Origin of the sequence: Amycolatopsis sp. ATCC 39116 (genome assembly GCF_000231075.2) — a bacterium.
Lineage (GTDB): Bacteria > Actinomycetota > Actinomycetes > Mycobacteriales > Pseudonocardiaceae > Amycolatopsis_E > Amycolatopsis_E tucumanensis.
In genome coordinates, this window is sequence record NZ_AFWY03000045.1 from 1 (window position 1) to 54,960 (window position 54,960).

Genomic DNA, 54,960 nt, shown 5'->3' on the forward strand with positions numbered 1-54,960 from the left:
AGCACGCGCTCAGACCATCGGGCCGGGCTGGTAGTCCACTTCGGCCAGTGGGTGCCGGGCCGCGCGCGCGGCGGGCACGATCACCACCGGGCAGTGCGCCCGGCGCAGGCACTGCGCGCCGACGGACCCGACCAGCGCGCGCATGATCCGCCCGTAGCCGTGGCTGCCGAGCACGAGCATGGCCGCGTCCGCCGCGGCGGACAGCAGCACCTCCGCCGGCTCGCCCTCGGTGACCTCCGGCCGGATCTTCGCCTCCGGCTGTTCGCGGTGCGCGCGATCCACCATCTCGCCGAGGGCGCGCCGGTGCGCGGTGAACACGGCCTCGGCCGTCGCCCCGCCACCCGGGTAGCTCCAGGCGTGGACCGCCACCACTTCCCGGCCGGTCCGCGCGGCTTCGCCCGCCGCCCACCGCAACGCGGCGGCACTGCCCGCGGAGCCGTCCACTCCCACCACGATCGCGGCCATGACGCCGTCCTCTCGCCGGTCGTTTTCCTTGTGTCCCAGCCTGGTCCGGCGGCGCGAGGTGGTGAAGGGCCGATGGTCCCCGTCGTGAGGGCCCTGCGGCGGTATCCGGCCGTTGCCGCTGGCCGTCAGGGCGTCAGCGGATCGGGCGGTACCACCGGCACGCGCACGCCGTCCGGCGGCCGCCCGTGGCGGGCGGTGTACCAGCCGACGTAGGCGGCGACCGCCGCGGGCAGCGTCGGGAAGATCCGGTCCTCCCCCAGCTCCGCGGTGAACCCGGCGGCGCTCAGCTCGTCGTGCAGTTCCTGCTTCACCCGGGCCATCGCGAACACGATCCCCCGGCTCGCGAGCTCGCGCCGCAGGCCGGTCAGGGTCTCCAGCGCGGTGCTGTCGATGTCCACATTGGCCTCGGCGTTGAGCAGGAACCACTCCGGCGCGGCGCCGTCCAGCGAGTCCAGCGCCCGGCGCCGGAAATCCTCGGCGTTGGCGAAGAACAGCGGCGCGTCGTAGCGGTACACGAGCAGCCCGGGCACCACCCGCGAGCCCGGGTAGTCGCCGATGTCGTGCATGCCGGGCACCCCCGGCGCGTACCCGAGCACCGCCACGTGCGGCCGCGCGACCTTGCGCAGCAGGTCCAGCAGCGACAGCCCGATCGCGACCAGGATGCCGTAGAGCACGCCGAGCACGAGGACCCCGGCCAGCGTCGCGACCGCCAGCACCGCCTCGCTGCGCCGGAAAGCCGCGATGCGGCGGAACTCGGCCACGTCGATCAGCCGCAGCGCGGCGTACACCACGACGGCGCCCAGCGCGGCGGCGGGGAACGCGGCCAGCACCGGCCCGGCCACGAACATGGCCAGCACCACGGTCACCAGCGTCACCACGGAGTAGAGCTGGCTGCGGGCGCCCAGCGCGTCGGCGATCGCCGTCCGGCTGCCGCTGCAGCTGACCGGCAGCCCGCGCAGGAACCCGGCCGCCAGGTTCACCAGCCCCAGCGCGCGCAGTTCCCGGTCGGCGTCGACGCGTTCGCCGTGCCTGCTGCCGAACGCGCGTGCGGTGAGCACCATGTCGGAGAACCCGACCAGCGCGATCCCGGCCGCGGGCAGCAGCAGCGACGGCAGATCGGCCGCGGCCACGTTCGGCAGCCCGGGCACGGGCAGCCCGGACGGCACGTCGCCGACCACCCGGACACCCGCGTCCTGCCCGCCGGTGAGGGCGACCACGCCGGTGGCGAGCAGCATCGCCAGCAGCGGGCCGGGCGCCCGCGGCAGCAGGCGCGCCACCACCAGCAGGAACGCCAGCACCGCCGCCGACACCGCCACCGTGGGCCAGTGCACGCGGTCCAGCGCGCCGAACCAGGACGTCACCTCCGCGACCAGACCGTCGCCGGACACCGGGACGCCGGTGAGCGTGCTCAGCTGGCTCACGACCATGATCACCGCGATGCCGGCCAGGTAGCCGACGAGCACGGGTTTGGACAGCAGGTCGGCGAACATCCCCAGCCGCACCAGACCGCCGAGCAGACAGATCCCGCCGACGATCAGCGCGAGGACGGCCGCCAGAGCCGCGTACCGGCCCGGATCCCCGGCGGCCAGCGGAGCCAGCGCCACCGCGGTCATCAGCGCCGTGGTCGACTCCGGACCCACGGACAGGCGGCGCGAACCGCCCACGACGACGTACACCGCCAGCGGGCCGATCGCGGCCCACAACCCAGCCACCGGCGGCAGCCCGGCGATCCGCGCGTAGGCCATGACCTGCGGGATCAGGTAGGCGGCCACGGTCACCCCGGCCAGCACGTCGCCGCGGAGCCAGGCCCGGCGGTACCCGGCGAGGCCGGGCAGCGCGCCGCGCACCTCAGATCCGCAGGCGCCGCAGGAACGGCTCGGCCGGGGTGTGCGGGGCGAGCCGGACCCGCGCGTCCAGCACCAGGCATCCGCCGTCGTGCGCGACCACCGGGTTCAGGTCGAGCTCGGCGACCTCCGGCAGCACCTCGGCGAGACGGCTCAGCCGCACCAGCACGTCCCGCAGCGCGGCCCGGTCGAAGCCGCCTGGGCCGAACAGGTGTGGCGAGGACCGCAGGCCGGACAGCAGCAAATCGGCGTCGCGCGACGTCAGCGGCGCCAGCCGTGCGGCGCGGTCGGCCACCAGGTCGGTGTCCACCCCGCCGAGCCCGAACACCACGAGCGGCCCGAACACGTCGTCCCCGGCGATCCCAGCCAGGACCTCGCGGGCGTGGGCGACCATCGGCTGCACCACGACACCGCGCCACTGATCGCCGAACCGGTCGCGCCAGCGGTGCACGATTTCGCGCAGCTGGTTCTCCCCGCGGACGTCCAGCGCGACCCCGCCGCCGCTGCTCTTGTGCACCAGGCCCGTTGCGCAGGCCTTCACGGCGACCGGTCCGCCCAGCTCGCGCAGGGCGTCCACCGCCTCGTCGGCATCGGTGGCGAACCGGGTGGCGACGACCGGGATCCCGAAGCAGCGCAGCAGCCGCGTGGCGTCCAGCGGGTCGAGCCAGCCGGTCGCGCCTGCCACGATGCGGCGGGCCGCGGCGGTGTCCACATCGGACAGTCGCGGTGGCGCTTCGTCCGGCTCGGCGCGCCAGGCGGCGTAGCGGGCGAGGCTGCCCAGAGCGCCGGCCGCGCCGAGGGCGTCCGCGTAGGACGGCACGAGCCCGTCCGCGGTGAGCAGGGGTTCCACGAACGGCAGCTGCCCGGGGCGCACGACGAGCACGGGCTTGTCCCCCGCGTGCCTCGTAGCCACTCCGGTGAGCGGGTCGCCGACCGCGGTCGCGACGCCGGCCACGACGACGGCGTCGATCCCGTCGTCGGCCAGCACCGCGTCCAGGCAGGCGCCGAACACCTCCGCCGTCACGGCCGCGGTGGTGTCCACCGGATTGCGCACGGACGCCTGGGCGGGCAGCAGTTCCCGCAGCCGCGACACCGTGCCCGGGCTCAGGTCCGGCAGTTTCAGACCGTGCCGGGCGCACGCGTCGGCCGCGAGGACACCCGCACCGCCGGCGTTGCTCAGCACCGCGACCCGCCGCCCCGCGGGCAGCGGCTGCCACGACAACGCCGCGACCGCCTCCAGCAGTTCGGTCACGCTGTCCACCGCGATCACGCCGGCCTGCTCGTGCAGCGCGTCCCGGGTGACGGCAGGCGTCGCGGTCGCCGCGGTGTGCGAGGCGGCCGCGCGCCGCGCGGTCTCGGTCTGCCCGGTCCGCACGGCCAGCACGGGTTTGACCCGGGCCAGGTCGCGGGCGATGCGAGCGAACTTGCGCGGGTTGCCGAACGACTCCAGGTACAGCACGGCGAGGTCGGTGCGCGGGTCCTCGCGCCACCAGCGCAGCAGGTCGTTGCCGCTGACGTCGTACTTGTCGCCGGTGGACACCATCGTCGACACGCCGAGTCCCAGCCGCCGCAACGCCTCCACGACCGCGATGCCGAAGCCGCCGGACTGCGTCACGACACCCACCCGGCCGGACGGCATGCGCCCCGGCGCGAAGGTGGCGTTCAGGCGGATCCCGTCCTCGGTGTTGGCCACGCCGACGCAGTTGGGCCCGACCAGCCGGACCCCGTGCGTGCGGGCGGCGCGGACGGTGCGGGCGCCGAGGCCGGTGCCGGTCAGCCCGGCCGAAATGATGACGGCCGCACGGGTGCCGCGGCGCCCGCACTCCTCGACGACCCCGGGCACCGCGGACGCGGGCACGCACACGACCGCCAGCTCGGGGGTTTCGGGCAGGTCGGCGACTGAACTCGCGCACGGTACGCCGGCGATGTCGCGGGCGTGCGGGTTGACCGCCGACAAGCGACCGGAGTAGCCGCCCTCGGCTAGGTTGACCAGCACGGCGTGCCCGACCGAGGCCGGGTCCCGGCCCGCGCCGATCACCGCGACCGACCGCGGCTGCAGCACGTGCCGCAAACTCGCGACGTCCGCGATGCGCTCCCGCTCGGCCAGCCGGCTGCGGAAGGCCTCGTCCTCGTCCAGGCCGATGCTGAAGTCGCACTCCGATCCGGCCGCGCTGACGCGGTAGGGCAGGCCGAGGTCGGCGAAGACCCGAAGCATGCGGGAGTTCTCCGCCAGCACCTGGCCGGTGAACCGCCGGATTCCCTGCCCGCGGGCCAGCGCCACGAGGTGTTCCAGCAGCAGGGTGCCGACGCCGTGCGCCTTCGCCGCGGAACCGACCGCGAGCGCGAGCTCGGCCTCGGTGGGTTCGGCGGAGACCTCGTAGTGCGCGACGCCGAGCAGCTCGCCGTGCCGGAACGCGCCCACCGCGGCCCGCCGCGGCCCGGGTTCGGCGCACATCCGCGCGACCAGTTCGTCCAGGCGGCCGGGCAGCCCGAAGAACCGGAAGTAGCTGTCGCGTTCGTCGAGGCCCTCGTGCAGCGCGAGCGCCGCGGGGGCGTCGGCGGGCCGCAGCGGGCGGATCTCGACCACCTCACCGTCGGCCAGCACCGCCGCCACGTCCTGTCCTGCCGTCATCGCGGTTCCCCGTCGGGGCGGACCACCATCACCGGGCACTCTGCGCGGTGGATCAGCGCCTGGCTGGTCGATCCCAGCAGCAGCCCGGAAAAGCCGCCGCGCCCGCGGCTGCCGACGACGACCAGCTGCGCCTGCCTGCTCCAGTCGATCAGCTGGTGCCGCGGCCGGTCGCGCACCACGACGCGGTCCACCTTGACGTCGGGGTAGCGCTCCTGCCAGCCCGCCAGCCGCTCGGCGAGGACGAGCTCCTCGTCCTGCCGCACCGCGTCCCAGTCGACGACCATCGGGAAGGCCCCGAGACCGCCCAGGAGGTCGTCGTCGCTCCACGCGTGCACCGCCACCAGCGGCGCCCCGCGCCAGCAGGCCTCCTCGAAGGCCGCCCCCAGCGCCCGCTCGCTGAACGGACTGCCGTCGACACCGACCACGACCGGTCCCGCCGCCGGGGCGGCCTGCCCGCGCACCACCACGACCGGGCAGTGCGCGTGCGAAACGACCTGCACGGCCTTGGTCCCGGCGAGCACGCCGTCGCCGGACGCGCCCAGCACGAGCGCCCTGGCGCCGCGGGACGCCGTGATCAGCGCCTCGGCCGGGTGCTCCTCCGGCATCGCCGTGGTGACCACCAGCTCCTCCCCGCCGGCGCCGCGGGCGACGCGGACGGCGGCGGCCAGGAAGTCCTTCGCGTTGTCCACCAGATCGTCGTGCAACGCCCGCAGGGCGGGCATCGCGATTCCGTAGCGGCCGGTGAACGGCGAGAACCCGTGCACGAGGTGCAGCCGGTCGTGGTGCCGCGCCGCATCGGCCGCGGCCCAGCGCACCGCCGCGGTGGAGGCCTCCGACCAGTCCACCCCGACAACGGTCACCCCTGCCGTGTTCGTCATGTCGTTCCTCTCCTAACCCGGAATCCGGTCATCCACAGTGGAATTGAGTTCGTTGACCACGGCGACCACTCCGGGGATCGCCTCGGTCAGCCGCGCCGCCCGGTCGGCTTCACTGCGCCGGTCGACGGTGCCGGTGAGCGTCACCACGCCGTCCACGACTTCGGCGCGCGCCTGTTCCGGGGCCGCCCACAGGCAGCGCCGCAGCACCTCCTGCTCGACGTTGCGGGCGATTTCGGCGTCCGGCCGCAAGAACAGCCGGAGCACGTCCCGCCGGGCGAGCACGCCGACGAGCTTGCCGTCGCCGTCGACGACGTAGAGCCGCCTCAGGTGTTCGCGCGCCAGCCGGCGCGCCGCGACGGCGACCGGCTCGTCCTGCCCGATCACCCGGACCCGCCGCGTCATCGCGGTTTCCGCGGTCATCGCGCGCGACTTGCCCCACCAGCGCCACCGTCGTCCCGGCGCGAACGCCGACGGCGGCCGGTCCGCGCCGCGCAGGTCCTCCTTGGCCAGCAGGTCCGACTCCGAGACCACGCCGACCCGGCGGTCGTGGCCGTCGACCACCGGCACCGCCCCGATCTGGTACTGGTCCAGCAGCCGGACCAGGTTCTTGAACGGCATCGCGGGCACCACGGACACCACCGGATGCGTCATCAGGTCGCCCACGACCGGTCCGCGCACCCGCCTCACGCCTGGCGGACGATCAGCAACGGGCACAGCGCGAAGGTGATCAGCGACTGGCTCGTGGACCCGAGCACCATGCCGGCGAACCCGCCGCGGCCGCGGCTGCCCACGACGATCAGCTGGGCGCCCTCGGCGTGGTCGAGCAGCCGGTCGGCCGCGCTGCCGCGTACCACGATCCGCTCGACGGCGACGTCGGGGTACTTCTCCTGCCAGCCCGCCAGCCGCTGGGCCAGCAGCTCGCGCTCGCGCTCCTCGATCGCCGGCCGATCCAGCGTCCAGCGCGTCTCCTCGAAGAGGGCGCCCAGGTAGGAGTCGTCCCACGCGTGGACCGCGACGAGCGCGGCACCGCGACGGGAAGCCGCGTCGAACGCGGCCGCGATCGCCTCGTCGCTGGTGGGCGAGGCGTCGATCCCGACCACGACCGGCCCCTCGGCGGGCGGCTCGTCGTCCGCCACGTGCGGCCGGACCACGGCGACCGGGCAGCGGGCGTTGGCGGCCAGCGCGATCGTGACCGACCCGGCCAGGAAGCGGCCGAGGAACCGCACGGGCGGGGTGCCCAGCACGAGCACCGCGGCCGAGCGGGACTCGTCCAGCAGCGCCGCGCCGACCTGCTCCTTGCGCAGGCTCCGCTGGATGTCCACATCGGACTCGGCGCTGCGGGCGGCGTCGCTCGCGGCGTGCAGGATCCGGTGGCCCCGCTGACGCGCGAGGCCGGCCAGGTCCACGTGCACCGGCATCGGCTGGGGGTAGCCGAGCGAGGCTTCGTCCAGGGCGTGCACCAGTTTCAGGGGCACGTTGCGGCACCGTGCCTCGGTGGCGGCCCACCGGACCGCGCCGAGCGACGCTTCGGAGCCGTCGACCCCGACGACGACCGGGTTCGGGGAGTGGGACATGGTTGTTCCTTTCGGATCCGGGTTACGCCGAAGCGGTGGCGTGCTGGAAGAGCTCGGTGAGTTCCGGGATGGTCAGGGTCCGGTTCGCCGGCTGCCGGCGCGGTCGCGGGACCGGCGCGCGGCCTTCGGCCGGCGACAGCCCGAGCATCGCGAGCAGCTCGCGGAGCTCGTCGGCGTCCTTCGCCTGGCCCGCCACGGCGCGCGCGGCGCGGTGGCGTTCTTCGGGGGTCGGTTCGTGCGAGCTGATCGCGTTGTCCATGCCGGGAACGCTATTGGCGGACGGCGGCCCGCCACGACGGGCGGAGGGCCCGTCGTGGCGGGGCTGAGGTCGCCGCCGGTGAGGACTTTGTGCCCTGTCCTCAGCCGTCGGACGCCAGGAGACGGGCCAGCGCGAACCCGGTGACGGCGGAGGTGGTGGCGGCCATGAGCAGCCCGCCGCCGACGCCGATCAGCACTGTGACGGCCAGGGCTTGCCCCTCGTGCCACAGCGGCATTGTGACGGCGAGGAACACACCCAGCCCGGCCAGCCAGGCCGCAGCGGTGACCGGGATCCACCGCCACGCCCGGGACAGGTGCGGGCGCAGGAGCGGCCACTGGGCCGTCCCGAGTGACGCGAGTACGACCAGCCCGAGCACCACCCCGGCCGTCGCCGCCTGCACCGGCGGCCAGCGGTGGACCTCCGCCGCGGCCGGGACCGTGCCGGCCAGGTAGGCGAGGACCGCGCCGGCCGAGGTCGCCGCGATCCAGCGCCGCGTCCGCAGGGCCGGCAGCGCGTGCCGCAGCACGAGCGCCTGCCCGCACCCGAGCGCGGCCCCTTCGACCGCCCGGCGGCCAGCAGGGCGGGCACGGCGGCCGCGGGCGCCGACCCGGCGGTGAGCGCGCCGACGCCGGCGGGCACCGCGAACCCGGCGAACTCGGCCAGGGTGACGATCCAGAACCAGCTCCACGCCAGCGCCCTGCCGCGCAAGGGTTTCACTGGGGGCAGGTCGATGGCGACCAGCGGCGCGTCCGCGGGCACCCGCGGCCCGCGGAGCTGGTACACCGCCACCGCCGCCTCGCGCTCGGCGCCGTGCAGCACCCGGCCCGCACCGGCCGACCACCCGCCCGGCAGCCGCACCTCGACCGGGGAGATGGTGCGGAAGTGCCGCCACCACGTCTTGCCGGCGGCCCGCCCGGCGACGACCAGCAGCCGGTCGCCGTCCCGGACGTGGGCCACCGGGAACTCGACCAGGTCGCCGCGCCGCGAGCGGTACCGCAACACGCACAACCGGCCGAGCAGCGGGGCGAGCACGGAATCCAGCAGCCGAAGGACCAGCCGCTGGCCCACGCCGCGGCGCGCCGCGCGCCGGTGGCGCCCGGGCGCGGTGGTGCTCATCCGCGTTCCCCCGTCCGGCCGCCGTACCGGACATGGCCCACCGGGAGCGCGAACAGCCCGAGGTCCAACCGGTCACCCAACCCGCGGCGAGCCGCGCTCCGGCGCCGCCCGGGCGCGGCGGTGCTCATCCCCGTTTCCCCACCCCGGTCGGCGCCAGCACCCGGCCCGGGGTGGCCGTGACCGGGTAGCCGACCCGGAGGATCGCCTGCGGGTACCCGGGGAGGTCGAGCTTCTCGATGAGCCCGGCGCGCACCTCGGGCAGGTGCAGCGGCTGGGTCAGGACGGAGCCCACCAGCCCCTCGGTGATGGCGGCGAGCCAGGCCCGCTCCAGCGCGGCGCCCGCGTGCAACTGGTCGCGCCGCGTGTCGTCCGCGGTGAGCACGATCAGCAGAGACTCCGCCGCGACCCGCTCGGTCAGCGTCACCGTGTCGGGTAGGTGCGTGTCGGCGCGCACCAGACCCGACCAGGGCAGCGTGGTCTCCGGCGACGGCGGTTCCCGCAGCTGGGCGGTCCAGGCGGTCAGTTCCCGCTGGTAGGCCCGGTCGGCGCGGAGCAGCTGCCCGGCGTGGGCCAGCAGCTCGGCCAGCGGCGCCGCCTCGGTCCGGGACTGGACGAGACGCGCCTCGGTGCCTGGCCCCGCCGCCGTGTCGCCGAGCAGCCGCAGGACCCGCGGCGGGACGTGGTGCAGCGCGAACGGCGAGCGGTAACTGCTGCGCTGGAAGATCGCCGAATAGCGGTTCAGCTCGTCGGGCTTGGCCTCTCCGCGCTCGGCGGCGCGGATCTCGGCGACCAGGTCCGGCCGCACCGGCGACGGCAGCAGCTCCACCTCCGGGCGCCAGCCAAGGACCCGCACCGCGAGATCCAGGTTGGCCAGCGCCGCGCCGCAGGAGAGCACCCGGTCGCGGCCGGTGGGGTCGTGCCGCGGCAACGACACGTCGAACCGTTCGTACAGCCGCAACACCCCGTTCGGGACCTCCAACACCCACGGCTGCGAGTTGTGGACCGAGGGGGCGCAGCTCGCGGCTCGCGCGAGCGCCCCGACCTCGACCTGGGACCAGTGCATTGTCATTCCTCCGGAAGTTCTCAGCTGACCACGGCGACCGGGCACGGGCAGTGGTGGAGCAGGGCCTGGCTGGTGGAGCCGAGCCCCATGCCGTCGAAGGCGTGCCGCCCGCGCGAGCCGACCACGACCAGTTGGGCACCCCGGGCCGCGGCGAGCAGTCCCCGCACCGGGCGGTCCCGGACGGTGCGCAGCGCCAGCGGCACGTCCGGGTACTTCTCCCGCCACCCGGCGAGCCGCTCGGCCAGCAGGCGGCGCTCGTCCTCGGCGACCTCGTCGTACTCCACGTCGATCGGCAGCACCGACCAGGTTTCGCCGAGGCTCATGTCGGTCCAGGTGTGCAGGGCGACCAGCGGCGCCTGCCGCCTGCCCGCGGTGTCGAAGGCGAAGGCGATCGCCGCGTCGCTCGACGTGGAGGCGTCCACGCCCACCACAATCGGGCCGCGCTCCGGCGGCAGCGCGTCCCGCACCACGACGACGGGACAGGGCCCGTGGGCGGCGAGCGCGGACGAGACCGAACCGAGCAGCAACCCGGGGAAGCCACCGAGACCGCGGGAACCCAGCACCGCGAGGCGGGCGGTCGCCGCCTCCTCGATCAGGGCGGCCGCGGCCGCGCCGGTGCGCAGCCGCGTGTGGATCTCGATGCCGGGTTCGGCCGCCCGCGCCTGGCCGTGGGCCTCGCCGAGCCAGCGGTGCCCCTGTTCGAGCCGGGACTCCACCAGCCCGCCGCCCCCGGGCGCCGTCGAGGGCGCCGGAGGCAGGGTGCACACGTGCACGAGCCGGAGCGGCAGATGCCGCAGTGACGCCTCGCGCGCTGCCCATCGCACGGCGTTGAGCGCCGCCGGTGAGCCGTCCACGGCGGCGAGAACCGCGGGTTCGATCGATTCGACCATGCTTCGATCCTCACCGGCCGGTGCCGCGGCGGGCAGGGCAGACGGGCCCCGGCCACGGGGCACTTCGGCTCTTTCCCGCCCGCGCGCGCCTGGGAAAGCCGGCCCCATGCTGACGTGGCGAGTGATCGAGCCCGGTCCGCCCGGGTCGCGGAAGTTCGAAGCACGCGAGGAACCGGCGCCCACCGCCGGCACCGGCGAACTACTCGTGCGGGTGCGAGCGTGCGGGGTCTGCCGCACCGACTCACACGTGCTCGAAGGCGACCTGCCAGTGCACCGGCCCGGGGTCGTGCCCGGGCACGAGGTCGTCGGCGAGGTCGCGGCGCTCGGTCCGGACGTGCGCGGATTCGCACCCGGGGACCGAGTGGGCGTCGCGTGGCCCCGGGGCACGTGCGGTGCGTGCCGGTACTGCCTGCGCGGCGACGAGAACCTGTGTCCCCGCTCGACCTACACGGGCTGGGACGCCGACGGCGGTTACGCCGGATACACGACGGTCCCGGCCGCCTACGCGCACCGGCTGCCCGCGGGCTACTCCGACCAGGAGCTCGCCCCTTTGCTGTGCGCGGGGATCATCGGGTTCCGGGCGCTGCGCCGCGCGAACCTGCCCGCCGGCGGCCGCCTCGGCATCTACGGCTTCGGCGCCAGCGCGCACCTGGCCGCCCAGGTCGCGCTCGCGCAGAGAGCCACAGTGCACGTCATGACCCGCAGCGCCCGGGCCCGGCAGCTCGCGCTGGAACTCGGCGCGGCGTCGGCCACCGGCGCCGCGGACGCCCCGCCCGAACCCCTCGACGCCGCGATCCTGTTCGCCCCGGCCGGGGAACTCGTGCCGCCCGCGCTCACGGCGCTGGACCGTGGCGGCACCCTCGCGCTGGCCGGGATCCACCTGACCGACATCCCCCCGCTGCACTACCAGGCGCACCTGTTCCAGGAACGTCAGCTGCGCAGCGTCACCGCGAACACGCGCCAGGACGCGCACGACTTCCTCGCCTTCGCCGCCGACCACCACCTGCGGGTCACGACGAGCGCCTACCCACTCGGCGACGCCGAGCGGGCGCTGAACGACCTCGCCGCCGACCGGGTCACCGGAGCCGCCGTCCTGTTGCCGTGACGGACACCGGTTCCCGGCCGCACGACGGGCCCGGGGCGAGCGGCCCCGCTCGCCCCGGGCCTGGTTCACGGCCGGGTGCTCCGCGTGTCGAAGCGGCGCCAGTCCTCGTCCCAGTCCGCCGCGCGGCGCCGGTCCAGGCGGATCCGCACGAGCCAGAAACCGACGCCGCACAACAGGATCACGCCGGACCAGCCCGCGAAACCGACAGTGATCGCGTTCGTGATCACCACGCTAGGGGTGATCGGCTCGGTGACGACTGCACCGTCGCGGTCGAGCCACACGGTCACCGCGTCGCCCGCCTCCGCGCCCCGGTCGGCCGTGACCTGACCGGTGACGGCCCGGCCGTCGGCTCCCTGCCAGGTCGCCTCGACCCGCGCCGGCCGGCCGGCCGAGCCGTTCGGGCCCGCGGTCCGCGGCGGGGCGTCCGCCAGCAGCGTCGCGGTAGCCGGGTGGCGCGTGGCCTGCTCGATCCGCATCTGCTCGCGTTCCTGGGTGTAGGTCCGCGCGCCCAGCAGGCCCGCCGGCAGCGCGGCCAGCAGCACGACACCGAGCAGCACCAGCAGCAGGCGGCGTTCGGTCCGGTCCGTTGCGCGGGCCAGCGGATTGCGGCCGGGGCGGACGATCCACCGCACCTTCGTCGCGAAACTCATCGGGGCTCCTTCGTCGGCAAGTCCTCCAGTACCGGCGAGGGTGGCCCGGCTGCGGCGGTGATCGAAGGGCCGACCGTCCCGACCGTGGTCACCGCGCGGCGGGACCTTGTGCTCTCGCCCACCGGTTCCCGGCGACCGGCGGACGGCACCGGTGACCTTGGTCCCCGGCCAGTGCCCATTGGTCCCTCGCCGAACGCGATCAACTTCCGCTGAACTCGACGGCGACCGGAACCCACGACGTAAGGGCCGCCATGTCCAGACCACCGAGCACGTCACAACCCGCGCGTCCGGCGCGGCTCGAGCTGAAAGCCCGCTCGCTGGGGCTGACGTCGGCGACCGGACTCGTCGTCGGCAGCATCATCGGCACCGGCGTGTTCACCATGCCCGCGGTGCTCGCCGGCGCCGGGACCAGCTCCCTGCTCGTGCTCGCCGTGGTCGCGGCGGGCGCCACCGTGCTCGCGGTCCTCTTCGGACAGCTGACGCGGCGGGTGCCCAACGCCGACGGCGGGTTGTACGCCTATGCCCGCCACGAGTTCGGCGACTTCGCCGGCTACCTCACCGGCTGGTGCTACTGGATCTCGGCCTGGGCCGGCAACGCCGCGATCGTGTCGTCCTGGGTCCTGTACGTGGAATCCCTGTTCGGCATCACCGATCCCTCGTGGTGGGTCAGCTGGGGCATCGCGATGCTGGGTCTGTGGATCCCGGCCGCGGTCAACCTGGCCGGCGTCCGGCAGATGGCCTGGTTCGAAAACCTCACGGTGGTGCTGAAGTTCGTGCCGCTGCTGTTCGTCGCCGTGGCCGGCTGGTTCTTCGTGTCGAAGGCCAACTTCGGCCCGTTCAACGCCTCCGGCGGCAGCCTCTACAGCGCGATCGGACTGGCCGCGGGTGTCGCGTTGTTCGCGTTCATCGGTGTCGAGGTCGCGGCCGTGACGGCGAAGCGGGTGCGGGAACCGGGCCGCAACGTGGGCCGGGCGTCGGTGCTGGGCACGGCCGCCAGCGCGCTGCTCTACATCGTGGTGTCGGCCGCCGTCATGGGCCTGGTCCCGCACGACGCGCTCGTGGCCACCGGCACCCCGTTCGTCCCGGCCGTGGAAACGATCTTCCCCGGGATGGGCTGGGCGGGCAAGCTCATCGCCGCGCTCGCCGTCGTGTCCGGCATCGGCGCGCTCAACGGGTGGACCCTGGTCACCACGGAGGTGTCGCGCGCGGCCGCGACCGACGGGCTGTTCCCCCGGGCGTTCGCGTGGACCGACCGCAAGGACACCGCGTGGTTCGGCATCGTCGTCGCCGCGCTGCTGCCCTCGCTGCTGATGCTGTGGCGCTACACCGCCGGTTCCGGCCTGACGGTGTTCACGTTCCTGGTCAACCTCTCGGTGGTCACGGTCGCGATCCCGTACTTCTTCTCGGCCTGCGCCCAGCTGGCCCACCTCGTGGGACGGCGCCGCGTCCGGCCGCTGCTGCTGGTGCGCGACCTGCTCATCGCCGGTGTCGCCGTCCTGTTTTCGCTGTGGGTGACCTTCGCCGCCGGCTACGCCGCGGTCTACCAGGCCCTCGCGATGGTGCTCATCGGCGTCGTCGGCTACGCGGTCCTCGCCGGGCGGCGGCAGCGCCAGGCGGTCCGCCGCACCGAGACCACCCCGTCGATCCGGCACGACGCCGCCTGACCCGGAAAGGACGACGAGATGACGTTCGGAGTCGCCTCCGAAGTGGGCAAGCTGCGCCAAGTGGTCGTGCACCGCCCCGGCGGCGAGCTGGCCCGGCTCACCCCGCGCAACATCGGCGAGCTGCTGTTCGACGACGTGATGTGGGCGAAGAAGGCCAAGGAGGAGCACGACGTGTTCGCCGAGGCCCTGCGCGAGAAGGGGGTCCAGGTCCACTACTTCGAGCGCCTGCTCGCCGAGACCCTCGACCTGCCCGGCGGGCGCGCGTTCGTGCTGGACCGGGTGTGCACGCCGGACATGCTCGGCGCGGCACTGGTGGACGAGCTGCGCGGGCTCTTCGAGGGCATGAGCGGCGGCGAGCTGGCGGCCCTGCTCATCGGCGGGGTGCTCAAGGCCGACCTGCCGCACGTCCGCTCGGGCAGCCTGCACTGGAACACGCTGCAGCCCGACGACTTCGTGCTCCGCCCGCTGCCCAACCACCTGTTCCCCCGGGACAACTCGTGCTGGATCTACGGTGGAGTGTCCGTCAACTCGATGGCGAAACCGGCCCGGCGGCGGGAAACGCTGCACGCGCAGGCGATCTACCGCTACCACCCGCTGTTCGCCGAGGCCGGTTTCCCGGTCTACTCCGGCCAGGACGACGTCGCGCACTTCCCGGCCACGGTGGAGGGTGGTGACGTGCACGTCGTCGGCAACGGCGCGGTGCTCGTCGGCATGGGCGAGCGCACCTCGGCCACGGGTGTCGAGGCGCTGGCCCGCGCCCTGTTCGGCAGCGGCCAGGCGCACACCGTGGTCGCCGTCGAGCTGCCCCGGTCGCACGCCATGATGCACCTGGACACGCTGATGACGATGGTCGACGAGTCCACCTTCGTGCTCTACCCCTACTTCGACCCGCACCTGCGGTCGTGGACCGTGCGGCCCGGCGGCCGGCCGGGCGAGCTCGACGTCCGGGGCAACGACAGCCTGTGGACCACGCTCGCGGGTGTGCTCGGCGTCCCCGAGATCACCGTGCTCCGCACCGACGAGGACGTGCGCGCCGCCGAGCGGGAGCAGTGGGACGACGGGAACAACTACCTCGCCGTCGCCCCGGGCGTGGTGGTCGGCTACGACCGCAACATCGCCACCAACACCATGCTGCGCAAGCACGGCATCGAGGTCGTCACCGTGCCGGGCGGCGAGCTCGGCCGCGGCCGCGGCGGCCCGCGCTGCATGACCTGCCCCCTCGAACGCGATCCCGCCTGACCCGAGGAGACCACCATGGACCTGCAGGGACGCAACCTGCTCACGGCCACCGACCTGACCCGCGAGGAGTTCACGCACCTCGTCGACCTCGCCGCCCGGCTGCGGCACGAGAAGCGCGCGGGCGTGCGGGAACAGCGGCTCGCCGGCCGCAACATCGCGCTGATCTTCGAGAAGAGCTCCACCCGAACCCGGTGCGCCTTCGAGGTCGCCGCCCACGACGAAGGCGCCGCCGTCACCTACCTCGGCCCCGGCGAGACCCACCTCGGCCACAAGGAGTCGGTCGAGGACACCGCGCACGTGCTCGGCCGGATGTACGACGGCATCGAGTACCGCGGGTCGGCACAGGAAACCGTCGACGTCCTGGCTGCTCACGCCGGCGTGCCCGTCTGGAACGGGCTCACCGACCTCTGGCACCCCACGCAGATGCTCGCCGACGTGCTCACCATGCGGGACCACGCGGCCGGGCCGCCGGAGCGGCTGACCCTCGCCTACGTGGGCGACGGCCGCAACAACACGGCGAACTCGCTGCTGGTCACCGGCGCCCTGCTGGGCATGTCGGTCCGCATCTGCGCGCCGCGCGAGCTGTGGCCGTCCCCCGCGGTCCGCGAGCTGGCCACCGGTTTGGCCGCCGGGTCGGGCGCGGACCTCGCCGTCACCGACGACCCCCGCGCCGGGGTGCGGGGCGCGGACTTCGTCTACACCGACGTCTGGCTGTCCATGGGCGAGCCGGAGGAGACCTGGGACGACCGGATCCAGCAGCTGCTGCCCTACCAGGTGGACGCCAAGCTGCTCGGCGCGACCGGGAACCCGCGGGTGAAGTTCCTGCACTGCCTGCCGTCCCTGCACAGCCGCGACACCGGCCTCGGCCGCCAGCTGGCCGCCGCGCACGGGGTCGCCGCGCTCGAGGTGACCGACGAGGTGTTCCGCTCCCCCGCCTCGGTCGTCTACGACCAGGCCGAGAACCGGATGCACACCGTCAAGGCGCTGATGGTCGCGACGGTGCGGCGATGAGGATCGTCGTCGCCCTCGGCGGGAACGCCCTGCTGCGCCGGGGCGAGACCCCGGACGCCGGCATCCAGGAGAAGCACGTCCAGGCGGCCGCCGACGCGCTGGCGCCGCTGGCCCGGCGGCACCGGCTGATCGTCACCCACGGCAACGGCCCCCAGGTCGGCCTGCTCGCCCTGGAGACCGCCGGCGACCCGGCGCTCACCGCGCCCTACCCGTTCGACGTGCTCGGCGCGCAGACCCAGGGCATGATCGGCTACTGGCTGGCGCAAGCGCTGCACAACCGCGCCGGCCTGCCCGCCGCCGCGGTGCTCACCCGGACCCTGGTGCGGGCGGACGACCCGGCGCTGCGGCAGCCTGCCAAGTTCATCGGACCGGTCTACGACGAGGAGACCGCGCGGCGGCTCGCCGGCCGCAATGGCTGGCAGGTGCGCCGGGACGGCTCCGCGTGGCGGCGGGTCGTGCCGTCCCCCGAGCCCGCCGACGTGGTCGAACTGCCCCTGATCCGGCTCATCGCGGACAGCGGCACGACCGTCGTCTGTGGCGGAGGCGGCGGGGTGCCGGTCGTGGCCGACGAAGACGGACAGCTGCACGGCGTGGAAGCGGTGGTCGACAAGGACCTCACCGCGGCGCTGCTGGCCAGCGCGCTGCAGGCGGACGCCCTGCTGCTGCTCACCGACGTCGCCGCGGTCGAGGACGGCCACGGCACCGCCGCCGCACGCCCCATCCGCCACGCCCATCCGGCCGGCCTGCGGACCCGCACCTTCCCGGCCGGGTCGATGGGGCCCAAGGTGGACGCCGCCTGCCGGTTCGTGGAGTCAGGCGGCGCGCTGGCGGCGATCGGCCGCCTCGAAGAAGCGGCAGCGGTCCTGGCCGGGCGCGCCGGCACAACGGTCTCGCCGGTCGCGCCGGCCAGGCGCGGTTAGGAGACGGGCGCCGCCCAGGTCAACCGCGTGCCGCCGTCCTCGGCCGCCGTGACGGAGAGGCTGCCGCCCGCCTGGTCAGCACGTTCGCGCAGGTTGTGCAGGCCGCTGCGGGCCACGGTGTCCGGGATGCCGATCCCGTCGTCGGCCACCTCGATGACCAGCTCGTCACTGGCGGAGACGGTGACCATCAGCGACGTGGCCTTGGCGTGGCGCACGGCGTTGGACAGCGCCTCGCGCAGCACCGCTTCGGCGTGCTCGGCCAGCTCCGGACCGGCCACGCCGACCGGACCGGACATGCGCACGGTGGTGCGCAGCCCGGTGTCGCCGGTGATCTCCGCGATGACGTCGTTGAGCCGCTTGCGCAGCTGCCCGGTGCCGTGCAGGCCGCCGTGCAGATCGAAGATCGCCGTGCGGATTTCCGCGACGATGCTCTGCACGTCGTCGATCATGTCGGCCAGCCGCCGCTGGATCTCCGGGTTGCGGGAACGCATGTGCGTGCTCTGCAACGCCAGCCCGTGGGCGAACAGCCGCTGGATCACGTGATCGTGCAGGTCACGGGCGATCCGGTCGCGGTCGGAGACCACCTTGAGTTCGCTGATCGAACGCTGGTCCTCCGCCAGCTGCAGCGCCAGCGCGGCCTGGTCGGCGAAGGCCGCCGCCAACGGCAGGTGGGCGCTGTCGAAGGCCGCGTCGCCCTTGCGCCGGGCCACCACCAGCACGCCGGAGACCGAGGTGCGGGATGCTCGCAGCGGCAGCACCAGCGCGGGACCGAACTCCGCGGACACCTCGAACTCCAGGCTGTCCACCCGCCGCGGCTGCGCGTCGCGGAACGCCGCCCCGCAGGTGGACCCCTCGACCGGGATCTTCCGCTCGGTCAGCCGGCCGGGATCCAGGCCAGCGTGCACGGTGACGACCAGCTCCGTGACGTCCTCCAGGGGCATGTCCGGATCCTCGGGTTGCGCGATCAGCGCGTAGTCCGCGCGCGCCAGCGTCAGCGCGCGGGTGGCGATGAGCGTGAGAACGTCGGCCGGATCTGCGGCGGCCAGCAGTTCGGCGCGGACCTCGCTGGTGGCCTCCTGCCACTGCTGCCGCAGCCGGGCCTGCTCGAACAGGCGCGCGTTCTCCACCGCGATGCCCGCCGCGGCCGCCAGCGCCTGCACCACCACCTCGTCGTCCTCGGTGAAGGGTTGCCCGTTCGCCTTTTCGGTGAGGTAGAGGTTGCCGAACACCTCGTCCCGCACCCGCACGGGCACACCGAGGAAGGTCTTCATCGGCGGGTGGTGCGCCGGGAACCCGGACGAGGCAACGTGCTGGGACAGGTCGTCCAGCCGGATCGGCTTGGGCTGCTCGATCAGCAGGCCCAGCAGGCCGTGCCCGGTCGGCAGGTCCCCGATCTCCCGGCGGGTGGCCTCGTCGATGCCCTCGTAGACGAACTCCGCCAGCGACTCGCGGTCCTGGGTCAGCACCCCCAGCGCGCCGTAGCGGCAGTCCACCAGCTCGATCGCCGAGTGCACGATGCGCCGCAGCGTGGCGTCCAGCTCCAGCCCGCTCGCGACGGCGAGCATCGCCTCCAGCAGCCCGTCCATCTGGTCCCGCGACTGGACCAGCTCCTCGATGCGGTCCTGCACCTCGCGCAACAGCTCCCGCAGCCGCAACTGCGACAACGTCTCGCGCAACGGCCGATCCTGCCCCATCAGGTCACGCTGCTCCTCACCCGCCATGCCGACCATCGTGCCCCACCAGGCACCCTCCCGTCACGTGTCGTGACGTCAGGTGTCACCGCGTGGCAAGGCCAAAGGTCCCCGCCGCCAGGTGACCAGGGCCCGTAGTGCGGGCTCCCGGAACGGCTGACGCTGATGGGCACAAGGAGGTGGTCACCGTGACCGACACGGAAGCCGACCGGCGCGAGCACGCCGTGGCACGGCTCAAGCAGAAACGCGACTACTACCAGCACGTGGCCGTCTTCGTCCTCATCAACGGTTTCCTGATCGGGGTGTGGGCGCTGACGGGCGCGGACTTCTTCTGGCCGGTCTTCCCGCTCGGCGCCTGGGGCGTCGGGCTGATCATGCACACCTGGGACACGTTCTCGCCGAACTCGCCCAGCGAGCGGCGCATCCGGCGGGAAATGGACCGGATGGCCTGAGCCGGCGTTCCGCGACGACCGCCCCGGTTCCGGCCGAGGCGGTCGTCTTTTTCGTCGTGCGCACCCCTGCCGAAGGGCCTCGTGGCCAGGGGCCCCAGGTCCCGTGATCCGGGGCCCCGGGGCTCTCGTCCCCGCGAGGCGGTCCGGACAGGCTGAACACACCTGAGGGCAAGGGCGGTGACGATGATGAACACCCTGATCGAGCTGCAGCACCTGGCTGCGCACCGGCCATCGGCCACCGCGCCGCCGGACGAGGTCGCCGCGTGGTACCGGGACAAAGCGCTGCTGCACCAGCACCTCGCGCTGGAGTCTCGCGAACCGGCGATCGCCGCGCGGGAACGCCTCCTCGCCGGCGCCGCACTGCGCCGCGCGGCGATCGCCGGGTGAAGCGCCGGACGCGGCGCGACCACCGCACCGGGAGCGGAGATTTCGGCACGGTGGTCGCCGTCAAAGGGTTTGGTCAGGTTCGCGGGACCGACTTCAGCGTCACCCCGGTCACGCCGCGCACCGACCGCGCCAGCGCGCCGACCACGCGCCGCTCCGCCTCGTCGGCGAACTCGCCGCTGATGACGGCCTCGCCGTCGCTGATCTCCACCCGCCATTCGCCGCGGTGCCCGGAGTAGTCGGTCAGCACCGCGCGCAGGACGGTGGCGACGGTGTCGTCCGAGGACACCAGCGGGCGGAGCAGGTCGCGACGGCTCACGACGCCGACGAGGACGCCCTCCTCGGTGATGGGCACGCACCGGAGCCGGTCGGCCAGCATCCGACGGGCGATGCCCTCGATCTCGGTCGCCATGGTCGCGACCTCCACCGGCGTGGTCATGTACTCCGCCACCGTGGCGCGCCCGTTCGCGCCGGCCATCGTCGCGCGCAGCGCGTCGGCCTCGGTGAACATGCCGATCACCCGCTCACCGTCGTCGACCACCGGCATCCCGGCGAACCCGTGCTCCACCAGCGACGCGGCCGCCTCCCGGACGGTGGCCGAGGGCAGCACCCGGACCACCGGCTTGCTCATGATCTCCCACGCGTGCATGACGTGCTCCTCGTTCGTCGCTTGACCTGTTGCCGTCAGGCTCGTCCCGGGCGGGCCGGAAAAGCAGGGCCTAACGGCACCGCGCCCAGGGACCTTCGGCGCTCCCCGCGCCGGCCCGGCGGCGGCGCACGAGTCCGGATGGGACCGCGGTCCCCGGCGAAGATGACCAACGGCCCTGCCCGCGCGCGCTCCGCGCCGACGACGCTGGACCCGATCTTGCTCCGCCCGGGAGCTGGTGATGGGAGAGGCGATGAACGCGCTGGACCTGGCGCGGTGGCAGTTCGGGATCACCACCGTGTACCACTTCATCTTCGTGCCCCTGACGATCGGGCTGTCGTTCCTGGTCGCCGGGATGCAGACCGCGTGGGTCCGCACGGGCAAGGAGCACTACCTCCGCATGACGAAGTTCTGGGGGAAGCTCTTCCTCATCAACTTCGCCATGGGCGTGGTGACCGGCATCGTGCAGGAGTTCCAGTTCGGCATGAACTGGAGCGACTACAGCGCCTTCGTCGGCGACATCTTCGGCGCGCCGCTGGCCATCGAGGGCCTGCTCGCGTTCTTCCTGGAGTCGACGTTCCTCGGGCTGTGGATCTTCGGCTGGAACCGGCTGCCCAAGCGGCTGCACCTGGCCACGATCTGGCTCGCCGCGACCGGGACGCTGCTGTCCTCCTACTTCATCCTGGCGGCGAACTCCTGGATGCAGCACCCGGTCGGCTACCGCGTGAACCCGCAGACCGGCCGCGCCGAGCTCAACGACTTCGCCGCCGTGCTCACCAACTCCACCGCGGTGGGCGCCTTCGCCCACACCATCACGGCGTGCTTCGTCACCGGCGGCGTGTTCGTGGTGGCGATCAGCGCGTGGCAGCTGAAGAAGAAGCGCGCCCCCGAGGTGTTCCGCCCGTCGATGCGCGCCGCGCTGGTGACGGTGCTCATCGCCAGCGCCGGCGTCGTCGTCACCGGCGACATCCAGGCCCGCATCATGACCGAGCAGCAGCCGATGAAGATGGCCGCCGCCGAAGCGCTCTACGACACCGTCGCGCCGGCGTCGTTCTCGCTGTTCACGATCGGCTCGCTGGACGGATCGGAGGAGGTGTTCAGCATCCGGGTGCCGCGGGTGCTGTCGTTCATGGCGACCGGGTCCTTCGACGGCGAGGTCGAGGGCATCAACGACCTGCAGGCGCAGGCCGAGCAGACCTACGGCGCCGGCGACTACACGCCCAACGTCCCGGTCACCTACTGGACGTTCCGGCTGATGATCGGGTTCGGGTTCCTCATGGGACTGCTGTCGCTGATCGGGCTGTGGGTGTTCCGCCGGGGCCGGACCCCGCGCTCGCCGTGGTTCTACCGGTCGGCCATCGCCTGCCTGGCCCTGCCGTTCGCGGCCAGCGCGCTGGGCTGGATCTTCACCGAGATGGGCCGCCAGCCGTGGGTGGTGTTCGGGGTGCTCAAGACCGCCGACGGCGTCTCCCCCACGGTGGCGGCCGGGAGCGTGCTCACCTCGATGATCGTCTTCACGATCCTCTACGGCGCGCTCGCCGCGATCGACGGCACGCTGATGTACCGCTACGCCCAGCACGTTCCCGATCCGGAGCCCGAGCAGGACGCCGGGAAGTCCGATGAGGACACCGAGGCCCGTCCGCCGGTGTTCACCTACTAGGAGAATCCCATGCCGCTCACCGACATCTGGTTCCTGCTCATCGCCGTCCTGTGGACCGGCTACTTCGTCCTGGAGGGCTTCGACTTCGGCGTCGGGATCCTGCTGCCCTTCCTCGGCCGGGACAACACCGACCGCCGGGTCATGATCAACTCGATCGGCCCGGTGTGGGACGGCAACGAGGTGTGGCTGCTGGTCGCGGGCGGCGCCACCTTCGCCGCCTTCCCGCTCTGGTACGCCAACCTGTTCTCCGGGTTCTACCTGCCACTGCTGATCATCCTGGTGGCGCTGATCGTGCGCGGCGTCGCGTTCGAGTTCCGCGGCAAACTCGACAGCACGGGATGGCGGCGCGGCTGGGACGTCGCGATCTTCGCCGGATCGGCGGTGCCCGCGCTGCTGTGGGGCGTGGCGTTCGGCAACATCGTCCGCGGCGTCCCGCTCGACGCCGAGCACCACTTCACCGGCTCGTTCTTCGACCTGCTCAACCCCTACGCCCTGCTCGGCGGCGTCACCACGCTGTCGGTGTTCGCGCTGCACGGCGCGGTGTTCCTCGCCCTCAAGACCGACGGGGACGTCGCCGAGCGGGCCCGCCGCCTCGTCCGCGGCCTCGGCGTCGTCGCGATCGTGCCGGCCGGGGCGTTCCTGCTGTGGACGCAGCTGGCGCACGGCCACGGCTGGACCTGGGCCAGCACCGCGGTGGCCGCGCTCGGCCTGGCGGGCGCGATCGCGATGACCGACCTGCGACGCGACGGCTGGGCGTTCACCCTGACGGCGCTGGCGATCGTGGCGACGACGGCCACGCTGTTCGGCTCGCTCTACCCGGACGTGCTGCCGTCCACCACAGATGCCGCGAACAGCCTGACCACCACCAACGCCGCGTCCACGCCGTACACGCTCAAGATCATGACGTGGGTCGCCGTGGTGTTCACCCCGATCGTCCTGCTCTACCAGGGCTGGACCTACTGGGTGTTCCGCAAGCGAGTCACCCGCGCGTCCATTCCGGACTCGCAGGGCCTGCCGGTATGAGGCCGCTCGACCCGCGCCTGCTGCGGCACGCCCGCGCCGCGCGCCCGTTCGTCCTCGGGTGCGCGGCGCTGGGGGTGGCGACCGCGCTGCTCGTCCTGGTCCAGGCGGACCTGCTCGCCACGGCGATCACCGGCGCCTTCCTCGACGGGACCACGCTGGCCGCGCTGACCGTGCCGGTGCTCCTGCTCGTCGTGGTGGTGCTGGGCCGCTCCGGCATCGCCTGGCTGTCCGAAACGCTGGCGCACCGCGCGTCCGCCGCGGTGCTCGACCAGCTGCGCGCCGCCCTCGTCACGCACGTGCTGCGCGCCGGGCCGCGACGCTTCGGCGGCCGGTCCCCCGCCGACCTGGCGACCCTCGCGACCCGCGGCGTGGACCGGCTGGACGGCTACTTCGCGCGGTACCTGCCGCAACTGCTGCTCGCCGCGATCGTGCCCGCCGTCGTCGGGCTGCGGATCCTGCTGTCCGACTGGGTCGCCGCGGTGATCCTCGGCGTGACGGTGCCGCTGATCCCGGTCTTCATGATCCTCATCGGGCTCTACACCCAGCGCGCGGTGAACCGCCAGTGGCGCACGCTCGCCGTGCTGGGCAACCACTTCCTCGACCTGGTCGCGGGCCTGGCGGTGCTGACCGCGTTCGGCCGCGCCAAGGCCCAGCTGCGAGGGCTGCGTGAGATCACCCGGCGGCACCGGCTGGAGACCATGCGGACGCTGCGCGTGGCGTTCCTGTCCGCGCTGGCGCTGGAGCTGCTGGCCACGCTGTCGGTCGCGCTGATCGCGGTGTCGATCGGGCTGCGGCTGCTCGCCGGTGAACTCGACCTGCACACCGCCCTGGTCGTGCTGATCCTGGCGCCCGAGGTGTACCTGCCGCTGCGCGCGGTCGGGGCCCGGTTCCACGACAGCACCGAGGGCATCGCGGCCGCCGAGGACCTGTTCGCGGTGCTCGAAGACGAACCGGACACGACCGGTGGCCGCCGTCCCGCGCCCAACCCGGCACGGGTGCCGCTGCGGCTGGAGCGGGTGCGCGTCAACGGGCGCTCCGGCCCGGTGCTCGACGAGCTGAGCCTGCGCGTCGAGCCGGGCGAAATCGTCGGCATCAGCGGGCCGAGCGGCGCGGGCAAGAGCACCCTGCTCGACCTGCTGCTCGGCTGGTTCACCCCGGACGCCGGGCGCGTGTTCGCCGACGGCGTCGACCTCGCCGAGGTCGACCGCGCCGCCTGGCAGGAACGCGTGGCGTGGGTGCCGCAGAAGCCGTGCCTGCTGGCCGGGACCGTGGCGGGCAACATCCGGCTCGGACGGCCGGACGCCGGCGACGACGAGGTGGCCCGCGCCGCGGAGGCGGCTGGGCTCGACCTGCCGCCGGACACCCCGGTCGGCGAGCTCGGATCGGGCCTGTCCACCGGGCAGCAGCGCCGTGTCGCGCTGGCCCGCGCCCTGCTGACCGGCCGTCCGCTGCTGCTGCTCGACGAACCGACCGAGGGCGTCGACGCGGACACCGAGAACGCCATCCTGGACCGGCTGCCCGCGATGCTGGCCGGGCGCACGGCCGTGATCGTCAGCCACCGCGAAGCCGTGCTGCGCGCGTGCGACCGGGTGATCGAGCTGCGGTCCCCCGCGGCTACCGCCGCTCCGGCCGCGCCCAGCCGCCCCGCCGCGCGTCCCGCGTCCGCGCCCGCCCCGGTCACCACCGCGACCGGGGAGGAGCCGGCGACCGGCGCGGGCACCTGGCAGTGGCTCCGGACCGCGATCCGGCCCTACCGGTGGCGGCTGGCGCTGGCCTGCGCCGCCGGCGCGGCCGCGCTCGGCAGCGGCGTGGCGCTGACCGCGGCGTCGGGGTGGCTGATCTCCAGCGCCGCGCTGCACCCGCCGGTGCTGTCCCTGATGGTGGCGATCGTCGCGGTGCGCGCGTTCGGCCTCGCCAAGGGCGTCCTGCGGTACGCCGAGCGGCTGCTGTCGCACGACGTGGCGTTGCGGGCGGTGGCCGACCTGCGGGTGCGGGTGTGGACCACCCTGGTCCGGCTCGGCCCCGCGGTGACCGCCCGCCGGCGCCGCGGCGACCTGCTGAACCGGCTGATGTCCGATGTGGACAGCCAGCAGGACCTGCTGGTGCGCGTGGTCGTGCCCGGGGTGTCGGCCGCCGTGGTCGGTCTCGGCGCGGCGGCCGGGTTCGGCCTGCTGCTGCCGGAGGCGGGCGTGATCATGGCCGCCGGGCTGCTGTGCGCCGGAGTGGCCGCGCCCGCGCTGTCGGCGCTGGCCTCGGCGAAGTCCGAACGCGACACGAGCACGACGCGCGCGTCGGTGACCGCCGGGACGGTCGAGCTGCTGCAGGCCGCGCCCGACCTGATCGCGTTCGGCGCCGCGCCTCGCCGTCAGGACGCGCTGCGGCACAGGGCTTCCCAGCTCACCGCGGCACTGCGCCGCTCCGCCGCCGCGCGCGGGCTCGGCGCGGGGTTGAGCACGTTGTCCATCGGGATGACCATGATCGGCTGCCTGGTGGCCGGCGTCGCCGCGCTGCGCGCCGGACGGCTGGACGGCCCGGCGCTCGCGGTTCTCGCGCTGACGCCGCTGGCCGTGACCGAACTGGTGGCCGCGTTGCCGGAAGCCGCGCAGCGGCTGCTGGCGGCGCGCCTGGGCGCCCGGCGGCTGGCCGAGCTCGACACCCTGCCCTCGCCGGTCGCGGAACCGGCCGCGCCGGTGGCCGCCGGACGCGGGCCGCTGGAGCTGGACGGGTTGTCGGTGCGCTGGCCGGGCGCCGCGGTGGACGCGGTGCGCGGCCTCGACCTGAGCACCGGCTACGGCCCGGTCGTCCTCACCGGACCGTCCGGGTCGGGCAAGAGCACCGCGCTGGCCGCGGTGATGCGCAACCTGGACCCATCCGGCGGCGCCGTCCGGATCGCCGGCACCGACACGCGGACGAACACCTCCGACGACGTCCGCGCCGGGTTCGCGTGGTGCGGACCGGACACGCACCTGTTCGACAGCACGCTGCGGGAGAACCTGCTGCTGGCCAGGCCAGGCGCCTCCGACGACGAACTGCGGGAGTGCCTGCGGCGGGCCCGGCTCGGCGCCGTGCTCGCGGCGCTGCCGGAAGGCCTGGACACACCGCTCGGCGCGCACGGCACCACGCTCTCCGGCGGGGAACGGCAGCGGATCGGCGTGGCCCGCGCCCTGCTGGCCGACCGGCCCGTGGTGCTCCTCGACGAGCCGACGGCCCACCTGGACGGCGCGACGGCCGCCGGGCTCGCCGCCGACCTGCGGGCACTGGTGGCGTCCCGTCCGGCGGTGATCGTCACCCACCGGCCCGCGGAGTTCCCCGGGCTGCCGGTGGTGGAGGTGGGCGCGGGATCGGTGGCGCCCAGCCGGGTCTGACCCCCGGGTCAGCGCCCGCTGTAGCGCAGGGGCGTCCGCGCGCGGTCGTCGAGCACGCGGGCCGCCAGCCAGGCCAGTCCGTCGGCCGTGCGGGCCGGGGTGTCCGAGGGCTGCATGACGTGGCTGAGGACGGCGCGGACGAGCGCATCGACCACCACACCGATCTGGTCGGCGGTCAGCCCGGGCCGGTAGGACTCCACGCGCCGGAGGAGGATCACCTTCGCCTCGGTGATCAGGGTGTCCGCCCGGGTGGTCAACAGCGGCAGCAGTTCGGTGTCCGCGCCGTGCGTGGCCGTCGCGACGGCGCGCAGCAGGACGTTGTCACTGGCGAGTTCGAGGACGTTGCGCACCGCGTCGTAGATCGCCTCCACGAGGTCGCCGGGATGCCGGTCGAACGCGTCACGGACCACGGCGAGGAACCGGTCGAGCTCGTGGACGACCATGGCTTCGGCCAGCGCGGTCTTCGAGCCGACCTCGTTGTAGACGGTCTGGCGGCTGACCCCGGTGGCCTCGGCCAGCCGGGCCATGGTGACCGCCGACCAGCCCTCCCGGGCGGTCAGCTCGATCGCCGCGGCGATGATCGGCTGCCGGTGCTGGCCGCCGGCAACCGACCGGCCCGGGAGAGTGTCGCCCATGATCGCCATTCTAGGCGGCGGCCCTGGTGGCAGCGGCGAAGACGACCGCGTCCGGCCACGGCGCCGCCGCGGCGATCAACCGCCGGTACTTCATGATCTCCCGCGGGCGGTCGACGGTGAGCGCGCCGGTGATCCGGTCGCCGCGGCGGTAGAGCGCGGTGAACCCCTCCTCGGCGGGCACCGCGACCAGCACCTCGTCCCCGTGCGGCGTGCCGACGAACTGGATGCGGTGGCCGTACCAGTCCGACCAGAAGTAGGGCACCGGGGTCAGCGGGCGCGCCGCAGCCGGATCGAGCGCGTGACGAGCGGCCGCCGCGCCCTGTTCGGCGGCGCCGGTCCAGTGCTCCAGGCGCATGAGCTCCCCGCCGAACAACGGGTTCGCCACGTGGGCGACGTCGCCCGCCGCGTACACACCGGGCACCCCGGTGGCCAGTGTGGCGTCGCAGACCACGCCCCGGTCACGTTCGTGCAGCGGCACGCCGCTGCCTTCCAGCCAGCCCGTGGCCGGGGCGACCCCGATCCCGGCGACCACCAGGTCGGCCGGCAGGACCTCGCCCGTGGCGAGCCGGACGCCGGTCACGGCTCCGGCTGCGGACTCCAGCCCCTCGACCGCCGTGGACAACCGCAGTCCGGTGCCGGCCGCGCGGTGCAGATCCGCGCAGACGGCGCCGGCCTGCGGGCCGATTGAGCGGGTGAGCGGCACGTCCAGCGCTTCCACGATGGTCACCGGCAGCCCGCGGGCGCGGGCCGCCGAGGCGACCTCCGATCCGATGAAGCCCGCCCCGACGACGACCGTGCGCGCGCCGCGGTCCAGCGCGGCGCGGATGGCCAAAGCGTCCTCGGCGGTGCGCAGGGTGTGCACCCCGGTGAGCCCGGCGGCCCCGCGGAGCCGCCGCGGCGTGGCGCCGGTGGCGATCACGAGCGCGTCGTAGCCGATCTCCCGCTCACCCACCCGAACAGTGCGGGCGCCGGTGTCCAGGCCCGTCGCCGGGGCGCCCAGCAGCAGGTCGACCCCCAGGTCCTCCCGCAGCTCCGCCGCGGACCGGAACGGCGCCACCCGCGCCGGGGCGTGCGGGGCGAGGAAGGACTTGGACAGCGGGGGCCGGTCGTAGGGCGGGTGCTCCTCGGCGCCGATCAGCACGATCCGGCCCCGGTAGCCGCCGCGCCGCGCCGATTCCACCGCGCGCAGGCCGGCCAGCGAGGCGCCGGCGACCACCAGTGTCACGGTCAGCCCCGCAGCTTCAAGGCCAGGACCGGGCAGGCGTCGACCGCGGCTGCGACGTCCTGGCGGTGTTCCTCACCGGGGTGCTCGTCGAGCACCGCCACGGTCCCGTCCGCGCCGACCTCGAAGAAGTCCGGCGCCATCGCCTCGCACATCCCCAGGCCGTCGCACTTGGCCCGGTCCGCCTCGATCCGCATCACGCGCTCACCCGCCCCGGGGCCACGAAGTCGACCTTCTCCCGGACCCCGCAGTCGGGGCAGCACCAGGAGTCCGGGATCGCCGACCACGGGGTGCCCGCCGGGAAGCCCTCCCTGGGGTCGCCGGTCCTCTCGTCGTAGACGTAGCCGCAGCCGGGACACATCCCGCCGTCCGTCGCGTCGCCGCGGGTGTCGGCCGCGACCGGTTCCGGGGACTCCGCGCGCCCGTACCGGGCGAGCACCTTCGCCCGCTTGGCCGGATGGATGTTGGCGCGGCTCATGTCGCCACCGAAGTGGGCGAGCACGCGCCGGTCCATCACGCGGCGCCACAGCGGCGGGATCAGGGCGAGCACGATCATCCCGGCGTACCCGGTGGGCAGGACCGGCGATTCCGCGAAGTCGCGCAGTGTCTGGTAGCGGCGGGTCGGGTTGGCGTGGTGATCGCTGTGCCGCTGCAGGTGGTAGAGCAGGACGTTGGTGGCGATGTTGTTGGAGTTCCAGCTGTGGCTGGGATCGACCCGCTCGTACCGGCGCCGCTCGGGCGTGCCCACCTGCCGCCGCCGCATGCCGTAGTGCTCCATGTAGTTGACGATCTCCAGCAGCGAGAACCCGACCACGGCCTGGATCAGCAGGTAGGGCAGGACGCCGGCGCCAAGCCAGGCGATCATCACCGCCCACAGCAGCGCCGACATCAGCCACGCGTTGAGCACGTCGTTGCCGATCCGGAACGGGTGCTGGTTCCGCCGGGCGTACCGGTTGCGTTCCAGGCGCCAGGCCGAGCGCAGGGAGCCGAACACGGTCCGCGGCCAGAACCGGTAGAAGCTCTCCCCGACCCGGCTGCTGGCCGGGTCCTCCGGAGTCGCGACCCGCACGTGGTGCCCGCGGTTGTGCTCGATGTAGAAGTGGCCGTAGAAACTCTGGGCGAGCGCGATCTTCGACAGCCACCGCTCGTGGCTCTCCTTCTTGTGCCCCAGCTCGTGCGCGGTGTTGATGCCGATCCCGCCGACGCACCCGACCGTGATCGCCAGGCCCACCTCGTCCACGACGGACAGCCCGCCGCGGGCGATCAACCACAGCGCGGCCACGAACCCGGCGTACTGGATGGGCAGGAACGCGTAGGTGATCCACCGGTAGTACCGGTCGTTCTCGAGCCGTTCGATCACGTCGTCCGGCGGATTGCTGCGGTCCAGGCCGGCGACCAGGTCGATCAGGGGGACCACGACCAGGATCACGATCGGCCCGATCCAGAACCACACGCCCCAGCCGGTCGCCGCGTGCAACCCGATCGCCAGGAACACCAACGACGGCACGACCAAGCCGATCAGCCACAGGTAGCGCTTGCGATCGGCCCACTGCTCGGTCGAGCCGACGGGCACCGTTGCCTTGTCGTCGCTCATCGCATCCTCCTCAGCTAGGTTTACAAAACAATAGAGGATGTAGAGCGAGATGTACAAGTGTCGCTTCTTTGTAAATCAGAGTCCAGTCCGGTCCCGGTAGGGCTGCACGATCTCGGTGCGCCAGGTCTCCGGATCGGGCTGGCTCACCGGGTCGCTGAAGTAGTTCTCCCACGCGTCCCCGGCGGATTCGCCGCCGTGTTCGCCGATCCACTCGGCCAGCGCGCGGTAGACAGGCTCCATCTTGTCGTACGATCCAATGTGGATGGTCGTGGCGACTGGCCCGCCCGGCAGCGCCGAGGGGCGCACGTCTCCGCTGGCGGTGATCGGGGTGGTGACCGGGAAACCGGCCTCCACCGCGAGCAGCCGGTCGTCCAGCTGGTGGTAGCGGCCGTACGGCGGCCCGGCCAGTGAGCTGCCCTGCTCGGCGACCGTCCGCATCACCGCCTGGTAGGTGGACGAAATCCACGGGCCGATCTCGTCCACGGTCAGGTGCGCGGTGGCGCACGCGGTCGGTTGCTCGCGGCGCGTCGTGTTCTCGATGTCCATCCCCCGCACGATCCGCCGCTCCGCATGGCCGCGACAGGGACCGAAGTCCCGGCGAACCGGGCCGGTCGTCCCTCGCGGCGGCCGGGGCCGCGCCCCGAGACTCGGCTCATCGCTTCGACGGAGGAGACCGACCCCCATGCACTCTGCACAGGCCACCACCGAGGTCCACGTGACCACCGGACGGCACATCCCGGCCCGCGCGGCCGACTACGCCCGCGACAAGATCGGCCGCCTCGCGCACCTCGCGCACCGGCCGGTGCTGTCCGCCCGGGTGCGGCTGAGCCGGCACGGCGACCGGGCCCGGCCCGTCGTCGCGCAGGGCAACCTGGACGTCAACGGTCGGCTGGTGCGGGCCCAGGTCGAGGCCGCCTCGGCCCACGAGGCGATCGATCTGCTCGCCGACGTCCTGCGCCACCGGCTGGACAAGCTGGCGCCGCACCGGCTCGTCCACCGCGACACGGTGCCGCCGCAGGAGTGGCGCCACGCGGCCGAGCCGATCCTCGCCCGCGGGCGCGACCGGCGGCCCGAGGACGAGCGCGAAATCGTCCGGCACAAGACCATCGGCCTCACCCGCACCACCATCGACGACGCCGCGGCCGAGATGAACCAGCTCGGCTACGACTTCCACCTGTTCACTGAGGCCGCCACGGGCCGCGACAGCGTGCTCTACCGCGCCGGGGACACCGGCTACCGCCTGGCGCAGACCGTGCCGCCGGCCGACGCGCCCGCGGGGTCGCTCCCGGTGACGGTCAGCCCCCACCCGGCGCCAGTGCTGACGCCGGCCCAGGCCCGCGACCGGCTCGGGCTGCTCGGCCTGCCGTTCCTGTTCTTCGTCGACGCCGGCCGGGATCGCGGATGCGTGCTCTACCACCGATACGACGGGCACTACGGCCTGCTCAGCCCCGCCGAATGACACCACAACGAGGGAGGAACACCGCATGACGACAGCACTGCGGCCCAGCCAGGAGCTGATCCGGCTGGGCGGGAAGACCGCGATCGTGACCGGCGGCGCCGTCGGCATCGGCTACGGCATCGCCGCCCGCCTCGCTGACGCCGGCGCGAACGTCGTGATCGCCGACGTCGACGAGGTGCAGGCGAAGGCGGCCGCCGAGCAGCTCGGAGCGGCCGGGTTCCCGGTGACGGCCGTGCGCGCCGACGTCGCCGACGAGTCCGACGTCGCGCGGCTCGCGGACACGGCGATCGGCGCGTACGGCGCCATCGACATTCTGGTCAACAACGCCGGGATCTACCCGAACCAGCTCGTGATGGACATGACGGCCGCAGACTTCGAGCGCGTGCTCCGGGTCAACCTGCACGGGCTGTTCCTGTGCACGCAGCACGTGGCACGGCACATGATCGAGCGCGGCCGAGGCGGGCGGATCATCAACATCACCTCGATCGACGCGCTGCACCCCTCGACGGCCGGACTGGCGCACTACGACGCGTCCAAGCACGGCGCGTGGGGGTTCACCAAGAACGTCGCCCTGGAACTGGCGCCGCACGGCATCTGGGTGAACGCCATCGCGCCCGGCGGCATCAACACGCCGGGTGTGGCCGCGGCGCAGTCGGCGCCTCCGGCGGGGGTCGACATGGCGGCCATGCTCGAAGGGTTCCTGGCCAGGATCCCGATGAAGCGCCTCGGCGACCCGGACGAGATCGGCAGGGCCGCGTTGTTCCTCGCCTCGGAGCTGTCCTCGTACACGACGGGCACCCAGATCGTCGTGGACGGCGGAGCGCTGTTGTCGTGACCCAGCCGAGCGGCGAGCCGCAGCACCACCCCGCGGTGATCGCCCACCGCGCCCACCGCACCGGCGACGCGCAGCTGCGGCTCGCCGACTCGATCACCCGGTTCGCGGGCTCGATGTGGTTCGTCTACCTGCACGCGATCGGGTTCGCGGCCTGGATGCTCGTGTTCGAACGCAGTCCGTGGCCCACCCTCACCCTGGTCGTGTCGCTCGAGGCGATCTTCCTGTCCACGTTCGTGATGATCGGGCAGAACCGGCAGGCGGCATTCCAGCAGATGAAGGCCGACCACGATTTCGTCCAGCAGGAACTGGAACTCAAGACCAACACCGAACTGACCCGGTCCATCCACGCCATGACGGCCGAGCTGCACCGGCGATTGGTGGCCGGTGACCGGACTCCGTCATGACGGAGCTGACGATCACCACGCCGCACGGGCGGATGCCCGCCCACCTTGCCGTCCCGCCGACGGCCCCGCCGTGGCCGGGTGTGGTGGTGGTCCACGACTTCACCGGGATGAGCCACGACCTGCGGGCCCAGGCCGACTGGCTCGCGGGCGAAGGGTTCCTCACCGTCGCCCCGGACCTCTACTACTGGGGCAGCAGGCTGGGCTGCCTGCGGACGATCATGCGGGACATCGGCGCCCGGCGGGGGCGGACGTTCGACGACATCGAGGCCGCCCGCAGCCTGCTCGCCGCGGACGACCGGTGCACCGGGGCGGTCGGGGTGATCGGGTTCTGCATGGGCGGCGGGTACGCCCTCGCGCTGGCGCCGGACCGCGGTTACGCGGCCGCGGCCGTCAACTACGGCGGCTGCCCCGCCGACGCCGAGTCGTGGCTGTCCGGAGCCTGCCCGGTCGTCGGCAGCTTCGGCGGGGCGGACCGGTCCCCGCTGGGCGCCAAGGCCGGACGCCGCCTCGACGAGGTCCTCACCCGCCTCGGGGTGCCCCACGACGTCAAGATCTACCCCGGCGCAGGCCACGGGTTCATGAACGACCACGACCCGGCCGACCTGACTCCCCTGCTGCGCGTGCTGGGGCGGGTGTCCGGCACCCGGTACGACCCGGCCGCGACCGCCGACGCGCGACGGCGGATCGCCGCCTTCTTCCGCGAGCACCTGCGCTGACGAGGGACTTTCGCCCCTCCCCCGCCCACGACGGGAAGGTTTCGAAATGGCGCTACCCGTGTGGACTGTCGGCGTCCGCCCGGGGACCTTCGGCCACTGCACACGCCCGGCGGTGGCGGGAAAGGTGGATGGTGCAAGACATCCCCCACTCCCAGGAGAACGTCCAATGCCCACCCAGAAATTCAGCGCCCTCACCGTGGCCGAATGCCTCCGCCTGCTGCGGTCGGCGCCGATCGGGCGGGTCGTCTACACCCGCCACGCCCTGCCCGCGGTCCGTCCGGCGGTGTTCACCGTGCCGGACGGTCATGTTCTCGTCCGGTGCACCCGCGACAGCTGGGCCGACCGCCTGGACGGGGTCATGGTCGGGTTCGAGACCGATTCGATCGACCCGGAGAACCGGACGGGGTGGACGATCCTGGTGCTCGGGCGGGCCCGCGTGCTCGGGCGGTCGCAGCTCGCCGAACTGCCCGGCTTCACCGACGTGCCCTGGCCACCCGAGCCCGGCGAGGCCTTCCTCGCCATCGACATCGAGGACATCACTGGTCACCGCCTCGGGCCCACCCGGTTGCCCGCGGCCGGCTGCGCCGATGAACTCGTCGCCACGTGAACCGCGCCGCTAGAGTGATCACAGCGAGCCGGCGTCGCTGGTGTGAACGGGCGGCTGACGGGCAAGCCTGAGATCGGAGCGACGCGGACGAGGAGGGTGAAATCTGTGGTCACGGCGTTCCTGGTCGACGATCACGAGGTGGTGCGCCGCGGGGTGGCAGCCCTGCTCGACTCGGCACCGGACGTCACCGTCGTGGGCGAAGCCGGCACCGCCGCCCAGGCGCTGACGCGGATCCCGGCCGTGAAGCCGGACGTGGCGGTGCTCGACGTGCGCCTGCCCGACGGCAACGGCATCGAACTGTGCCGTGACCTGCGGTCCCGGTTGCCCGAGCTCAACGTCCTGATGCTCACCTCGTTCACCGACGAGGAGGCCATGCTCAACGCCATCCTCGCCGGCGCAGGCGGCTACGTGATCAAGGACGTGCAGAGCCTGCAGCTGGTCTCCGCCGTCCGCGAGGTCGGCGCCGGGCGGTCGCTGCTGGACAACCGGGCGGCCGCCGCCCTGATGGCGAAGATCCGCGCGAACGCGGCCCCGAAGGGCCCGCTGGCCGACCTCACCGACACCGAGCGCACCCTGCTCGACCTGATCGGCGAGGGGCTGACCAACCGGCAGATCGCGCAGCGCATGTTCCTGGCCGAGAAGACCGTGAAGAACTACGTCTCCCGCCTGCTGTCCAAACTCGGCATGGAACGGCGCACGCAAGCGGCCGTGCTGGCGACGAAGCTCCGCGACGGCCGGCGCGCGACGGAGTGATGGCCGCTTCGCCCCGGCGAGGCACTCGGCCGACCTGTCCCTGCACGCCCTGCGGGTCACGGGTGGATTGTGCCCTCCGGCGCCGCCGCGTGCGCGTTTCCCGCGCGCTCCACCTGCGGGAGGACCAGCGCGGCCGCGGCGGCACGGGTGCGGACGCCGGTGCGGTCGTAGATGTGCTCGAGGTGCTTGCGCACGGTCGCCACCGAGATGAACAGCTCGCGGGCGATGTCGGCGTTGCTGAGGGCCTGCGCGGCGAGCTGGAGCACCTGGAGTTCCCGGCGGCTCAGCCGCGGCACCCCGTTCCGGCGCCGCTGCGCGTCGAGGTAGACCTCGTACAGGTGCGGCCGCAACAGTTGCAGCATCAGCACTTCGCGGTCGGTGAAGTCGTGACCGGAGTCCCGGTACATCAGGACACGCCGCGTGTGGCCGGGCGCCGCGGGCAGTGTCGTGATCAGGCAGTGCTTCCCGCCGCCCAGGGGCCGGTAGTACTCCGCGTACAACGGCGTGTTGCGCAGTTCGGTTTGCGTGTAAAAATCCGACCAGCGGACGACCCGGGTGTGGTTCCCGCCGCGCAGCGTGTAGGCGCAGGGCAGAAAACCCGGCGAATGTTCCCAGTACATCACGGAACCCGGTGATTCCGCGACGTCGAATTCCAGTTCCCGGCCCCCGCCGTCGTCGGCCTGGGAAATGATGATGCGCCGGTGCGCACGGTCGAGTTCGGCGAAGTCCAGCTCATCACAGGGAACAAGGTGGGCGAGCGCGTCGAGCGTCGCCCACGGAAGCGCGTTGTTCGGCTCATCCCGGCGGCCGTCCTCGACCACGGCCAACAACGCACGCAGATCGTTTTCCGAGACGGTTTCGGCCATCCCCCGACGTTACGCCCGCACGCCGCCCCGAGAAATACGCCGGAAAGCGAATAGCGGAACCGGACCGGGTTGCGGATTCTCGATGACGACCCGAAGGGAGCGTGCAATCATGACCGCAGCACCGATTTCCAGCGTCATCCGGCGGTACCACATCGTCGTGCTGTTCCTGGCCGCCGTGCTGGTCGCGGCGACGGCGACCGCCGTGTCCTTCGCCGCCGACCCGGCCGGCACCACGCCCGGCAGCGGTTCCGCGGAGCTCACCGTCCCCGCCCAGCACTGCCGCCCGCACGTGCCGTGCTGACCGGGAGACCGCCGGGACCACTCACCGCCGTCATTGGTGCGGGATCGGCACGCCCCGGGCACGCAGTTTGGCCTCGACGAGCGCGTTCAGCCGGGCCCAGGTCCGCTGGTCTTCGCGGTGGTGGTTGATCAGCCCGTACCGGGTGGCGGCGTCGGGCGAGGGCTGGAAGCCCGCCGGCACCGACGTCAGCCGCTCGGGGTCGGCCAGCAGGTTGTCGGCCAGCGCGCACGCCAGCTCGTCGATCCGCGGGTCGTCCGGGTCCCAGGACCGCGCGTCCCAGCCGCGTTTGGTCAGGTCGACGAACGCGGGGTCGTCGAGCCGGTGTTCGAGCTGGGTCAGGAAGACGTCGAAGAACTCCGGCGCCAGTGCCCTCGCCAGCACCATGGCTTCCCGCTGGCCGGCCACGTAGTCGGGATCGAAGCCGAGACCGGCGAGCCGGTCCAGGACCGCGACGGCGCGGCCGGGCAGCAGGAGCCGGTCGCCGTCGGCGAACTGCCGCAGCCTGTCGCGCCGGGCGATCAGGTCGGCGATCCGCTCGGTGAGGCGCCGCTCGACGTCGACGAGCGCGGCGGCGAACTGCTCGGCGTCGGCGTCGAGCAGCGGCCCGACCTCGGCCAGGGGCACCCCGGCGGCGGCCAGGGTCCGGACCTGGACCAGCCGCAGCAGGTCGGCCGATCCGTACCGCCGGTAGCCGGAGCTGTCGCGCCGTGGTTCGTCGAGCAGCCCGTGCTGGTGGTAGTGCCGCACGGTCTTCACCGTGACCCCGGCGAACGCCGCCGCCTGGCCGATCGTGACACCGTTGGTCGAGGGAGCCATGCGACGAGTGTCCAGCCTGCCCCTGGGTCAAGGTCAACCCGCGCAGAACACCTCCCCGAGGAGCTTGTCCAACGCCTTCGGGTACTCCACGGCCACATCGACGTCGGCATCCCCGAGAGTGATGGAGGCGGTCAGGGTCTTGCTGCCGTCGGGCGTGCTGTACATCAAGGCCCCGTAGCCGATGGTGCTGCCGTTGTGCCGCAGGACCGGGACCCCGCAGGTGGTCTGCTCCACGTACAGCCCGAGGCCGTAGCCGCTCTTCGGGTGCGGCGTGCGCATCTCGGCCAGCAGCGGCGCCGGGAGGAGCTTGCCGCTCATGAGCGCGGAGAAGAACGTCTGGAGGTCCCGGGTTGTCGAGATCATGTCCCCGGCGCCGAAGATCAGGGAGGGGTTCTGGCGGGTGACGTCGACCGTCTTCCACTGGCCGGCGTCCTGGTAGCGGTAGTAGGCGTGGGCGTGCGGCCCGGGAATGCCCGTCCGGGCTCCCGGGACCACGGTGTCCCGCAGCCCGAGCGGCCGCAGGATCCGCCGCTGCATCTCCTCGGCGTACGAGTGGCCGGTGACCTGCTCGATCAGCAGGGCGGCCAGCGTGTAGCCGGTGTTGGAGTAGTTCCAGTCCGTCCCCGGCGCGAACAGCGCCGGCTTGGACAACGCGAACCGCACCAGCTCCTCCGGCTGGTAGGTGTGGAACCGGTTGTCCACCCATTCCTGGCCGGTCGAGGGGAGCCCCGGCAGGACCGTCCCGTCGTAGTAGTCGCCGGTGTGGTTGAACACTCCGCTGGTGTGCTGCAGCAGCATCCGCACCGTGATCCGCCGGTCCAGACCGAACTGCGGCAGGTGGTCGGCCGCCGGACTGTCGAGTCCGACCTTGCCCTCGGCCACCAGTTGCAGCACCACTGTCGCGACGAAGGTCTTGGTGTTGCTGCCGATCCGGAACCGCCCGTTCGCCGGCGGCTTCGCGCTCTCGCCCAGCTTGCGCACCCCGGCGGTGCCGACCCACTCGCCCCGCTGATCGTGCACGCGCGCCTGCATCCCGGCGAAACCGGCGTCGACGAACCCCTGGATGGCTTCCTGCAGCGCCGGGCGGTCCTGCTGGGCGGCGGCCACTCCGGGTGCGGCCGCTCCGGCCAGCAGCGTGACCGCCAGCGCGGTGACCGCCACTCGCCGGGAAGCCTGTGCGGAAGTGATGTTGTTCCTCATGGGGCCAGGCTCCGGCCTGCCCCAGGGGCGGGGTCAAGGACGATCTTCAGGCGCGCATGCCGGTGACGAACCAGCGCGTGGCCACGTCGATGATGTCCTCCACCGGCGTGTGCATCTCCCCGCCGAGCCAGGTGGCGAGCAGTTCGGCGAGCCCGCCGACGAGCATCAGCGCGTTGAGCTCGTCCCGCGGCGCGGGCACCGCCTCGTCGCCGAAGAGCGCGCGGGCCTGGGTCACGACGAGCCCGGCGAACATGCGCAGCAGCTCGTGGCGGCGGCTGCGCAGTGCGGGCAGCGCCGACGATTCGAGGATCGCCGCCCGGCCCTTGCGGGGGTCGTCGGTGAGGAGGCGGACGAACGCCTCGATCGCGACCCGCGCCCGCTCCGCCGCGTCGCCCTCGGTCGCGCGCAGGGTCGACAGCACGGTTTCCCGCACCTCGCCGGCCATCCGGTCGACCACGGCGATCAGCAGATCGTCCCGCCGGGTGAAGTTCTCGTAGAAGTACCGCTCGGTCAGGCCGGCCCGCACGCAGATCGCGGTCATCGTGGCCTGGTCGGTGCCGACCGTGCCCATCAGGTCCAACGCGGCGTCGATCAGCTTCCGGCGCCGCTGCGCCTTGCGGTCCTCGGCACTGATCCCGCGGTAGGGGCGCGCGGCGGATGACATGGAGCGAATCTTGACAGAGCCGCCTGTCGAAATCCACACTGGCCGAATCTGACAGAGCGTCCTGTCAGTTGGTGGAGGTGTCGATGAACGACCTGCTCACTCCGGTACCGCCGCCCGGCACGTTGCTGCCGGTGCGCGGCGACAGCGGCATTCCCGTCCTCGGCCACACGCTCCGCTACATCCGTGACCCGCTCGCGATGTGGACCGACCGGTACCGGCGCTACGGACCGGTTTCGTGGTTCAGTTCCTTCGGGCGGCGCAACGTCGCCCTGCTCGGCCCGGACGCCACCGAGGCCGGCCTCGCCAACCGCGACCGGGCCTTCGCCAACGGGCCCGCGTGGCGGCAGCTCATCGGGCCGTTCTTCGACCGCGGCCTGATGCTGCTCGACTTCGACGAGCACTTGCGGCACCGCCGGCTGATGCAGGAGGCGTTCACCCGCGACCGGTTGACGCGGTACGCGGCGGCGCTCGACACCGCCGTCGCGGAACGGCTCGGCGAGTGGGCGCCGCGGACCGGCTTCCGCGCCTACCCGGCGCTGAAAACCCTCACCCTCGACCTCGCCACCGCGATCTTCATGGGCGGAGCCGAAGGCGCCACCGCGGCCAGGATGAACCAGGTCAACCGGGCGTTCATCGACAGCGTGCAGGCAGCCACCGCACTCGTCCGGGTGCCGGTTCCGGGCGGGCGGTGGTGGCGCGGACTGCGGGGACGCCGCGACCTCGAACAGTTCCTGCGCGGCTACCTGCCCGCCCGGCGCGCCGGCGACGGGGACGATCTGTTTTCCGTGCTGTGCCGGGTGGAAAGCGACGGCGAGCGGTTCAGCGACGACGACGTCGTCAACCACATGATCTTCCTGCTGATGGCGGCGCACGACACCTCCACCATCACGTTGTCCACCATGCTGCAGTACCTCGGGCAGCACCCGCGGTGGCAGCAGCGGTGCCGCGAGGAATCCCTCGCGGTGGGCGCCTCCGTGGGCTTCGGCGACCTGGACCGGCTCACGTCGCTGGACCTGGCCATGAAGGAGTGCCTGCGCCTGGTCGCCCCGCTGCCCACGATGGTGCGCCACACGGTGACCGACACCGAGGTCCTGGGACACTTCATCCCGGCGGGCACCACCGTGGCGATGTCCCCGCACCTCAACCACCACCTGCCGGAGTACTGGCCCGAGCCAGGCCGGTTCGACCCCGGCCGCTTCTCCCCCGAGCGGCGCGAGGACAAGGTGCACCGCTACGCCTGGGTGCCCTTCGGCGGCGGGGTCCACAAGTGCCTGGGCATGCACTTCTCCGGGGTCGAAATCAAGATCGTCCTGCACCACCTGCTGCACCGTTTCGAGTGGACGGTCGACCCGGATTACCGGGCGCCGCTGGACTACACCTGCCTGCCCTACCCCAAGGACGGACAGCCGATCGACCTGCGCCACCGGCGCGCGGAAGGATGACCATGGCCAGGAAGACCATCGATCTGCGCGGCAAGGTCGTCGCGATCACCGGCGGCGCCCGCGGCATCGGGCTGGCCACCGCCACCCGGCTGACCCGCCTCGGCGCGACGGTCGCCATCGGCGACATCGACGAACCCCGGGTGAAGGCCGCGGGCGAGGACCTCGGGCTGACCGTGCACAGGCGGCTCGACGTCACCGATCCCCGGTCCTTCGAGGAGTTCCTCGACCGGGTCGAACGCGAACTCGGACCGCTCGACGTCCTGGTCAACAACGCCGGCATCATGCCGGTCGGGCAACTGACCGACGAACCCGACGAGGTCACCCGGCGCATCCTGGACATCAACGTCTTCGGCGTGATCGTGGGCAGCCGCCTCGCCGCGCGGCGCATGGCGCCCCGGCGGCGCGGGCACGTCATCAACATCGCTTCGCTGGCCGGGGAAACCTTCCTGCCGGGGCTGGCCACCTACAGCGGGAGCAAGGCCGCGGTGGTCGGGTTCACCGAATCGGCACGCCGCGAACTGCGGCGATCCGGAGTCTGCTTCTCCGCGGTCCTGCCGACCTTCACCGACACCGAACTGTCCGCGGGCACACCCGGCACCCGCGGCATGCGCAACGCCGCCCCCGAGGACATCGCCGACGCGATCGCCGCCCTGATCACCAAGCCACGACCGGAAGTCCGCGTCACCCGCGCGGCCGGCCTGATGTCGGCGAGCCAGCGCTACCTCCCCCGCCGCGTCAACGACGCCGTCTTCCGGCTCGGCGGCATGTACGAGGCGTTCACATCCAAAGTGGACACCGAACACCGCCGCGCCTACGAAGAACGGGCCCGCGCCACGCGCTGAACGAGTGAAGCGGACGGCACTGACCGGCTGCCACTCGATTCCGGCAGCCGGTCAGTTGACGTCGAACTCGTTTCCTTCGGGGTCCTTCATCCCGACCGCGTAGTGGTCGAGCCCGTCCTGCCGCAAGACGCAGGTGATGGTGGCGCCCAGGCCCACCAGGCGGTCGGCTTCGGCGTCCACCCGCTCCTTCCGCTTGGACCACCTGGTCGTCCCAGGTGTCGAAACCGGCCGGGGGCGGCGCGAGTTCGTAGCCCAGCGCGGCAGTCCAGAAGCTCGCCTGGCGGTCGGGATAGGCACAGCCGATCACGAGCTGGTAGCGAACGGACATCGCGTTTCCTTCCTTGCGCAGTGTTCTGGCTCAGCCGAGGAAACGGCTCGGCGCTTCAACGCGCGAAGATCACGGCTCCCGGGACGTCCTCGTCCGGCCTGAGGACCAGTTCGGCCTCGATCGTGAATCCCGCGTCACGAAGCCAGCCCCTGACCCTGCTCGGCGGACGATGGTGACTGTCCACATTGATCGGACGACCGGTATGACCTTCGGACGTGTGCCGAGTCTCGTCACCGACATGGAAGCCGACCAGCAACACTCCGTGTGGTCGCAGCACCCGACGGAACTCATCGCACACGCCCGGCATGGCGTCGTCCGGCACGTGGATCACCGACCAGAACGCGACTATGCCGGCGACCGAGTCGTCCGCCAGATCGAGGCCGGTCATCGTGCCGACCTCGAAGCGCAGGTCTGGATGGTCGCGCCGCGCGATGGCGATCATCTCTGGCGAGAGATCGATGCCGAACACGTCCATCCCGGCGTCGTGCAGATAGCCGGTGACGTATCCGGTCCCGCAGCCGACATCGGCCACCGGCCCGCCGCCGGCACCCTGTGCCAGCTCGGCGAACAACGTCAGGCTCGCGCGCAGATACGGCATCTCGTCGAGCAGTCCGCGTACCTTCTCGGCGTATCCGGAGGCGTCGGTGTCGTACGACGAGCGAGTAGCGGAAAGCCAGTCGTCGGTCATGGGTGGCACAGTAGCCCGATATCGCGACGCCCTGCCCCGTAACGACGACGCACCCGCAGGAGTCAGTTCGCCGAGTCCTCGAAGATCAGGAACGTGCGGGTGCCGAGCACCTCGGGTATGGCCTGCAGCTGCTCGAGCACGACGCGGCGCAGCGCGTCGTTGTCCGCGGCGCGCACCAGCAGCATCACGTCGAACTCACCGCCGGTCAGGGCCATGTGCCGGACCTCCGGGATGGTGCGCAGCCGCTCCTTGAGGTCCCGCCAGCCGTTCTGCCGCACGGTGAGGCTCACGTACGCCGAGGTGGTCAACCCGATCTTCACCGGGTCCACGGTGGCGGTGAACCCGGTGATGACTCCCCGCGTCGTGAGGCGTTCCAAGCGGGCGTAGGCGTTCGCGCGCGAGATCCGCACCCGCTCGGCGAGGGCGCGCACCGACAGCCGCCCGTCCGCGCGCAGCTCGGCGACGATCCGGCGGTCGACGTCGTCCAGGGTGTCCATCCGTCTCACTTCCCGGCGCCGAGACCGCCGTCCCGGAGAGAACCGATCCGATTCCGCGCCCCGGGTGGCCGATTGTCTCGACTCTTCTCGTGGTTCTGGTCAAACTGCACACGATGACGGGATCATCCTGTCATGTCGTCCATCGCCAGCACAGGAGTTCCGGACTCGGCAGCCGCCCCGGTCCGGCTGATCGACGAGCGCGGCGCGCACGTCGGCGAGCACCCGTTGCCGCCCGTCGCCGAGCTCGTCGCCGGGTACCGCGGGCTGCTGCTGGCCCGCCGCCTCAACGAGCAGGCCGGCGCGCTGGTCCGGCAGGGACGGCTCGCGGTGTACCCGTCCTCGCGCGGCCAGGAGGCCTGCCAGGTCGCCTGCGCCCAGATGCTCGCCGAGGGCGACTGGCTGTTCCCGACCTACCGCGACACCGCGGCGGTCGCCGCCCGCGGCGTGGACCCGGTCGAGGTGCTGAGCATGCTGCGCGGCGACTGGCACTGCGGCTACGACCCGGTGGCCCACCGCGTGGCCCCGCAGGCCACCCCGCTCGCGACCCAGCTGCTGCACGCCGTCGGCGTCGCGCACGCGGCCCGGCTCAAGGGCGAGGACACCGTGGTGATGGCGCTGTGCGGGGACGGCGCGACCAGCGAGGGCGACTTCCACGAGGCCTGCAACTTCGCCGCCGTCTTCCGCGCGCCGGTGGTGTTCTTCGTGCAGAACAACAAGTACGCGATCTCCGTGCCGCTGGCCCGCCAGTCGGTGGCGCCGTCCCTGGCGGCCAAGGCGGTCGGCTACGGCATGCCCGGCGTCCTGGTCGACGGCAACGACTTCGCCGCCCTCACCGTGGTGCTCGGCGAGGCGGTCGCCCGGGCACGCGCCGGTGGCGGGCCGACGCTCGTCGAAGCCGACACCTACCGCATGGACGCCCACACCAACGCCGACGACGCCGCCCGGTACCGCACCGAGGACGAGGTCGCCGGGTGGGTGCAACGCGACCCGCTGACCCGCCTGCGCACGCACCTGGCGGAGACCGGTGCCCTCGGCGAGGAACGCGAGGCCGAGTTCGCCGCCGCGGCCGAGGAGATGGCCGCGCACGTGCGAGCCGGGCTCGGGGCCGAGACCCCGGTGGACCCGGAAGAGCTGTTCGCCCACGTGTACTCGACCCCCACCCCGCAACTGGCCGAGCAGCGCGCCGCCCTGCGCGCCGAGCTCGAGTTCGAGGAGGCCTGATGCCGGCGACCAAGATGACCATGGCCCAGGCGATCAACACCGCCCTGCGCGACGCCATGACCGCCGACGACCGGGTCGTCGTCTTCGGCGAGGACGTCGGGCAGCTGGGCGGCGTGTTCCGGGTGACCGACGGGCTGCACCGCGACTTCGGCGAGGCACGCTGCTTCGACACGCCGCTCGCCGAATCCGGCATCGTCGGCCTCGCCGTCGGGATGGCGATGAACGGGATGCGCCCGGTGGTGGAGATGCAGTTCGACGCGTTCGCCTACCCGGCGTTCGAGCAGATCGCCAGCCACGTCGCCAAACTGGGCAACCGCACCCGCGGCCGCGTGCGGCTGCCGATGGTCATCCGCATCCCCTACGCCGGCGGCATCGGCGGGGTGGAGCACCACTGCGACTCCTCCGAGGCCTACTACGCCCACACCCCCGGCCTGACCGTGGTCACCCCGGCCACCAACGCCGACGCCTACGGCCTGCTGCGCGCGTCGATCGACAGCCCCGACCCGGTGGTGTTCCTCGAACCGAAGAAGCGCTACTTCGCCAAGGAAGAGGTCGACGTCGCCGAGGCCGTCCCGCCGATCGGGCGGGCGGTCGTGCGCAAGCCCGGCCGGGACGCCACCCTGATCGCCTACGGCCCGTCGGTGCCCGTCGCGCTCGCCGCGGCCGAGCAGGCCGCCACCGAGGGCCGCGACCTGGGCGTGGTCGACCTGCGCTCGATCGTCCCGTTCGACGACGACACCGTCTGCGCCGAGGTCCGCCGGACCGGGCGCGCCGTCGTGATCGCCGAGGCACCCGGTTTCGCGTCCGTGGCCTCGGAAATCGCCGCCCGGGTCACCGAACGCTGCTTCCACCACCTGGAGGCCCCGGTGCGCCGGGTGACCGGGTTCGACGTGCCCTACCCGGCGCCGAAGCTGGAACACCACTTCCTGCCCGGCACCGACCGGATCCTCGACGCCGTCGACACCCTGCAGTGGCAGGACTCCTGGGAGGTCACCGCGTGAGCGTGCAGGTCTTCACCCTTCCCGACCTCGGCGAGGGTCTCACCGAAGCCGAACTCGTGCGCTGGCTGGTCAAGGTCGGCGACCCGGTCGCCGTCGACGCGCCGGTCGCCGAGGTCGAAACGGCCAAGGCCGCGGTCGAGGTGCCCTCCCCGTACGCGGGCGTGGTCGCCGCGCTGCACGGCGAGGAGGGCGCCACCCTCACCGTCGGCGAGCCGCTGATCTCGGTGGCTCCTAGCGCGGAGGCCCGCGCCGCAGACACCTATGTGGAGGAAGAGCGAGCCGGGTCCGGCAACGTCCTGATCGGCTACGGCACCAGTGACGCCGTGCCGTCACGACGCAGGCGCCGTCCGGCGAAAGCCGCGCCGTCGCCCCGGCGCAACGGGGACCGGCCGGCCGTGGTGTCGCCGATCGTCCGCCAGCTCGCCCGCCGCACCGGGGTCGATCTGGAAGCGCTCACCGGCAGCGGGCCCGACGGCCTGATCACCCGCCGGGACGTGGAGGCGGCAGCGGGCGCCCCGGCCGCCGCGGAAGAGCAGGCGGCCGACGCCGTGGACCGCCGGACCGGGCTGCCGATCCACACCCGGGTGCCGCTGAAGGGCCTGCGCAAGGCGGTCGCCGAAACCCTCAGCCGCAGCCGCGCGGAGATCCCGGAGGCCACCACCTGGGTGGACGTCGACGCGACGGCGCTGCTCGACCTGCGGGCCCAGCTCGCGGAAACCGGGCAGGCGCCGGGCATCCTCGCCATGGTCGCCCGCTTCGTGATCGCCGGCCTGGCCCGGTTCCCCGAGCTCAACGCGCGCGTGGACACCCAGCGCGGCGAGATCGCCCACCTCGACGGCGTCAACCTCGGCCTGGCCGCGCAGACCGATCGCGGGCTCGTCGTCCCGGCGATCGCCAGCGCCCACCGGCTCGGCATGCGCGGCCTGGACGCCGAGATCCGCAGGCTCACCGCGGCGGCCCGCGCGGGCACCGCCACCGCGGCCGAGCTCAGCTCCAGCTCGTTCACGCTCAACAACTACGGGGTGCTCGGCGTCGACGGCAGCGCGGCGATCATCAACCACCCGGAGGTCGCCATCCTCGGGATGGGCCGCATCATCCCGCGGCCGTGGGTCGTCGGCGGTGAGGTCGTCGCGCGGCAGATCGTGCAGCTGTCCCTGGTGTTCGACCACCGGGTGTGCGACGGCGGCACCGCGGGCGGGTTCCTCCGCTACGTCGCCGACGCGATCGAATCCCCGACCTCGGCGATGGCCGACCTGTGAGCGGCGCCCTCAGCCGGTCAGCAGGTCGTCGAAGAACGCGGTGATCGACGGTTGCGTCCCGGCGGCGCTGTGGCCCACCCCGGGCACCTCGACCGTCCGCACCGCGGCACCGTGCTCTCGCAGGCTCGCCGCGAGGCGGGCCAGCTCGGCGGGGCGGCTGCGGCCGGGTTCACCCATCGCGGCCAGGTCGGCGCGTCCGTCGTCGTCGGCGCCGATGACCAGCAGCACCGGCACCCGCGCGATCGCGGCCGGGTCCACAGTGGACTCGAATCGATCGCGGGTGTCGGCGGTGCCATGCGGCCAGGCGCGCGTGGGGTCGAGCACGGTCACGCTGCCCGGCGCGCTCACGGCGACGGCCTCGACCCGCTCCGGGTGCAGGTAGAGGAACCGGTGGGCGAACTGGCCACCGCCGGAGTGCCCGCACAGCATCACCGTGTCCACCCGCGCGTTCCACCGCTCCCGGACCTGGTCCAGGATCTCCAGCAGCACCAGGTCGAACCGGATGCCGAAGGCGTCGAGGGTCTTGTAGTTGTGCACGTCGTCGGGATCGTCGATGCCGGCCGGGAACAGGGGCGTCACGACGATGACGTCGTGCCGGTCGGCGAACGGGATCAGCCCTTCCCGCAACGCCCCGACGTTGCGCCCGGTGCCGTGCACGGCCACCAGCACCGGCATCCGCGCCTCGGGCGTCCAGGTCCGCGGCACGTAGGCGCAGTAGCTGCAGCGCGGCTCGGTGGGCGCGGCGAAGAACGGGGTGCGGCCGGTCAGCAGCCGGCGGCCGGGGTGCGCGGCGGGCAGGTCTTCGACGCGGATCACGGTTTCTCCCTTGCGGACGGTTGGCCGAGGACGAGGGCTCGGGTGAGCGAGGTGACGGTCGGGGCCGCATCGATGTGCCAGATCGTGCCGAGCACAGTGGACGGTCCCGGCGGGAGAGCCCGCACCAGCCGCCGGGCCGCCCGGCTGCGCTCGGCGTAGCAGGCGCCGAGGTCGTCAGCGATCATCGCGCCCGACCGGCATGCGGGCCAGCGGGACGTGGTGCTGGCCCGCGTGCATGTCGCGGTCCCGCAGCGAGCCCTGGCTGACCGGGCGCGGGAAGGAGATCTTCACGACGTTCAGCGAGGGGATGCGGAAGATCTGGACGGTGCTCTCCTCGACGCGGTACAGCTGCGCGATCACCCGCTCGTTGAGGAACGACTCGTCGGCGGCGATCCGGTAGCCCTCGGCGTCGCGCAGGAACACCTCCATGGTCACCCAGAACGGGCCGGCGTTCTTGGACCGGACCTCGTGAGCCAGGTCGGCGAGAGTGGTGTCAGGCACGGGTGTTCTCCCCCAGTTCGATGCGGAACAGGCTCAGCGGGTCGTCGCAGTCGACGACGTGGTTGAGCACGAACTCGTAGGCCGCGCCGCGCTCGACCTCGGCGGGCGAGGACGCGAACGCGAAGCTGGGCAGGTAGTCCATCCCGGGCGCGGGCAGGTGCAGCATCAACGGGTTGGCCACCTTCGCCACGGCCGTGGCGGTGGCCTGGTCGGGCGCGTTGACCAGCAGCATCACCCCCACCTCGCGCGGCGGCCCGCTCTCCGGCTCGAGGTCGTCCAGCACCGCGTTGTGCCCGTAGAGGCGCAGGTCGAAGGCGTACTCGCCGTCCGCCAGCCCGAGCGTCTGGCCGACCCGCTGCCGGATCACCGTGCGCATCAGGTCCGCCCAGGCGTCGATGTCGGCCAGGACCAGCGGGTCCCGGATCGCGGCGAACGACATGGTCTCGTAGCCGGTGACCCGGGCGCCCTCCAGCTTGATCGTGTACTGGCCTGCGACGTGGAACTTCGACCCCTCCACCCGGACGATCCGGTCGTCGAGCGCGGTGTAGCGGGCGTCCCGGACGTCGAGGGTGCCGTCGGGTTCGCGCATCTCGAACGGGTTCACCGTCTCGTACAGCATGTGGGCGGCCACCGTGATCGGCGTGCACGACACCGTGGGATCCAGCGGCTCGATGGTGAACCCGTCGGCGTCGATGGTGGCCAGCACCCCGCCCGCACGCGGATTGGTGGTGCACTGCCCGCCGCACTCGACGATCTTGGCGGCGTGCCAGGTGGGTCCGGCCGGCATGCCCATCATGAGCGGGTAGGCGGCCGCCACGGCGGTGTCGGTGGCGCGGCCGGCGAGCACGACCTGGGCGCCCGCCCGCAGCGCCGCGACGATCGGCTCGTGTCCCATCGCGCCGACGATGTGGGTGCAGCTTTCCAGGGTTTCGGCCCGCAGCTCTTCCAGCGGCGGCAACGGGTGGACCCGGCCCGCGTTGAGGTGTTCCTTCAGATCGGCCGGATTCTGCTCGCTGTAGATCTTCGCGACCGGCAGGTCGAGGCCTTCCTCCGCCATCACCTCGGCGGCGATGCCGGCGACCCAGTCCACCCCGCGGTCGGTGCCGCTGGTGCCGCACGAGCCCACGATCACGGGAATGCCCGCGTCCGCGGCGGCGGTGAACAGGCTGCGCAGATCGCGGGCCACCGCCTTGGCCGTCGTCTTGGCCGTCGCCGACCCCAGGTAGTGGGGGCCGGAATCCGTGGATCCGCCGTCGATGCTGATCACGTCGGCGCCGAGCGCGATGCCGCGCTCGATCGTGGCGTGATCCCAGCCCGCGCCGAGCATGCCGCTCGGTGTCAGGACGCGGACGGACTTCACCGGTTCGTTGCCCATGCTCCTCATTTCTTTCCTTCGGTGATCAGAGCGGCGTTCACGGCGAACTGCGGCCGGCCCCGCAGCGCTGCCACGAGTTCCTCGGCCCCCTGGCGCCCCGCGGCGGCCCGCGCCTGCGCGGTCTGCCCGGCCAGGTGGGAGTAGACGACGATGCCGTCGACGTCGCGCAGCGGGCTGTCCGGCGGCAGCGGCTCCTCGGTCGCGACGTCGAGCGCGGCGCCCGCGATGTCCCCGGCCCGCACGGCCTTCGCGAGCGCGTCCTCGTCGACGATCGGCCCGCGGGCGGTGTTGACCAGCAGCGCCGTGGGCTTCATCCGCCGGAAGGCCTTTTCCCCCAGCAGACCGCGGGTTCGTTCCGTGAGCGAGGTGTGCACCGAGACGTAGTCGGCGACGGCGAGGAGCTCGGGCAGCTCCACGAACCGCACCGCGGGGTCGGTCCGCAGCCGGTCGGGCACGGCGGTGGTGCACACGACGGTCATGCCGAAGGCGCGGGCCAGCGGAACCACGGCGCGTGCGGACGCCCCGTACCCGATGAGGCCGAGGGTCGCGCCGCGCAGCTCGTGCCCGTCCTCGCGCGGCCAGCCACCGCGGGCCACGCCGGACGCGGACTGCACGAGACGCCGCGCCCCGGCGAGCAGCAGTCCCATCGTGTACTCGGCCACGGCGTTGGCGTTGATCCCGGGCAGGTTGCTCACGCTGATGCCGAGCCGGGCCGCGGCGTCCACGTCGATCGAGTCGTAGCCCACGCCGGTGCGCACGACGACCCGCAGCCGCGGCGCCCGCGCGAGGACGTCGGCCGTCATCGGCTCGTTGGCCACCAGCGCGGCGTCGACCCCGGCGAGCGCCTCCGCGAGCCGCTCGGGATCCCGCTTGCCGGTCATCGGCAGGTGCTCGGTCTCCAGCCCGGCGCGGCGCAGGAACTGGTCGACCTCGTCGCCGGGACGGAGGTAGTCCGTGGTGATCAGGACGCGGAGCACGGTTTCCTCTTTCTCCAGAGTGATCAGACGGCGCGGCCGGTCGCGGAACGCCGCTGCAGCGCCCAGACGCGGGCGACCGCCAGCACGGACACGAGGGCGACGACCGCGACGTCGAGCAGCATCAACGGCCAGCCGGTGAGGTCGACCATGCCGCCGACCAGCGCCGGGCCGAGGAACCCGCCACCGGCCCAGCCGACGGTGTAGAGACCGGTGTAGGTCCCGACCACCCGGTCGGACGGCGCGAGGTTCCACAGGACCACCACCGCGTTGACCAGGAACGCGGAGGCGCCCGCGGAAGCCACGCACAGCGCGACGACCGTGCCGGTGGGCGTCTGGACGACGGTGCCGAGCACCATGGCGGCCGCGAACACCGTCATCCCGGCGATCATCACGCGCAGCCGGCCGAAGCGTTCGGCGAGCATCGCCACCGGGTAGGCGGCCAGGATGAAGGCCACCCCGCTGGGCAGGGTCAGCCCGCCCGCGTCGCCGCGGGACAGGTGCAGCGCCTCCATCCCGTAGGAGGTGACGAGTGAGCGCGAGGCGGCCCAGGCGCCGCCGAACAGGAAGATCGACACGATGATTAGCAGCCGGCTGCGGTCGCGGTCCTTCACGATGTCGGGCACGATGTCGCGCACGCGCACCTTGGCCGCCGCCTCCTCGTGTCCCGCGCGGTCCTCTTCCAGCGCCGCGAGGTAGGCCGGGGACCGGCTGTCCCGCACCTTCGCCGCCAGCACCGCCACCGAGACCACCATCAGCACCGCGGGGATCGCGAACGACAGGTTCGGGTGCTCGTCGACCAGGAAGATGCTGATCAGCGCCGCGACGATCACCGTGATGCTCGCGGCGATCTTGACGACCGCGTTGGCCCGGCTGCGGCGCGCGGGGCTGATGAAGTCCGGGAGCAGGGATTCGGCGATGGGCTTGAACGAGTTCGCCACCAGCGCGTAGCTGAACATCGCCAGGATCAGCAGCGGCAGCGAGCCCGCGGTGAACGGGATGGCGACGAACAGCAGGGCCGCGACCGGCATCCCGACGACGAGGTACGGGATGCGCCTGCCCCACGAGGTCCGCGTGTTGTCGGACCGGTTGCCCATCCAGGGCTGGACGAAGATGCCGAGCAGGTTGTCCATGCCCATCAGCAGGCCGATCAGCGCGGCGCTGCCGAGGTGCGCGCCGAGCAGCGGCGGGACCTGCGACTCGTAGAGGTTCCACGTCGACTCCTGCGCGAACACCGCCAGGGCCACGAAGAACGTGATCCGCCGACCGGTTCCCGTGCGCCGCGTAGCCAGCGTCATCGCCACCACCTTCCCTGTCGCCACGGCCTTGTGGCGAGCCCGACGGTACGTTGCTATAGCAAGATGGTCAATAGTTGCAAATGATCGGTGCGATGGCAGATAGGGTGATCACATGGCGGGTGAGAAGCTGACGGGCCTGACGAGCGACACGCTGTCCGACCGCGCGTACCGCGCGATCCGCGACGCGGTCACGACCGGCGAGCTGCGCCCGGGGCAGAAGGTGACCGAGCGCGGGCTGGCCGAGCGCCTGTCGGTCAGCCCGACCCCGGTGCGCGAGGCGATCCGCCGGCTCGAACAGGACGGCCTGCTGGAACGGACCGGGCCCCGCACCGTCAAGGTCGCCGAGGTCGCCAACGCCGCGGTGCAGGACCTCGCCGAGGTCGAGGTCGCGCTGCGCGGGATGGTCGCCCGCTTCGCCGCGCGCCACGCGACCGAGGAGCAGCTGGACCGGCTCGACGCCATCCTCGACGACGCCGACGACCTGCTGATCGTCATCCAGCAGCGGCACCAGGCCGGGGAGGACATCTCCCGCCAGCTGGGCCGACTGCTCGACACCATGCAGCGGTTCAACGAGGTGGTCGAATCCTGCGCGGGCAACCCGGTGCTCGTGCGCCTGCTCGACCAGACCCGGGTGTTCTCCTGGGCGGAGCGGCGGACCAAGCTGATCGACCGCATCAACCAGGACGACACGTTCGGGCTGGACCGCTACTCCAGCCACCGCGCGCTCGTGCGGGCGCTGCGGGCCCGCGACTCGGCCGCCGCGGAGGCCCTCGTGATCGAGGACGCCCGCGGCGGTCTCGGCGACCTGCTCGCCGGCGCCCCGGCGACAATGCCCGCGGCACAGCACTGACGCCCGCAGATCACTGGCCGACGTCGACGAGGAGCGTCAGGTCGGCGTCCACCCGGATCCGGCACTCCGGCCCGAAGCAACACGACGACTCGCGCTCCTCGAACACCGCGGGACCGGCGATCTCCGTGCCCGGCCGCAGGCGGTACCGGTCCCAGACGCCCGCCCGCAGCCGGCCGTGCCCGGGAATCCACACCTCGCGCTCCCCGCGGCGAGCCTCACCCGGGACCGGGTCGCAGCGCAGCACCACGTCGTGCCCGGCCAGCCGCGCCGTCAGCCGCCAGTTGACGACCTCCACCGGGCCCTCCAGGCAACGCCCGAACGTCGCGCGGTAGGTCTCCTCGAAATCGCGGCGCAGGCGTCCGGCGTCGATCCGGGTGAGATCCGCCCCGGGCAGCCCGACCTCGATGTCGAACCCCTGCCCCACGTACCGCATGTCCGCCGACCGCCGGAAGCGGACCAGCTCCGGGTGTTCCGGGCGCAGCACCGCGGTGGCGTGCGCGGACATCTCGTCGTACAGGCCGTCGACCCGGCCCCACTCGACCTCGGCCAGAGGCGAAGGCAGGCTGCGCACCTGGTCCACCGTGGGCGCGGCGACGAGGAACCCGTAGGCGGACATGACGCCGGCCCGCATCGGCACGATGATCCGCCCGATCTTCAGCTGCTTGGCCAGACCGTAGGCGTGCACCGGGCCCGCCCCGCCGAACGCGATGAGCGCGAACCCGGCCGGGTCGCGGCCGTGCTCGGACAAGTGCATCCGCGCCGCGGCGGCCATGCTCGCCGTGGCCACCTCGACGATGCCGGCCGCCGCGCCGGTCCGGTCGAAACCCAGCGCCCCGGCCACGTCCCGGTCCACCGCCTTGCCGGCCTCGGCGGTGCGCAGCCGCATCTCCCCGCCGAGGAAGGTGGCCGGGTCGAGGTAGCCGAGCAGGAGATCGGCGTCGGTGACCGTCGGGTGCTCGCCGCCCCGGCCGTAGGCCACGGGCCCCGGCACGGACCCGGCGCTGCGCGGCCCGACCTTGAGCAGCCCCAGCGGGTCCGGGGCGGCGATCGACCCGCCACCCGAGCCGATCTCGATCATGTCGGCGACGGTCAGCCGGACCGGCAGTCCCGAACCCGGCTTGAACTTGTCGACCCGCCCGGCCTCGAAGTCGTGCTTGCGGCGCACCCGGCCGCCGCTGACGATCGCGATCTTGGCCGTCGTGCCGCCCATGTCGAACGACAGCGCGTCCGGTTCACCGAGCCGGCGGGCCACGGCCGCGGCGGCGATCGCGCCCGCCGCCGGCCCGGATTCCAGCAGGCGGACGGGGAACTCCTTCGCGTCCTCGAGCGTGGTGACCCCGCCGCCGGAGAGCATGATGTGCAGCGGCGCGTCGACGCCCATCGCGAGCAGGTCGTCCCGCAGCGCGTCGAGGTAGCGCGCCATCAGCGGTTGCACGTAGGCGTTGAGGCAGGCGGTGCTCGCCCGCTCGTACTCGCCGATCACCGGCGCGACCGCGCTGGACAGGGTGACCGGCAGGTCCGGGTGGGCGCGCGCGAGCAGCTCCCGGACCCGCCGTTCGTGCTTGTCGTCGCGGTAGGAGTGCAGCAGCGCCACCGCCACCGCCTCGACACCCTGCGCGCGGAACTCCCGCACCCGCGCGAGCACCTCGTCCTCGTCCAGCGGCTCCAGCTCGGCGCCGTCGGCCGCGATGCGGCCCGCCACCCCGCGGCACAGGTGCCGCGGGACCAGCGGACGAGCCGGCCGGGCGTGCAGGTCGGTGGTGTCGAACCGGATCTCCCGGCCCATCTCCAGGGTGTCGCGGAAACCGCGGGTGGTGAGCAGCCCGACGACGGCGCCGGTGCGTTCCAGCAGCGTGTTGGTCACCAGCGTGGTGCCGTGCACCACCCCGGCGACGTCGCCGGCCGGGGTGCCGGTCTCGGCCAGCAGGCGGGCTATGCCCGCCGTGATCGCCTCGTTGGGCGCGTGCGGGGTGGTGGGCAGTTTGCCGGGCCACGTCAGGTCGCGCGCCGGGTCGTGCAGGAGCAGGTCGGTGAACGTCCCGCCGACGTCCACGCCGATCCGGGCCGTGCGGCTCATCGACGGGTCTCCTCTCGCGCGTCGGCGGTGGTGTAGCCGCCGAGTTCGTCGGCTTCGGCCAGGTGCGGCTCGCGGTCCTCCGGCGGGCCGAACCCGCCGCCGCCCGGGAACGAGATGAGCACCGACGCGCCGGGGGCCAGCTGGGACACCGACTTCAGCGGCACGCGTTCCCCGGTGTCCAGCACCGCGTGCGCGGTCGCGCCCGGCTCCCCGCCGGCGAGCCCGAGGGCCGGGTGCCGCTCGCGGTCGCCGAGCAGCACCATCTGCACCGGGCGGCGGGTCGGGTTGTGCACCTCGATGTCCTGTCCCAGCCCGCCGCGGCGCCGTCCCCGGCCACCCGAGCCCGCGCGCAGCTCCTTGCGCACGAACCGCAGCGGGGACGTCGCTTCGAGCGCCTCGACGCTGCCGCTGCCGGAGTTGGTCGGGAAGGCGGTCGTGGACAGGCCGTCCTTGTCCTGCGAGGCGCCCATGCCGGCGTTGGCGAACAGCATCTGCGCGAAGGGACGGCCGTCGTCGTCGACACCGGCGAACCGGACGCGCAGGGCGGGCGCGCCCCCGCTGTCGGCGACGACCCGGTCCGGCAGCACCGGCGCGAGCGCCTGATAGATCGCGCACGAGAGCAGGTGGCCGGTCAGGTGGCGCGCGACGACGGGCGCGGGGAACGTGGGGTTGACGATCGTGCCCTCGGGTGCCGTCACGCTGATCGCGCGGTAGGAGCCCCAGTTCGTGCGGGTGGCCGGGTCGAGGAGGATCTTCAGCGGGTACACCGAGTAGGCGCGGGTGTAGTTCAGGGTCGAGTTGGTCGAGAACGGCACCTGGGCCGAGGTCCCGGTGTAGTCGATGGCGATCCGGTCCCCGCTCACGGTGAGGGCGCATTCGATGTGCGTCGGGTGCCCCTCGACGCCGTCGGCGTCCACGCCCGCCCGGTACACGCCGTCCGGCAGCTCACGGATGGCCGTCCGCAGCGCGGTGTCGGCCAGCGCGTGCACCTCGGCGGCGAACCGCTCGAAGTCCGGTTCATCGAAGTCGGCGAGGAACTCCTGCGCCCGCCGACGGCACACCGCGTGCGCGGCGGCCTGGGCTTCGAGGTCGCCCCACAACGCGCCGGGCAGCCGCACGTTGGCGAGCAGCAGGTCCTTGACCCCCTGCTCGACGCGGCCGGCCCGGAACAGCCGCAGCGGCGGGATC

55 protein-coding genes and 1 pseudogene (1 of these 56 only partly in view) are annotated in these 54,960 nt (G+C 73.1%); 23 read left to right on the plus strand and 33 right to left on the minus strand.

Features of this window, described 5'->3' with window-relative positions; translation table 11 throughout:
* Nucleotides 1-9: 9 nt before the first annotated feature.
* From AMY39116_RS0331770 to AMY39116_RS0331815, 10 genes are all read right to left on the minus strand, one after another.
* Nucleotides 10-465 carry a universal stress protein gene (locus tag AMY39116_RS0331770; RefSeq protein WP_020421640.1) on the minus strand — a complete coding sequence of 152 codons (456 nt, stop codon included), beginning with the start codon at nt 463-465 and terminating at the stop codon, nt 10-12.
* A 125-nt stretch (nt 466-590) separates the two neighbouring features.
* Nucleotides 591-2,312 carry a SulP family inorganic anion transporter gene (locus tag AMY39116_RS0331775; protein ID WP_020421641.1) on the minus strand — a complete coding sequence of 574 codons (1,722 nt, stop codon included), beginning with the start codon at nt 2,310-2,312 and terminating at the stop codon, nt 591-593.
* A gap of 1 nt (nt 2,313) precedes the next feature.
* Entirely contained in the window at nt 2,314-4,941 is a 2,628-nt protein-coding gene (locus AMY39116_RS0331780) for a bifunctional GNAT family N-acetyltransferase/acetate--CoA ligase family protein (protein ID WP_027936392.1), read from the minus strand.
* A complete protein-coding gene (locus tag AMY39116_RS0331785; RefSeq protein ID WP_020421643.1) occupies nt 4,938-5,819 on the minus strand; it encodes a universal stress protein in 882 nt (293 codons plus the stop codon). The genes AMY39116_RS0331780 and AMY39116_RS0331785 overlap by 4 nt, the downstream gene beginning before the upstream one ends.
* A gap of 12 nt (nt 5,820-5,831) precedes the next feature.
* A complete protein-coding gene (locus AMY39116_RS0331790) occupies nt 5,832-6,497 on the minus strand; it encodes a CBS domain-containing protein (RefSeq protein WP_020421644.1) in 666 nt (221 codons plus the stop codon).
* A gap of 5 nt (nt 6,498-6,502) precedes the next feature.
* Nucleotides 6,503-7,393, minus strand: a complete 891-nt coding sequence (locus AMY39116_RS0331795) for a universal stress protein (protein ID WP_020421645.1) — start codon at nt 7,391-7,393, stop codon at nt 6,503-6,505.
* A 22-nt stretch (nt 7,394-7,415) separates the two neighbouring features.
* Entirely contained in the window at nt 7,416-7,652 is a 237-nt protein-coding gene (locus AMY39116_RS43960; RefSeq protein ID WP_020421646.1) for a hypothetical protein, read from the minus strand.
* Nucleotides 7,653-7,752: 100 nt separating this feature from the next.
* Nucleotides 7,753-8,178: a hypothetical protein gene (locus tag AMY39116_RS44880; protein WP_020421647.1), complete on the minus strand. Its 426-nt coding sequence runs from the start codon at nt 8,176-8,178 to the stop codon at nt 7,753-7,755.
* A 714-nt stretch (nt 8,179-8,892) separates the two neighbouring features.
* Nucleotides 8,893-9,831: a hypothetical protein gene (locus AMY39116_RS0331810; RefSeq protein ID WP_020421648.1), complete on the minus strand. Its 939-nt coding sequence runs from the start codon at nt 9,829-9,831 to the stop codon at nt 8,893-8,895.
* A 20-nt stretch (nt 9,832-9,851) separates the two neighbouring features.
* The gene (locus AMY39116_RS0331815) at nt 9,852-10,721 is read right to left on the minus strand and encodes a universal stress protein (RefSeq protein WP_020421649.1); all 870 of its coding nucleotides are present in this window, start codon (nt 10,719-10,721) and stop codon (nt 9,852-9,854) included.
* A 106-nt stretch (nt 10,722-10,827) separates the two neighbouring features.
* Here AMY39116_RS0331815 and AMY39116_RS0331820 point away from each other — a divergent pair, with 106 nt between their 5' ends.
* A complete protein-coding gene (locus tag AMY39116_RS0331820; RefSeq protein ID WP_020421650.1) occupies nt 10,828-11,826 on the plus strand; it encodes a zinc-binding alcohol dehydrogenase family protein in 999 nt (332 codons plus the stop codon).
* A 65-nt stretch (nt 11,827-11,891) separates the two neighbouring features.
* On the opposite strand, the gene AMY39116_RS0331825 is transcribed toward AMY39116_RS0331820, so the two are convergent.
* Nucleotides 11,892-12,476 (minus strand): hypothetical protein, encoded by a 585-nt coding sequence (locus AMY39116_RS0331825; protein WP_020421651.1) that lies wholly within the window; start codon nt 12,474-12,476, stop codon nt 11,892-11,894.
* 251 nt (nt 12,477-12,727) lie between these two features.
* On the opposite strand from AMY39116_RS0331825, the gene AMY39116_RS43970 reads away from it, so the two are divergent.
* From AMY39116_RS43970 to AMY39116_RS0331845, 4 genes are read left to right on the plus strand one after another with little or no spacing between them, the layout of a single operon-like run.
* Entirely contained in the window at nt 12,728-14,140 is a 1,413-nt protein-coding gene (locus AMY39116_RS43970; RefSeq protein WP_020421652.1) for an amino acid permease, read from the plus strand.
* Between the two features lie 18 nt (nt 14,141-14,158).
* Nucleotides 14,159-15,379: an arginine deiminase gene (locus tag AMY39116_RS0331835; protein WP_020421653.1), complete on the plus strand. Its 1,221-nt coding sequence runs from the start codon at nt 14,159-14,161 to the stop codon at nt 15,377-15,379.
* 15 nt (nt 15,380-15,394) lie between these two features.
* Nucleotides 15,395-16,390, plus strand: a complete 996-nt coding sequence (gene argF, locus AMY39116_RS0331840; protein ID WP_020421654.1) for an ornithine carbamoyltransferase — start codon at nt 15,395-15,397, stop codon at nt 16,388-16,390.
* Entirely contained in the window at nt 16,387-17,310 is a 924-nt protein-coding gene (locus tag AMY39116_RS0331845) for a carbamate kinase (RefSeq protein WP_020421655.1), read from the plus strand. The genes argF and AMY39116_RS0331845 overlap by 4 nt, the downstream gene beginning before the upstream one ends.
* Here the strand turns inward: AMY39116_RS0331845 and AMY39116_RS0331850 are convergent.
* Nucleotides 17,307-19,031, minus strand: coding sequence for a GAF domain-containing sensor histidine kinase (locus AMY39116_RS0331850; protein ID WP_027936393.1), 1,725 nt, complete (start codon nt 19,029-19,031; stop codon nt 17,307-17,309). The two genes, AMY39116_RS0331845 and AMY39116_RS0331850, sit on opposite strands and share 4 nt — an antisense overlap.
* A 158-nt stretch (nt 19,032-19,189) precedes the next feature.
* Between AMY39116_RS0331850 and AMY39116_RS43975 the strand changes: the two genes are divergently transcribed.
* Both AMY39116_RS43975 and AMY39116_RS0331860 read left to right on the plus strand, forming a co-directional pair.
* Nucleotides 19,190-19,453, plus strand: a complete 264-nt coding sequence (locus AMY39116_RS43975; RefSeq protein WP_235716258.1) for a 2TM domain-containing protein — start codon at nt 19,190-19,192, stop codon at nt 19,451-19,453.
* A 183-nt stretch (nt 19,454-19,636) separates the two neighbouring features.
* Nucleotides 19,637-19,840 carry a hypothetical protein gene (locus AMY39116_RS0331860; RefSeq protein WP_157358769.1) on the plus strand — a complete coding sequence of 68 codons (204 nt, stop codon included), beginning with the start codon at nt 19,637-19,639 and terminating at the stop codon, nt 19,838-19,840.
* Nucleotides 19,841-19,913: 73 nt separating this feature from the next.
* Here AMY39116_RS0331860 and AMY39116_RS0331865 read toward each other — a convergent pair whose 3' ends face one another.
* Nucleotides 19,914-20,486 (minus strand): CBS domain-containing protein, encoded by a 573-nt coding sequence (locus AMY39116_RS0331865; protein ID WP_020421659.1) that lies wholly within the window; start codon nt 20,484-20,486, stop codon nt 19,914-19,916.
* Between the two features lie 250 nt (nt 20,487-20,736).
* Here AMY39116_RS0331865 and AMY39116_RS0331870 point away from each other — a divergent pair, with 250 nt between their 5' ends.
* The 3 genes from AMY39116_RS0331870 to cydD are packed head-to-tail and all read left to right on the plus strand — an operon-like array spanning nt 20,737 to nt 26,531.
* Entirely contained in the window at nt 20,737-22,143 is a 1,407-nt protein-coding gene (locus AMY39116_RS0331870) for a cytochrome ubiquinol oxidase subunit I (protein WP_027936395.1), read from the plus strand.
* Between the two features lie 9 nt (nt 22,144-22,152).
* On the plus strand, nt 22,153-23,166 hold the full coding sequence (gene cydB / locus AMY39116_RS0331875) for a cytochrome d ubiquinol oxidase subunit II (RefSeq protein ID WP_020421661.1): 1,014 nt from the start codon (nt 22,153-22,155) through the stop codon (nt 23,164-23,166).
* Nucleotides 23,163-26,531: a thiol reductant ABC exporter subunit CydD gene (cydD, locus tag AMY39116_RS0331880; protein ID WP_020421662.1), complete on the plus strand. Its 3,369-nt coding sequence runs from the start codon at nt 23,163-23,165 to the stop codon at nt 26,529-26,531. Before cydB ends, cydD begins: the two co-directional genes overlap by 4 nt.
* Nucleotides 26,532-26,539: 8 nt before the next feature.
* Here the strand turns inward: cydD and AMY39116_RS0331885 are convergent, their stop codons facing one another.
* The 5 genes from AMY39116_RS0331885 to AMY39116_RS0331905 all read right to left on the minus strand — a co-directional run bounded on the left by AMY39116_RS0331885 (nt 26,540) and on the right by AMY39116_RS0331905 (nt 30,528).
* Nucleotides 26,540-27,175 carry a TetR family transcriptional regulator gene (locus tag AMY39116_RS0331885; protein ID WP_020421663.1) on the minus strand — a complete coding sequence of 212 codons (636 nt, stop codon included), beginning with the start codon at nt 27,173-27,175 and terminating at the stop codon, nt 26,540-26,542.
* A 1-nt stretch (nt 27,176) separates the two neighbouring features.
* Nucleotides 27,177-28,391 carry an NAD(P)/FAD-dependent oxidoreductase gene (locus AMY39116_RS0331890; RefSeq protein ID WP_020421664.1) on the minus strand — a complete coding sequence of 405 codons (1,215 nt, stop codon included), beginning with the start codon at nt 28,389-28,391 and terminating at the stop codon, nt 27,177-27,179.
* A gap of 2 nt (nt 28,392-28,393) precedes the next feature.
* Nucleotides 28,394-28,585, minus strand: coding sequence for a ferredoxin (locus tag AMY39116_RS0331895; protein ID WP_020421665.1), 192 nt, complete (start codon nt 28,583-28,585; stop codon nt 28,394-28,396).
* Nucleotides 28,585-29,982: a fatty acid desaturase gene (locus AMY39116_RS0331900; protein ID WP_020421666.1), complete on the minus strand. Its 1,398-nt coding sequence runs from the start codon at nt 29,980-29,982 to the stop codon at nt 28,585-28,587. Before AMY39116_RS0331900 ends, AMY39116_RS0331895 begins: the two co-directional genes overlap by 1 nt.
* A 75-nt stretch (nt 29,983-30,057) precedes the next feature.
* On the minus strand, nt 30,058-30,528 hold the full coding sequence (locus AMY39116_RS0331905) for a GyrI-like domain-containing protein (protein ID WP_020421667.1): 471 nt from the start codon (nt 30,526-30,528) through the stop codon (nt 30,058-30,060).
* A gap of 136 nt (nt 30,529-30,664) precedes the next feature.
* On the opposite strand from AMY39116_RS0331905, the gene AMY39116_RS0331910 reads away from it, so the two are divergent.
* The 6 genes from AMY39116_RS0331910 to AMY39116_RS0331935 all read left to right on the plus strand — a co-directional run bounded on the left by AMY39116_RS0331910 (nt 30,665) and on the right by AMY39116_RS0331935 (nt 34,756).
* On the plus strand, nt 30,665-31,441 hold the full coding sequence (locus tag AMY39116_RS0331910; protein ID WP_020421668.1) for an HPF/RaiA family ribosome-associated protein: 777 nt from the start codon (nt 30,665-30,667) through the stop codon (nt 31,439-31,441).
* 25 nt (nt 31,442-31,466) lie between these two features.
* Nucleotides 31,467-32,276 (plus strand): SDR family NAD(P)-dependent oxidoreductase, encoded by an 810-nt coding sequence (locus AMY39116_RS0331915; RefSeq protein ID WP_020421669.1) that lies wholly within the window; start codon nt 31,467-31,469, stop codon nt 32,274-32,276.
* Nucleotides 32,273-32,680 carry a DUF1003 domain-containing protein gene (locus tag AMY39116_RS0331920; protein WP_020421670.1) on the plus strand — a complete coding sequence of 136 codons (408 nt, stop codon included), beginning with the start codon at nt 32,273-32,275 and terminating at the stop codon, nt 32,678-32,680. Before AMY39116_RS0331915 ends, AMY39116_RS0331920 begins: the two co-directional genes overlap by 4 nt.
* Nucleotides 32,677-33,396 carry a dienelactone hydrolase family protein gene (locus AMY39116_RS0331925; protein ID WP_020421671.1) on the plus strand — a complete coding sequence of 240 codons (720 nt, stop codon included), beginning with the start codon at nt 32,677-32,679 and terminating at the stop codon, nt 33,394-33,396. Before AMY39116_RS0331920 ends, AMY39116_RS0331925 begins: the two co-directional genes overlap by 4 nt.
* A gap of 166 nt (nt 33,397-33,562) precedes the next feature.
* Nucleotides 33,563-34,003, plus strand: coding sequence for a pyridoxamine 5'-phosphate oxidase family protein (locus tag AMY39116_RS43980; RefSeq protein WP_020421672.1), 441 nt, complete (start codon nt 33,563-33,565; stop codon nt 34,001-34,003).
* Between the two features lie 105 nt (nt 34,004-34,108).
* On the plus strand, nt 34,109-34,756 hold the full coding sequence (locus AMY39116_RS0331935) for a response regulator transcription factor (protein WP_020421673.1): 648 nt from the start codon (nt 34,109-34,111) through the stop codon (nt 34,754-34,756).
* A gap of 56 nt (nt 34,757-34,812) precedes the next feature.
* On the opposite strand, the gene AMY39116_RS43985 is transcribed toward AMY39116_RS0331935, so the two are convergent.
* A complete protein-coding gene (locus AMY39116_RS43985; RefSeq protein WP_020421674.1) occupies nt 34,813-35,622 on the minus strand; it encodes a response regulator transcription factor in 810 nt (269 codons plus the stop codon).
* 109 nt (nt 35,623-35,731) lie between these two features.
* On the opposite strand from AMY39116_RS43985, the gene AMY39116_RS0331945 reads away from it, so the two are divergent.
* Nucleotides 35,732-35,923, plus strand: a complete 192-nt coding sequence (locus AMY39116_RS0331945; protein WP_020421675.1) for a hypothetical protein — start codon at nt 35,732-35,734, stop codon at nt 35,921-35,923.
* A 30-nt stretch (nt 35,924-35,953) separates the two neighbouring features.
* Here AMY39116_RS0331945 and AMY39116_RS0331950 read toward each other — a convergent pair whose 3' ends face one another.
* Genes AMY39116_RS0331950 through AMY39116_RS0331960 form a run of 3 tightly spaced genes read right to left on the minus strand, consistent with a single transcriptional unit; the run spans nt 35,954 to nt 38,603 of the window.
* Entirely contained in the window at nt 35,954-36,739 is a 786-nt protein-coding gene (locus AMY39116_RS0331950; protein WP_020421676.1) for a MerR family transcriptional regulator, read from the minus strand.
* A 33-nt stretch (nt 36,740-36,772) separates the two neighbouring features.
* Complete coding sequence (locus AMY39116_RS0331955) at nt 36,773-37,939, minus strand: serine hydrolase (RefSeq protein ID WP_027936396.1); 1,167 nt, start codon at nt 37,937-37,939, stop codon at nt 36,773-36,775.
* A gap of 46 nt (nt 37,940-37,985) precedes the next feature.
* Complete coding sequence (locus AMY39116_RS0331960; protein ID WP_020421678.1) at nt 37,986-38,603, minus strand: TetR/AcrR family transcriptional regulator; 618 nt, start codon at nt 38,601-38,603, stop codon at nt 37,986-37,988.
* A gap of 83 nt (nt 38,604-38,686) precedes the next feature.
* Between AMY39116_RS0331960 and AMY39116_RS0331965 the strand changes: the two genes are divergently transcribed.
* Complete coding sequence (locus AMY39116_RS0331965; RefSeq protein ID WP_027936397.1) at nt 38,687-40,045, plus strand: cytochrome P450; 1,359 nt, start codon at nt 38,687-38,689, stop codon at nt 40,043-40,045.
* Nucleotides 40,046-40,047: 2 nt separating this feature from the next.
* A complete protein-coding gene (locus tag AMY39116_RS0331970) occupies nt 40,048-40,887 on the plus strand; it encodes an SDR family oxidoreductase (RefSeq protein WP_020421680.1) in 840 nt (279 codons plus the stop codon).
* A 51-nt stretch (nt 40,888-40,938) separates the two neighbouring features.
* Here AMY39116_RS0331970 and AMY39116_RS48185 read toward each other — a convergent pair.
* The 3 genes and pseudogenes from AMY39116_RS48185 to AMY39116_RS0331985 form a co-directional block, all read right to left on the minus strand.
* Nucleotides 40,939-41,215: pseudogene (locus AMY39116_RS48185) on the minus strand (VOC family protein).
* Between the two features lie 55 nt (nt 41,216-41,270).
* Nucleotides 41,271-41,903, minus strand: a complete 633-nt coding sequence (locus AMY39116_RS0331980; RefSeq protein WP_020421682.1) for a class I SAM-dependent methyltransferase — start codon at nt 41,901-41,903, stop codon at nt 41,271-41,273.
* A gap of 62 nt (nt 41,904-41,965) precedes the next feature.
* Nucleotides 41,966-42,400: an Lrp/AsnC family transcriptional regulator gene (locus tag AMY39116_RS0331985; RefSeq protein WP_020421683.1), complete on the minus strand. Its 435-nt coding sequence runs from the start codon at nt 42,398-42,400 to the stop codon at nt 41,966-41,968.
* A 132-nt stretch (nt 42,401-42,532) separates the two neighbouring features.
* On the opposite strand from AMY39116_RS0331985, the gene pdhA reads away from it, so the two are divergent.
* The 3 genes from pdhA to AMY39116_RS0332000 are packed head-to-tail and all read left to right on the plus strand — an operon-like array spanning nt 42,533 to nt 45,881.
* Nucleotides 42,533-43,621 carry a pyruvate dehydrogenase (acetyl-transferring) E1 component subunit alpha gene (gene pdhA, locus AMY39116_RS0331990; RefSeq protein WP_020421684.1) on the plus strand — a complete coding sequence of 363 codons (1,089 nt, stop codon included), beginning with the start codon at nt 42,533-42,535 and terminating at the stop codon, nt 43,619-43,621.
* Nucleotides 43,621-44,622 (plus strand): alpha-ketoacid dehydrogenase subunit beta, encoded by a 1,002-nt coding sequence (locus AMY39116_RS0331995; RefSeq protein WP_020421685.1) that lies wholly within the window; start codon nt 43,621-43,623, stop codon nt 44,620-44,622. Before pdhA ends, AMY39116_RS0331995 begins: the two co-directional genes overlap by 1 nt.
* Nucleotides 44,619-45,881 carry a dihydrolipoamide acetyltransferase family protein gene (locus AMY39116_RS0332000; RefSeq protein WP_020421686.1) on the plus strand — a complete coding sequence of 421 codons (1,263 nt, stop codon included), beginning with the start codon at nt 44,619-44,621 and terminating at the stop codon, nt 45,879-45,881. The genes AMY39116_RS0331995 and AMY39116_RS0332000 overlap by 4 nt, the downstream gene beginning before the upstream one ends.
* Before the next feature lie 9 nt (nt 45,882-45,890).
* On the opposite strand, the gene AMY39116_RS0332005 is transcribed toward AMY39116_RS0332000, so the two are convergent.
* Genes AMY39116_RS0332005 through AMY39116_RS0332030 form a run of 6 tightly spaced genes read right to left on the minus strand, consistent with a single transcriptional unit; the run spans nt 45,891 to nt 50,845 of the window.
* On the minus strand, nt 45,891-46,697 hold the full coding sequence (locus AMY39116_RS0332005) for an alpha/beta hydrolase (protein WP_020421687.1): 807 nt from the start codon (nt 46,695-46,697) through the stop codon (nt 45,891-45,893).
* Nucleotides 46,694-46,882, minus strand: a complete 189-nt coding sequence (locus tag AMY39116_RS0332010; protein WP_020421688.1) for a hypothetical protein — start codon at nt 46,880-46,882, stop codon at nt 46,694-46,696. The genes AMY39116_RS0332005 and AMY39116_RS0332010 overlap by 4 nt, the downstream gene beginning before the upstream one ends.
* The gene (locus AMY39116_RS0332015; protein ID WP_020421689.1) at nt 46,872-47,198 is read right to left on the minus strand and encodes a DUF4387 domain-containing protein; all 327 of its coding nucleotides are present in this window, start codon (nt 47,196-47,198) and stop codon (nt 46,872-46,874) included. The genes AMY39116_RS0332010 and AMY39116_RS0332015 overlap by 11 nt, the downstream gene beginning before the upstream one ends.
* Nucleotides 47,191-48,573 carry an acyclic terpene utilization AtuA family protein gene (locus AMY39116_RS0332020; RefSeq protein ID WP_020421690.1) on the minus strand — a complete coding sequence of 461 codons (1,383 nt, stop codon included), beginning with the start codon at nt 48,571-48,573 and terminating at the stop codon, nt 47,191-47,193. The genes AMY39116_RS0332015 and AMY39116_RS0332020 overlap by 8 nt, the downstream gene beginning before the upstream one ends.
* 5 nt (nt 48,574-48,578) lie before the next feature.
* Complete coding sequence (locus AMY39116_RS0332025; protein ID WP_020421691.1) at nt 48,579-49,550, minus strand: phosphoglycerate dehydrogenase; 972 nt, start codon at nt 49,548-49,550, stop codon at nt 48,579-48,581.
* 23 nt (nt 49,551-49,573) lie between these two features.
* Nucleotides 49,574-50,845, minus strand: coding sequence for an MFS transporter (locus AMY39116_RS0332030; protein ID WP_020421692.1), 1,272 nt, complete (start codon nt 50,843-50,845; stop codon nt 49,574-49,576).
* Nucleotides 50,846-50,957: 112 nt separating this feature from the next.
* Between AMY39116_RS0332030 and AMY39116_RS0332035 the strand changes: the two genes are divergently transcribed.
* Nucleotides 50,958-51,695, plus strand: a complete 738-nt coding sequence (locus AMY39116_RS0332035; RefSeq protein WP_020421693.1) for a GntR family transcriptional regulator — start codon at nt 50,958-50,960, stop codon at nt 51,693-51,695.
* Between the two features lie 10 nt (nt 51,696-51,705).
* On the opposite strand, the gene AMY39116_RS0332040 is transcribed toward AMY39116_RS0332035, so the two are convergent.
* Both AMY39116_RS0332040 and AMY39116_RS0332045 read right to left on the minus strand, forming a co-directional pair.
* Nucleotides 51,706-53,772, minus strand: coding sequence for a hydantoinase/oxoprolinase family protein (locus tag AMY39116_RS0332040; protein ID WP_020421694.1), 2,067 nt, complete (start codon nt 53,770-53,772; stop codon nt 51,706-51,708).
* Nucleotides 53,769-54,960, minus strand: partial view of a hydantoinase B/oxoprolinase family protein gene (locus AMY39116_RS0332045; RefSeq protein ID WP_020421695.1) — the 3' portion only. The gene runs 446 nt beyond the window's last position; only the last 1,192 of its 1,638 coding nucleotides appear in the window; the start codon falls outside the window, past its right edge; it ends in the stop codon at nt 53,769-53,771. Before AMY39116_RS0332045 ends, AMY39116_RS0332040 begins: the two co-directional genes overlap by 4 nt.

Bases quoted from the DNA above. Each gene is read 5' to 3' on its own strand.
- AMY39116_RS0331895 (WP_020421665.1), bottom strand. From the start codon at position 28,585: ATGCGGATCGAGGCGGACCGGGCCAAGTGCGACGGCCTGGGGATGTGC.
- AMY39116_RS0331870 (WP_027936395.1), top strand. From the start codon at position 20,737: ATGAACGCGCTGGACCTGGCGCGGTGGCAGTTCGGGATCACCACCGTG.
- AMY39116_RS0331835 (WP_020421653.1), top strand. From the start codon at position 14,159: ATGACGTTCGGAGTCGCCTCCGAAGTGGGCAAGCTGCGCCAAGTGGTC.
- AMY39116_RS43970 (WP_020421652.1), top strand. From the start codon at position 12,728: ATGTCCAGACCACCGAGCACGTCACAACCCGCGCGTCCGGCGCGGCTC.
- AMY39116_RS0331900 (WP_020421666.1), bottom strand. From the start codon at position 29,982: ATGAGCGACGACAAGGCAACGGTGCCCGTCGGCTCGACCGAGCAGTGG.
- AMY39116_RS43980 (WP_020421672.1), top strand. From the start codon at position 33,563: ATGCCCACCCAGAAATTCAGCGCCCTCACCGTGGCCGAATGCCTCCGC.
- AMY39116_RS0331910 (WP_020421668.1), top strand. From the start codon at position 30,665: ATGCACTCTGCACAGGCCACCACCGAGGTCCACGTGACCACCGGACGG.
- AMY39116_RS0332040 (WP_020421694.1), bottom strand. From the start codon at position 53,772: ATGAGCCGCACGGCCCGGATCGGCGTGGACGTCGGCGGGACGTTCACC.
- pdhA (WP_020421684.1), top strand. From the start codon at position 42,533: ATGTCGTCCATCGCCAGCACAGGAGTTCCGGACTCGGCAGCCGCCCCG.
- AMY39116_RS43985 (WP_020421674.1), bottom strand. From the start codon at position 35,622: ATGGCCGAAACCGTCTCGGAAAACGATCTGCGTGCGTTGTTGGCCGTG.
- AMY39116_RS0331770 (WP_020421640.1), bottom strand. From the start codon at position 465: ATGGCCGCGATCGTGGTGGGAGTGGACGGCTCCGCGGGCAGTGCCGCC.
- AMY39116_RS0331980 (WP_020421682.1), bottom strand. From the start codon at position 41,903: ATGACCGACGACTGGCTTTCCGCTACTCGCTCGTCGTACGACACCGAC.
- AMY39116_RS0331995 (WP_020421685.1), top strand. From the start codon at position 43,621: ATGCCGGCGACCAAGATGACCATGGCCCAGGCGATCAACACCGCCCTG.
- AMY39116_RS43960 (WP_020421646.1), bottom strand. From the start codon at position 7,652: ATGGACAACGCGATCAGCTCGCACGAACCGACCCCCGAAGAACGCCAC.
- cydD (WP_020421662.1), top strand. From the start codon at position 23,163: ATGAGGCCGCTCGACCCGCGCCTGCTGCGGCACGCCCGCGCCGCGCGC.
- AMY39116_RS0331780 (WP_027936392.1), bottom strand. From the start codon at position 4,941: ATGACGGCAGGACAGGACGTGGCGGCGGTGCTGGCCGACGGTGAGGTG.
- AMY39116_RS0332035 (WP_020421693.1), top strand. From the start codon at position 50,958: ATGGCGGGTGAGAAGCTGACGGGCCTGACGAGCGACACGCTGTCCGAC.
- AMY39116_RS0331810 (WP_020421648.1), bottom strand. From the start codon at position 9,831: ATGCACTGGTCCCAGGTCGAGGTCGGGGCGCTCGCGCGAGCCGCGAGC.
- AMY39116_RS0331815 (WP_020421649.1), bottom strand. From the start codon at position 10,721: ATGGTCGAATCGATCGAACCCGCGGTTCTCGCCGCCGTGGACGGCTCA.
- AMY39116_RS0331785 (WP_020421643.1), bottom strand. From the start codon at position 5,819: ATGACGAACACGGCAGGGGTGACCGTTGTCGGGGTGGACTGGTCGGAG.
- AMY39116_RS0331960 (WP_020421678.1), bottom strand. From the start codon at position 38,603: ATGTCATCCGCCGCGCGCCCCTACCGCGGGATCAGTGCCGAGGACCGC.
- AMY39116_RS0331845 (WP_020421655.1), top strand. From the start codon at position 16,387: ATGAGGATCGTCGTCGCCCTCGGCGGGAACGCCCTGCTGCGCCGGGGC.
- AMY39116_RS0332010 (WP_020421688.1), bottom strand. From the start codon at position 46,882: ATGATCGCTGACGACCTCGGCGCCTGCTACGCCGAGCGCAGCCGGGCG.
- AMY39116_RS0331860 (WP_157358769.1), top strand. From the start codon at position 19,637: ATGATGAACACCCTGATCGAGCTGCAGCACCTGGCTGCGCACCGGCCA.
- argF (WP_020421654.1), top strand. From the start codon at position 15,395: ATGGACCTGCAGGGACGCAACCTGCTCACGGCCACCGACCTGACCCGC.
- AMY39116_RS0331945 (WP_020421675.1), top strand. From the start codon at position 35,732: ATGACCGCAGCACCGATTTCCAGCGTCATCCGGCGGTACCACATCGTC.
- AMY39116_RS0331885 (WP_020421663.1), bottom strand. From the start codon at position 27,175: ATGGCGATCATGGGCGACACTCTCCCGGGCCGGTCGGTTGCCGGCGGC.
- AMY39116_RS0332030 (WP_020421692.1), bottom strand. From the start codon at position 50,845: ATGACGCTGGCTACGCGGCGCACGGGAACCGGTCGGCGGATCACGTTC.
- AMY39116_RS0331795 (WP_020421645.1), bottom strand. From the start codon at position 7,393: ATGTCCCACTCCCCGAACCCGGTCGTCGTCGGGGTCGACGGCTCCGAA.
- AMY39116_RS0331965 (WP_027936397.1), top strand. From the start codon at position 38,687: ATGAACGACCTGCTCACTCCGGTACCGCCGCCCGGCACGTTGCTGCCG.
- AMY39116_RS0331905 (WP_020421667.1), bottom strand. From the start codon at position 30,528: ATGGACATCGAGAACACGACGCGCCGCGAGCAACCGACCGCGTGCGCC.
- AMY39116_RS0331955 (WP_027936396.1), bottom strand. From the start codon at position 37,939: ATGAGGAACAACATCACTTCCGCACAGGCTTCCCGGCGAGTGGCGGTC.
- AMY39116_RS0331950 (WP_020421676.1), bottom strand. From the start codon at position 36,739: ATGGCTCCCTCGACCAACGGTGTCACGATCGGCCAGGCGGCGGCGTTC.
- AMY39116_RS0331850 (WP_027936393.1), bottom strand. From the start codon at position 19,031: ATGGCGGGTGAGGAGCAGCGTGACCTGATGGGGCAGGATCGGCCGTTG.
- AMY39116_RS0331985 (WP_020421683.1), bottom strand. From the start codon at position 42,400: ATGGACACCCTGGACGACGTCGACCGCCGGATCGTCGCCGAGCTGCGC.
- AMY39116_RS0331970 (WP_020421680.1), top strand. From the start codon at position 40,048: ATGGCCAGGAAGACCATCGATCTGCGCGGCAAGGTCGTCGCGATCACC.
- AMY39116_RS0332020 (WP_020421690.1), bottom strand. From the start codon at position 48,573: ATGGGCAACGAACCGGTGAAGTCCGTCCGCGTCCTGACACCGAGCGGC.
- cydB (WP_020421661.1), top strand. From the start codon at position 22,153: ATGCCGCTCACCGACATCTGGTTCCTGCTCATCGCCGTCCTGTGGACC.
- AMY39116_RS0331820 (WP_020421650.1), top strand. From the start codon at position 10,828: ATGCTGACGTGGCGAGTGATCGAGCCCGGTCCGCCCGGGTCGCGGAAG.
- AMY39116_RS0331865 (WP_020421659.1), bottom strand. From the start codon at position 20,486: ATGCACGCGTGGGAGATCATGAGCAAGCCGGTGGTCCGGGTGCTGCCC.
- AMY39116_RS0331925 (WP_020421671.1), top strand. From the start codon at position 32,677: ATGACGGAGCTGACGATCACCACGCCGCACGGGCGGATGCCCGCCCAC.
- AMY39116_RS0331915 (WP_020421669.1), top strand. From the start codon at position 31,467: ATGACGACAGCACTGCGGCCCAGCCAGGAGCTGATCCGGCTGGGCGGG.
- AMY39116_RS0331825 (WP_020421651.1), bottom strand. From the start codon at position 12,476: ATGAGTTTCGCGACGAAGGTGCGGTGGATCGTCCGCCCCGGCCGCAAT.